This window comes from Fischerella muscicola PCC 7414 (assembly GCF_000317205.1).
Lineage (GTDB): Bacteria > Cyanobacteriota > Cyanobacteriia > Cyanobacteriales > Nostocaceae > Fischerella > Fischerella muscicola.
This window is the reverse complement of record NZ_AJLK01000086.1, coordinates 57,672-104,868: the sequence shown is the minus strand read 5'-3', so window position 1 is coordinate 104,868 and position 47,197 is coordinate 57,672. Positions and strand designations below refer to the sequence as shown.

The 47,197-nt window shown below is 40.9% G+C and carries 37 protein-coding genes, 1 tRNA gene and 2 pseudogenes (1 of these 40 running past the window's edge); 24 read left to right on the top strand and 16 right to left on the bottom strand.

Features of this window, described 5'->3' with window-relative positions; all coding sequences use genetic code 11:
• The first annotated feature begins 102 nt into the window (after positions 1-102).
• Positions 103-1,533, top strand: a complete 1,431-nt coding sequence (locus tag UYI_RS0113115; RefSeq protein WP_016867114.1) for a hypothetical protein — start codon at positions 103-105, stop codon at positions 1,531-1,533.
• 61 nt (positions 1,534-1,594) lie between these two features.
• On the opposite strand, the gene UYI_RS0113110 is transcribed toward UYI_RS0113115, so the two are convergent.
• The 4 genes from UYI_RS0113110 to UYI_RS0113095 all read right to left on the bottom strand — a co-directional run bounded on the left by UYI_RS0113110 (position 1,595) and on the right by UYI_RS0113095 (position 5,953).
• Entirely contained in the window at positions 1,595-2,971 is a 1,377-nt protein-coding gene (locus UYI_RS0113110) for a cytochrome P450 (RefSeq protein WP_016867113.1), read from the bottom strand.
• Positions 2,972-3,037: 66 nt separating this feature from the next.
• Positions 3,038-4,408 carry a cytochrome P450 gene (locus tag UYI_RS0113105; protein ID WP_016867112.1) on the bottom strand — a complete coding sequence of 457 codons (1,371 nt, stop codon included), beginning with the start codon at positions 4,406-4,408 and terminating at the stop codon, positions 3,038-3,040.
• Between the two features lie 158 nt (positions 4,409-4,566).
• Positions 4,567-4,854: a (2Fe-2S) ferredoxin domain-containing protein gene (locus tag UYI_RS0113100; RefSeq protein WP_016867111.1), complete on the bottom strand. Its 288-nt coding sequence runs from the start codon at positions 4,852-4,854 to the stop codon at positions 4,567-4,569.
• 124 nt (positions 4,855-4,978) lie between these two features.
• Positions 4,979-5,953 carry a cysteine synthase A gene (locus UYI_RS0113095; protein WP_016867110.1) on the bottom strand — a complete coding sequence of 325 codons (975 nt, stop codon included), beginning with the start codon at positions 5,951-5,953 and terminating at the stop codon, positions 4,979-4,981.
• Between the two features lie 210 nt (positions 5,954-6,163).
• Between UYI_RS0113095 and UYI_RS0113090 the strand changes: the two genes are divergently transcribed.
• Entirely contained in the window at positions 6,164-6,922 is a 759-nt protein-coding gene (locus UYI_RS0113090) for a J domain-containing protein (protein WP_016867109.1), read from the top strand.
• A 195-nt stretch (positions 6,923-7,117) separates the two neighbouring features.
• Here the strand turns inward: UYI_RS0113090 and UYI_RS0113085 are convergent, their stop codons facing one another.
• Complete coding sequence (locus UYI_RS0113085; protein ID WP_016867108.1) at positions 7,118-7,756, bottom strand: peroxiredoxin; 639 nt, start codon at positions 7,754-7,756, stop codon at positions 7,118-7,120.
• A 480-nt stretch (positions 7,757-8,236) separates the two neighbouring features.
• Between UYI_RS0113085 and UYI_RS35770 the strand changes: the two are divergent.
• Positions 8,237-8,781 (top strand): annotated as a pseudogene (locus UYI_RS35770) (DUF3370 family protein); the annotation flags it as partial.
• Between the two features lie 56 nt (positions 8,782-8,837).
• Here UYI_RS35770 and UYI_RS0113070 read toward each other — a convergent pair.
• A complete protein-coding gene (locus tag UYI_RS0113070) occupies positions 8,838-9,167 on the bottom strand; it encodes a TMEM14 family protein (protein WP_016867107.1) in 330 nt (109 codons plus the stop codon).
• A gap of 87 nt (positions 9,168-9,254) precedes the next feature.
• On the opposite strand from UYI_RS0113070, the gene UYI_RS0113065 reads away from it, so the two are divergent.
• From UYI_RS0113065 to UYI_RS0113055, 3 genes are all read left to right on the top strand, one after another.
• On the top strand, positions 9,255-10,604 hold the full coding sequence (locus tag UYI_RS0113065; protein WP_016867106.1) for an ATP-binding protein: 1,350 nt from the start codon (positions 9,255-9,257) through the stop codon (positions 10,602-10,604).
• 12 nt (positions 10,605-10,616) lie between these two features.
• The gene (locus UYI_RS0113060) at positions 10,617-11,894 is read left to right on the top strand and encodes a tellurite resistance TerB C-terminal domain-containing protein (protein ID WP_016867105.1); all 1,278 of its coding nucleotides are present in this window, start codon (positions 10,617-10,619) and stop codon (positions 11,892-11,894) included.
• 242 nt (positions 11,895-12,136) lie between these two features.
• Complete coding sequence (locus UYI_RS0113055) at positions 12,137-13,462, top strand: ATP-binding protein (protein ID WP_016867104.1); 1,326 nt, start codon at positions 12,137-12,139, stop codon at positions 13,460-13,462.
• 229 nt (positions 13,463-13,691) lie between these two features.
• Here UYI_RS0113055 and UYI_RS0113050 read toward each other — a convergent pair whose 3' ends face one another.
• The gene (locus UYI_RS0113050; RefSeq protein ID WP_016867103.1) at positions 13,692-14,819 is read right to left on the bottom strand and encodes a peptidylprolyl isomerase; all 1,128 of its coding nucleotides are present in this window, start codon (positions 14,817-14,819) and stop codon (positions 13,692-13,694) included.
• Positions 14,820-15,203: 384 nt separating this feature from the next.
• Between UYI_RS0113050 and UYI_RS0113045 the strand changes: the two genes are divergently transcribed.
• Positions 15,204-15,551 carry a YbaB/EbfC family nucleoid-associated protein gene (locus UYI_RS0113045; RefSeq protein WP_016867102.1) on the top strand — a complete coding sequence of 116 codons (348 nt, stop codon included), beginning with the start codon at positions 15,204-15,206 and terminating at the stop codon, positions 15,549-15,551.
• A 62-nt stretch (positions 15,552-15,613) separates the two neighbouring features.
• Positions 15,614-16,123 (top strand): low molecular weight protein-tyrosine-phosphatase, encoded by a 510-nt coding sequence (locus tag UYI_RS0113040; RefSeq protein WP_180977269.1) that lies wholly within the window; start codon positions 15,614-15,616, stop codon positions 16,121-16,123.
• 166 nt (positions 16,124-16,289) lie between these two features.
• Here the strand turns inward: UYI_RS0113040 and UYI_RS0113035 are convergent, their stop codons facing one another.
• Complete coding sequence (locus tag UYI_RS0113035; protein WP_016867100.1) at positions 16,290-17,600, bottom strand: proton extrusion protein PcxA; 1,311 nt, start codon at positions 17,598-17,600, stop codon at positions 16,290-16,292.
• A 73-nt stretch (positions 17,601-17,673) separates the two neighbouring features.
• On the opposite strand from UYI_RS0113035, the gene UYI_RS0113030 reads away from it, so the two are divergent.
• The gene (locus UYI_RS0113030; RefSeq protein ID WP_016867099.1) at positions 17,674-19,908 is read left to right on the top strand and encodes a hypothetical protein; all 2,235 of its coding nucleotides are present in this window, start codon (positions 17,674-17,676) and stop codon (positions 19,906-19,908) included.
• 53 nt (positions 19,909-19,961) lie between these two features.
• On the opposite strand, the gene UYI_RS0113025 is transcribed toward UYI_RS0113030, so the two are convergent.
• Positions 19,962-20,033: transfer RNA gene (locus UYI_RS0113025), tRNA-Thr, on the bottom strand.
• Between the two features lie 326 nt (positions 20,034-20,359).
• Between UYI_RS0113025 and argF the strand changes: the two genes are divergently transcribed.
• The 5 genes from argF to UYI_RS0113000 all read left to right on the top strand — a co-directional run bounded on the left by argF (position 20,360) and on the right by UYI_RS0113000 (position 26,215).
• The gene (gene argF, locus UYI_RS0113020) at positions 20,360-21,280 is read left to right on the top strand and encodes an ornithine carbamoyltransferase (RefSeq protein WP_016867098.1); all 921 of its coding nucleotides are present in this window, start codon (positions 20,360-20,362) and stop codon (positions 21,278-21,280) included.
• Between the two features lie 161 nt (positions 21,281-21,441).
• On the top strand, positions 21,442-22,047 hold the full coding sequence (gene lexA / locus UYI_RS0113015; RefSeq protein ID WP_016867097.1) for a transcriptional repressor LexA: 606 nt from the start codon (positions 21,442-21,444) through the stop codon (positions 22,045-22,047).
• A 124-nt stretch (positions 22,048-22,171) separates the two neighbouring features.
• The gene (locus UYI_RS0113010; RefSeq protein WP_016867096.1) at positions 22,172-23,686 is read left to right on the top strand and encodes a DNA phosphorothioation system restriction enzyme; all 1,515 of its coding nucleotides are present in this window, start codon (positions 22,172-22,174) and stop codon (positions 23,684-23,686) included.
• A 271-nt stretch (positions 23,687-23,957) separates the two neighbouring features.
• Positions 23,958-24,131 (top strand): hypothetical protein, encoded by a 174-nt coding sequence (locus tag UYI_RS38035; RefSeq protein WP_009454522.1) that lies wholly within the window; start codon positions 23,958-23,960, stop codon positions 24,129-24,131.
• A complete protein-coding gene (locus tag UYI_RS0113000; protein ID WP_016867095.1) occupies positions 24,128-26,215 on the top strand; it encodes an AAA family ATPase in 2,088 nt (695 codons plus the stop codon). The genes UYI_RS38035 and UYI_RS0113000 overlap by 4 nt, the downstream gene beginning before the upstream one ends.
• Positions 26,216-26,327: 112 nt before the next feature.
• On the opposite strand, the gene UYI_RS0112995 is transcribed toward UYI_RS0113000, so the two are convergent.
• The 3 genes from UYI_RS0112995 to rsmA form a co-directional block, all read right to left on the bottom strand.
• A complete protein-coding gene (locus UYI_RS0112995; protein ID WP_016867094.1) occupies positions 26,328-26,633 on the bottom strand; it encodes a DUF3082 domain-containing protein in 306 nt (101 codons plus the stop codon).
• A gap of 30 nt (positions 26,634-26,663) precedes the next feature.
• Complete coding sequence (gene ispE / locus UYI_RS0112990; protein WP_016867093.1) at positions 26,664-27,611, bottom strand: 4-(cytidine 5'-diphospho)-2-C-methyl-D-erythritol kinase; 948 nt, start codon at positions 27,609-27,611, stop codon at positions 26,664-26,666.
• 168 nt (positions 27,612-27,779) lie between these two features.
• Positions 27,780-28,598, bottom strand: coding sequence for a 16S rRNA (adenine(1518)-N(6)/adenine(1519)-N(6))-dimethyltransferase RsmA (rsmA, locus tag UYI_RS0112985; RefSeq protein WP_016867092.1), 819 nt, complete (start codon positions 28,596-28,598; stop codon positions 27,780-27,782).
• Positions 28,599-29,024: 426 nt separating this feature from the next.
• On the opposite strand from rsmA, the gene UYI_RS0112980 reads away from it, so the two are divergent.
• Together UYI_RS0112980 and UYI_RS0112975 are read left to right on the top strand one after the other, a co-directional pair.
• Positions 29,025-29,237 carry a hypothetical protein gene (locus tag UYI_RS0112980; protein WP_016867091.1) on the top strand — a complete coding sequence of 71 codons (213 nt, stop codon included), beginning with the start codon at positions 29,025-29,027 and terminating at the stop codon, positions 29,235-29,237.
• 570 nt (positions 29,238-29,807) lie between these two features.
• On the top strand, positions 29,808-30,548 hold the full coding sequence (locus tag UYI_RS0112975; RefSeq protein ID WP_016867090.1) for a hypothetical protein: 741 nt from the start codon (positions 29,808-29,810) through the stop codon (positions 30,546-30,548).
• 217 nt (positions 30,549-30,765) lie between these two features.
• On the opposite strand, the gene UYI_RS0112970 is transcribed toward UYI_RS0112975, so the two are convergent.
• Positions 30,766-32,547 (bottom strand): serine/threonine-protein kinase, encoded by a 1,782-nt coding sequence (locus UYI_RS0112970; RefSeq protein WP_016867089.1) that lies wholly within the window; start codon positions 32,545-32,547, stop codon positions 30,766-30,768.
• Positions 32,548-33,015: 468 nt separating this feature from the next.
• Between UYI_RS0112970 and UYI_RS0112965 the strand changes: the two are divergent.
• Both UYI_RS0112965 and UYI_RS0112960 read left to right on the top strand, forming a co-directional pair.
• Positions 33,016-33,132: pseudogene (locus tag UYI_RS0112965) on the top strand (manganese catalase family protein); the annotation flags it as partial.
• Positions 33,133-33,286: 154 nt separating this feature from the next.
• Entirely contained in the window at positions 33,287-34,462 is a 1,176-nt protein-coding gene (locus tag UYI_RS0112960) for a serine/threonine-protein kinase (protein ID WP_016867087.1), read from the top strand.
• A gap of 261 nt (positions 34,463-34,723) precedes the next feature.
• On the opposite strand, the gene UYI_RS0112955 is transcribed toward UYI_RS0112960, so the two are convergent.
• Together UYI_RS0112955 and UYI_RS0112945 are read right to left on the bottom strand one after the other, a co-directional pair.
• On the bottom strand, positions 34,724-37,417 hold the full coding sequence (locus UYI_RS0112955; protein WP_016867086.1) for a polynucleotide kinase-phosphatase: 2,694 nt from the start codon (positions 37,415-37,417) through the stop codon (positions 34,724-34,726).
• Between the two features lie 816 nt (positions 37,418-38,233).
• On the bottom strand, positions 38,234-39,625 hold the full coding sequence (locus UYI_RS0112945) for a 3' terminal RNA ribose 2'-O-methyltransferase Hen1 (protein ID WP_016867084.1): 1,392 nt from the start codon (positions 39,623-39,625) through the stop codon (positions 38,234-38,236).
• A 194-nt stretch (positions 39,626-39,819) separates the two neighbouring features.
• Here UYI_RS0112945 and fni point away from each other — a divergent pair, with 194 nt between their 5' ends.
• From fni to UYI_RS0112930, 3 genes are all read left to right on the top strand, one after another.
• On the top strand, positions 39,820-40,869 hold the full coding sequence (fni, locus tag UYI_RS0112940; RefSeq protein WP_016867083.1) for a type 2 isopentenyl-diphosphate Delta-isomerase: 1,050 nt from the start codon (positions 39,820-39,822) through the stop codon (positions 40,867-40,869).
• A 285-nt stretch (positions 40,870-41,154) separates the two neighbouring features.
• Complete coding sequence (gene sppA, locus UYI_RS0112935) at positions 41,155-42,987, top strand: signal peptide peptidase SppA (RefSeq protein ID WP_016867082.1); 1,833 nt, start codon at positions 41,155-41,157, stop codon at positions 42,985-42,987.
• Between the two features lie 203 nt (positions 42,988-43,190).
• Complete coding sequence (locus UYI_RS0112930) at positions 43,191-43,442, top strand: TIGR02450 family Trp-rich protein (protein WP_016867081.1); 252 nt, start codon at positions 43,191-43,193, stop codon at positions 43,440-43,442.
• Between the two features lie 241 nt (positions 43,443-43,683).
• On the opposite strand, the gene UYI_RS0112925 is transcribed toward UYI_RS0112930, so the two are convergent.
• On the bottom strand, positions 43,684-44,256 hold the full coding sequence (locus UYI_RS0112925; protein WP_016867080.1) for a Uma2 family endonuclease: 573 nt from the start codon (positions 44,254-44,256) through the stop codon (positions 43,684-43,686).
• 700 nt (positions 44,257-44,956) lie between these two features.
• On the opposite strand from UYI_RS0112925, the gene bchL reads away from it, so the two are divergent.
• From bchL to UYI_RS0112905, 3 genes are all read left to right on the top strand, one after another.
• On the top strand, positions 44,957-45,823 hold the full coding sequence (bchL, locus tag UYI_RS0112915; RefSeq protein WP_016867078.1) for a ferredoxin:protochlorophyllide reductase (ATP-dependent) iron-sulfur ATP-binding protein: 867 nt from the start codon (positions 44,957-44,959) through the stop codon (positions 45,821-45,823).
• Between the two features lie 24 nt (positions 45,824-45,847).
• The gene (locus UYI_RS0112910) at positions 45,848-46,654 is read left to right on the top strand and encodes a DUF5331 domain-containing protein (protein WP_016867077.1); all 807 of its coding nucleotides are present in this window, start codon (positions 45,848-45,850) and stop codon (positions 46,652-46,654) included.
• 114 nt (positions 46,655-46,768) lie between these two features.
• A protein-coding gene (locus tag UYI_RS0112905) for a ferredoxin:protochlorophyllide reductase (ATP-dependent) subunit N (protein WP_016867076.1) crosses the window boundary here: on the top strand, positions 46,769-47,197 show its beginning. 972 nt of this gene lie beyond the right edge of the window; the window shows 429 of its 1,401 coding nt (coding positions 1-429); its start codon is at positions 46,769-46,771; the stop codon falls past the right edge of the window.

The following is a 47,197-nucleotide window of genomic DNA, read 5'->3' as shown; positions in this document are numbered from 1 at the left end:
AACAGGACGGGGTGAGGTGCTTTCAACTCATAAAGCAGAAGGGAACCCCACCTTCCCCCTTTACCGACTTCTTTAAGAAGTCTATTATGTTGGAGAACCCCGGTGACTTACAGGCAGGCTAATTTGACTAGTTACGCAACAACAAGCTCAGAACAACAACAACCACCACTACTGGGTTGGTTAGCAATTGTGGGGCTAGTGCTGGTTGTAGTAGCATCTACTTTCGCTGCTGGTGCGGCTGCTCGCCAAATTTATATTGTGGGTACTTTAGGTGTAGGGATTTTCCTGTATCTGCGGTATCCCCTCCTTTATATTGGCTTAGTTTGGTGGATGTGGTTTCTTACACCCTTTATTAGTCGCCTCATAGATTATCGCAGTGGTTTTGATGCCAGTCGCTTTATATTAGTATCACAATATTTAGTAACCCTCCTCACCTTACATACCACCTTAAAAAACCTGCCCCAATCTTCTCGTAAAGGTGGAATGCCCTTTGTACTAGCTTTTTTGGGTGTATTTTATGGCTTCTTAATCGGATTTGTTAAAACTACACCCTTCACCGCAGCTAGGGGTATGTTGGATTGGTTAACCCCGATTAGTTTTGCTTTCTTCATATTTATCAAGTGGCGAGAATATCCCCAGTACCGTCAAAGCATGATCCGTATATTTCTCTGGGGAGTTTTGGTGACAGGGATTTATGGCGTCTTCCAGTTTGTGACTGCTCCAGAGTGGGATCGATTTTGGCTAGAAAGCACAAAGCTGAAAAGTTTTGGAGATCCTGAACCTTTGAAAATTCGTGTTTGGAGTACGATGGCCTCGCCAGGGCCTTTTGCCAGCATGATGATGACAGGCTTGTTATTACTATTTACTAGCACTGAATTTATGCGTATTCCAGCCGCAGCAGCTGGTTACTTGGCGTTTCTGCTGACAATGGTGCGGACTTTATGGGGATGCTGGTTTGTAGGAGTCTTAACCCTGCTGTCTTCACTCAAACCAAAAATTCAAATGCGTCTGATGGTAACTGTTTTGGTTATGGCTATTTGTGTTGTGCCATTGACCACTATGGAACCATTCTCTGAAGCAATTGCTACCCGCTTAGAAACTCTTAGTAATCTCGAAAAAGACAACAGCGCTCAAGTCAGACAAGAGATTTATCGAGACGGTTTCACCAAAGCAATGACTAATATTCTGGGGAATGGCATCGGTAATACTTTCATTGTGAATGAAAAAGGTGTCTTAGAACCGATTGTCATTGATAGCGGTATTTTGGATATGTTTTTTACGCTGGGTTGGTTTGGCGCTATCTTTTATTTGGGTGGATTAATTTTGCTGTTGTTTCAGGTGTTTCAATTTACAGAACCAAGTTTTGATCCTTTTATGGCTGCTGCGCGTGCCATTGCTCTTGCTAGTTTTGCGACTCTCCCACTTGGTAGTGCGATGCTCGGAGTTTCTGGTATGATGCTTTGGGGATTTTTAGCTATTGTCTTGGCAGGACACAAGTATCATGTGAAGCAACGAAATCCTGGGATAAACTAATCGCCCCTAACAGTGAACAGTTATCAGTTAACAGTGATCAGTTATTGATCACTGTTAACTTTTAACTGATAGCTGGTTTAAGCATTTTACTTGTGGAGGAGTTTTTGTCTATCACTATCATCGGTACACCACCAGCAGGTGTGGTAGCAACACCACGACGAACGGGGTGTACAGGACGATGATCTACCAAATCTAGTTGCCAGTGTGACAAAATATTTGCCAAGACAAGCTTCATTTCAAACAGCGCAAAAGCCATACCTATACAGCGACGGCTACCACCCCCAAAGGGTAAATATTCGTAAGGTGAATATTGCCTTTCTAAAAAGCGTTCTGGTTGAAACTGCTTTGGTTGTGGATATGTATCGTCACGGTGGTGGACTAAATAAATACAAGGTGCGAAACACGTACCCGGCTCATAGTTGTAACCCATTAGCTGCAATGGTGATTTTAAAATGCGAGTAAAAGTAAACAAACCAATAGGGTATATACGTAGTGTTTCTTGACAAACTGCTGTGAGATAGGGTAGCTTAGCGACCTCGCTAGGGTCTGGATGAGTACCGATGCTTTCCAGTTCTTGTAAAAGTTTTTCCTTGACTGTCGGTTGCTTGTGAATCCAATACAATGCCCATGCTAAAGCAGAAGCGGTAGTTTCATGACCTGCCAACAGTAGTGTCATCAATTCGTCGCGCAATTGTTGATCTGTCATTGTTTGTCCAGATGCATCATGCGCCGACATCATTAAACTCAAGATATCTTCACTAGATGATTGGGATTGCTGGCGACGTTCTTGAATTTCTGCGTAGATAAGTTTGTCCACTTGCTCTCGCTGGCACAGAAAACGTCCCCAAGGACTCCAAGAACCCAAATCTTTTTGCAGTATCTTCAGAAACAAGAAACTCGATTTAATTGGTGAGTCAAAAGTATCGAGTATCTTGCTCAGAAGTCGCCGCAACTCCTCGAAACGTTGTCCTTCATCCACACCAAAAACGGCGCGGAGGATAACTCGCAGGGAAATTTCTTGCAGGATGGAACGGGCGACGAAAGTCTTACCGATAGTCCAGCGATCAGTAACTTTCTCGGTGATGTCACAAATTAACTGACCGTAAGTTCGCATTCTCTCCCCATGAAAAGGAGGAGTCAATAAACGTCGCTGGTTTTGATGGCGATCGCCATCCATTAATAACAGCGAGTAATCACCTACTAAAGGATGTAAAATCTGATTAGCTTGCCCAGCATCAAACAATTTAGAGTCAGCAGTCAAAATTTCTTGAATTGCCTGGGGATGACTCACAACAACTAATGGTGGAAACCCAGTTATCCGAGTTGTAAAGCAGTCTCCATAAAGCTTGGCATTTTCTTCTAGAGTTTCTAAAGGACGAAGCAGTATATTGATGAGTTGTACTAGGGGTGGTGTATGCGGGCCATCAGGGAGTTTCATAATAGCTTTTTAAAAAAGTTAAGATTTAGACAGTTTTACAACTGCCTAAACCTAAACTATCAAAGTTCATCCAGAAATAGCTTCTGGTATGCGAGACTCGACTTGACGCTGATTGCTCACAACCATTTGAATGGGGCGATCTGGCCCTGTTACCAAACCCCGACGCTTTGGTTTGACATCAGAGTTATCTAGCAATGCTAATTCTAAACGTGAAAGAATTGTTGCTAGTATTAATTTCATTTCAAATTGAGCAAAAGCCGCACCGATACAACGCTTTGCACCACCGCCAAATGGTAAAAATTCGTAGGGTGAAAACTGTCTCTCTAAAAAGCGTTCTGGTTTAAATTGCTTAGGCTGTGGGTATAAATCTTCACGTTGATGAGTGAGATAAATAGATCCCATCACTGCTGTACCTGGTTCGAGTTCGTATCCGCATAAAGATAGGGGTTGCTGAACTACACGGGCAAAAGTCAGCATTGCCACAGGGTAGATACGCAAGCTTTCGTTACACACAGCATTGAGATAGGGTAACTTTGAAATAGTATTAGAGTCAGAGCGATCGCTAACAGTATCAAGTTCTTGCAATAGCTTTTCGCGTACTGCTGGCAATTTGTGAATCCAATATAATGCCCAAGTCACGGCTGTAGCAGTAGTTTCGTGGCCTGCCACTAATAAAGTCATTAACTCATCACTTAACTCTGCATCGGTCATGGTTTGACCTGCTTCATCCTGTGCTGCAATCAATAAACTCAGCACATCTGTACGTGATGAGTCAGCTTGTTCTCGCCGTGCTTGAATTTCTTCCTGTAGAAGTTGATAAACTCGCGATCGCCGACGTAGGAAAGTACCCCAAGGAGTCAATGGGCCTAAATCTTTTTGCAAAGCCGGAAAATAAAGCATTAAAGTCCGTAAAGGCGAACTGCCACCGCGATTGAGTATTAAAGTCAAAAGTTCTTCTAATTCTTGGGCGCGGGGACTATCATACAGCCCAAACACTGCTTGCATGATGATCCGCATGGTAATTGCCTGCATGGCAGGATGGACAGTAAAAGGTCGGTCTATTTGCCATTGGCTAATAATTTCTTCTGTAACCTTGGTAATTACTTGGGCATAGGTTCGCATTCTCTCACCATGAAAAGGAGGCATCAATAACTGACGTTGACGCCGATGCACTTCACCAGTGACAGTAATTACAGAATGTTTACCAAGCAAAGATTCAAATAACGGTTCACCGGGGGCTGCAAACTCTTTAGTATCGCTAGTCAAAATCTGCTGTAGCGCTTGGGGATTGCTCACAAAAACTACAGGGCCTGTTAACTGTAATGTAAATATATCGCCATAATGCTGAGTACAGTCCTCCATATACTTCATAGGACTACTGATCCACTGGAGCATTTGTACTAGCTGAGGAGTTTTTGGACCGTTTGGTAGTTTCATACACTTTTTTGCTGCATTGCTGCTTTGTGCCATCTGCTATCAAGTGTAATAAATTCAGGGCTGATGCGAGTTTGGCATATTCAGGTGTATGAGCAAGCGATCGCAATATTTTTACCCCACTCGAACTCTGTTCGCTTGCGAGGAGGGAATAACTAAATTTATTGTTTTTGTTCCTGAGGATGAAACCGATGATAAAGCATCTTGGTGACAAGTTGATTACCCAACAAATGCTGTTCAACTATTAAAGGTACTTCACTAGGAAAAACGCCACTGTACCAAACCATATCTGGCAATACCAATACCATTGGCCCATTGCCGCATTGTCCCAAACAACTGCTACCCATTACCTTTACATCAGGGATAGATATAGCCTCAAAAGCCCTTAATACTTGGGCAGATCCTTGCTTACGACAAGTACGATTTTGGCAGACGCGAATACATTTCATTTTTGATAGTTGGTTGTTGATAGTTGATAGTTGTTTGTTGATAGTTGGTTGTTGATTGTTTCAAACCACTACTGTAGGGTAGCTGTGCTACCCTACCCACCAACCACCAACTACAAACCACTACCTATCCTGGTAAAAGTCCCTTTGATTGTAACCATTCACGGTTAAATATGCGTGACTGATAGCGGGAACCACTGTCACACAAAATGGTAACTATGGTATGTCCTGGCCCCATCTGTTTTGCTAAGGCGACAGCTGCGGCTACATTGATACCTGTAGAACCACCCATAAATAAACCATCTTTTCGCAGCAGTTGATAAACTACCTGTAGGGCTTCTTGGTCATGGATTTGAATGGCATCATCAGCTGGTGCGCCTTCCATGTTAGCGGTGATGCGACTATTACCAATACCTTCTGTGATGGAATTACCTTCCATCTTGATTTCGCCAGTTTTGATATAGCTGTAAAGTCCGCTACCCATCGGATCAGCAACTACACATTTAATATCTGGATTTTTTTCCTTGAGAAACAGAGAGACACCTGCATAAGTGCCACCAGTTCCAGTTGCTGCTACCCAGCCGTCTATTCTACCGTCTGTTTGTGTCCAAATTTCTGGGCCTGTGGTTTCGTAGTGGGCACGACGGTTGGCTAAGTTATCAAACTGATTCGCCCAAATGGCATTTTCCATTTCACTGGCGACTCTACCAGATAACTTGACATAGTTATTGGGGTCTTTATAAGGTACAGCAGGGACGGGACGAACTTCTGCACCTAATGCCCTCAAAGCATCCATTTTTTCTTGAGACTGGGTATCAGGAATGATAATTAGGCATTTGTAGCCTTTGGCATTACATATGTGTGCTAATCCAATACCAGTATTGCCTGCTGTTCCTTCTACAACTGTGCCGCCAGGTTTCAGTAAGCCTTTTTCTTCTGCATCTTGAATAATATAAAGTGCAGCGCGGTCTTTCACAGAACCACCAGGATTGAGAAATTCGGCCTTACCCAGAATTTCACAGCCAGTTTCTTCACAAAAGCTATTGAGCCGAATCAGTGGCGTGTTGCCAACGGTGCCTACAAAGCCATTTTTAATATCCATATGTGAGTTTACCTGAGTTCTTCCTTATAAAAATTTTTACTTATAGTGGTGCTGCTTCTCAGATAGATTCTTTATTTCTGCTAAGTACTTCTGGCTTCTAATCTGGAATTTAAATACAAGCTGTTGAATCTACGTTCAGAAATAAACTGCAAACACAAGTAGTAATTGCACTGTTGACTTAGTTATTTTTTCGAGAAATTAGGTGCCTGGTTGAGTTTAGAAAATTTAAGAGAAAAATATCAAGCTGATGGGGCGATCGCTTTAGCTGATTATGAGAAAAAAGCTGAACAAGTGATTAAATTTACACAGGAATCAGAACCACAAGAAGTAACTCAAAAACGTCAAAAATTACAAGATTGGCAAAATAGCTTAAACCAGTTAAATCGAGAATTAGAAAAGACTTTGGGAATTTCTATCCCTCGTGAATTAGAAGTAGAAATACCAACAGCAAAAGCAAGACAATCAGTATATAGTTTTTCAGGAGCAGGTATCAAAGAGGATGTGGGGACACATCGACAAACACAGACAAGAAAACAGGAAAATACAACTCAACAAACAAAAACCAGAAATTCCTCTGCATCTGTTCCACCTCCACCCAAACCAGAAGACTTAGAGGCAAAATTTCGTGCTTGGGAACTGGATCAAGAAATAGCGCAAATGAAAGCCGAAATGCGATCGCCTAATTCTCAAACTAGCAAACAACAGCATCAAAATCAAAGTCAACAAGCACCTCATCAACCTAAAACCCAAGCGGAAAAAGATAAAATCACTCGCGCTTACACTAGTTTAGGATTACAACCGAGTGCTTCCTTAGTCGAAATAAAGCAGGCTTATAAAACTTTAGTCAAAAAATGGCATCCAGACTTGTTTGTAGACAAACCACAATTGCAACAACAAGCACAAGAAAAAATGCGATTGATTAACGAAGCTTACAAAATCTTATCAGAAATTACGCCTAATGTGAATTAGTTTTTAAAGTCGTAAACGCGCAAGCGACTTCCCACAGGGTAGACAGTGCAAGGCGTAGACAACACAAAGCCAACGCCAAAAACATCTGTGTTCCATGAGTGTTCCATGAGTGTTCGTTAAACAAACTCAAACTCTGAACACTTGGCAAAAAACCCCGCCTTCCTTGAAAAGGCGAGGTTCTTTCACTCAGTCCAATTATTTATTTGGCTGAGGAGTCATCCGCAAATAAGGCTTAATTTCCTGATAACCTTTGGGGAACTTTTCCTTCAATACTTCTGGATCTTTGAGTGAAGGAACAATTACGCAATCATCACCATCTTTCCAGTCAGCTGGAGTGGCGACGCTGTAGTTATCAGTTAGTTGCAGCGAATCAATCACTCGCAAAATTTCATCAAAATTGCGCCCAGTGCTGGGAGGATAAGTCAGGGTAAGACGCAACTTCTTATTCGGATCAATGATAAATACCGTCCGTACCGTCACGCTAGCGTTGGCGTTGGGGTGAATCATATCGTAAAGATCAGAAACTTTACGATCAGCATCTGCCAGAATTGGGTAGTTTAGTTTAGTGTTCTGTGTTTCTTCGATGTCTCCTACCCAGCCTGTGTGGGACTCAACATCATCAACACTCAGGGCGATTACTTTCACATTGCGCTTATCAAATTCTGGTTTGAGTTTGGCAACGGTTCCTAACTCAGTCGTGCAAACTGGTGTATAGTCTGCGGGGTGGGAGAACAGCACTACCCAGCTGTCACCGGCCCACTCATAAAAGTCAATATCGCCATCTGTGGAGGCTTGGGTAAAGTTCGGTACTGTATCACCTAGACGGAGAGCCATGCTTGATTCCCTAGTGGATAAAAAAGGATACGTATTCTATTTTGCCATGATGACATAGAACACCGGTTCTCCGATAGAGCTATTGTTGTTCGCAACAAAATTTTAGGTAACTAAATTTTTATTTAGTCAATTGTTAAGTATAAACGTAAGTAATTTTAAAGTCCTGAATAGTCTCTGAGGAGATAAAAATTTAATACCAAGTAATACTAATTCTTGAAAATCTTACTACACATTTTTAATCCGCATCACCGTATCTAGTACTCAACCACATCAACTTTGATCTGCTGTGAGATCCCCGACTTTTTCAAAAAGTCGGGGATCTGGCTGCTCGCAACTCTAGTAGCCTATGCTTGTAAGAATAGCGATCGCTAGGCGAAATATATTTTTTGGAAACTGTAGTTATAACTAGTTATCTTGGACACCACAGTTTCCTGAAGTTTAACACCAATGTCAATTCAGCCTCAACATAAATTTTCCAAACCTATACTTTATTTAGAAAGACCTGTAAATGGTCGTTCTAGTTTTATGCGGCTGCGGAGTAGTAATAAAATATACGCAGCTAGCTTAGCAATGTTTGCCAAGAAAAATCCTGATGGTAGCGATCGCGCCCCAACCCTCGCCGAATGGCAAGCTTTGCTAAATAACGGTAATTTTGCTGGCCCAAGAGATAAAACACCTACGCCTCCCAACACTACAATGGGCCAGCTAATTTATGGACGTGTCGCTGCCTCACTCTAGAAACGCCTCTCAAAGAAGATAAGTTATCACAAGGCGCTTTGCGTTTCCGCAAACCATCTCTAGATTTTCCCTTCTTCCGTGGTACGGTGCGCTTAAAGTACACCGATGACCAAGGAAAATCACAGACTCGCTACGTGCATTTATGGCACAGAACTGCTCAAGTTTTAGACCCATTAGTCAAGTTAAAAATGCCAGCTAACACTCGTCGGATGGTGCAGGTAGATTTGATTTATCCACCAGACTCTACACCACCACAGGTATTAACGGTGAAAACCCTGAATCAGTGAACAGTTATCAGTTACCAGTGATCACAACTTACTGATAACTGATAACTGACTATCTCCTACCTAGTTGATGCCATAATTTGAAATTGATTTACAATCAGGGCTAATGTCAACATACCTAAAATTGTCATCAACCCCGCAGGCATAAACTTACGCGTTTTAGCTAGCCTAAAAGCAAAAACAACTATTAATATAGCTGTAACAATAGCTGCTAAAGTCAAACCCCACCTTTGACCTTGAAGTTGTATAAAAGCCGAAAATATGAGTAGTAAGCCACTGATACTACCACTAAAAAGTGAAACATTACTACCAGCTGTTATGTAACCCAAAAAACCACCCAATATGGACAAGATGCCGTAAGCAAGGGCGGCAACAATACCTAAATTCATTGTTACAACCTATGTAGATTTTGATTTTCCTACAAGCCTCGGCAGACAATTTAGCATAGCTGTTTAGCCAAATAACCCAATTGATTGATGGATAATCAAGTGATGCCTACGGCAAGTAATTCGTCTTACGCAAAGGTTCAATTTCTCCAACGCCAAGCAGCTTCTGTTTTACTCTACCAATCTGTCCTACAAACAGAAGTAGGTATGGCATTTCTTGATCTGTTGCAAGCTATTCGTTACAGTGAAGCGGATGCTAGGAGTTGCCTGCAAGCTTATGGCAGTTACTTTAGAGCCTTAGCGATAAAAAATCAAAACTGGGAAGAATATCTGATTACTCAAATTCTCAAAGCTGAGAATCCTTTTACAAAACAAGCTCAACAGCAAGAGTTTGAGAATTTGCCGATCGCTTTGGTCGCAGCAGCAAAACATGATTTACTAGCACTACAACATTTGTATGAATGTAGCAGCGCTGTTTTGAGTGAATGGGTACAGAATATCGCTCATTTACCTGTCTCACCCATAGTCTGGTATCTAGAACAGGCTGGTACAGCAAGTGTAGAAACGCAATTTATTACTTATCTACAACAGTTAGAAAATTGGGCAGATGCTGTAGAAGATTTGGCGGCATACTATCGTCAGTATGGCACGGGTTTGTTTGCCCAGTACAAGGCCCTACGTTGGCAAAATGGGCAGTTTTTGGGGATACCTTATCCCGATCCAGTTAAATTAAGCGAACTTGTGGGTTATGAGTCGCAAAAAGAAGCTTTGTTGAAAAATACAGAATTTTTATTGTCAGGACAGGTAGCACTGCACGTATTACTATATGGTAGTCGTGGTTCTGGTAAATCCTCTTTAGTTAAAGCTTTACTGAATGAGTATGGAGAACGTAACCTGCGATTGGTGGAAGTGGCAAAATCTCAACTGCAAGATTTGCCAGTGATCGTGGAACATTTACGAGGAGAAACACAAAAATTTATTATCTTTGTTGATGATCTTTCCTTTGAGGAAGATGATGATGCTTTTAAGGCTTTAAAAGTAGTGTTAGAAGGGAATTTAACGGCACGTCCCCAAAATATCGTGGTGTATGCGACTTCTAACCGTCGCCACTTAGTACGGGAGTTTTTCGCTGATCGACCTGCTCCCCGCGATCATGATGAAGTTCATGCCTGGGATACAATGCAGGAAAAACTTTCCTTTAGCGATCGCTTTGGTCTGACACTCACTTTTGAGGGAGCTGATCAGAAAACTTATTTAAAAATTATCCGGCATCTTGCAGATTTAGCAGGAATTAATATCAGTCAGTCAGATTTAGAATACAAAGCTTTACAATGGGCAACTCGTCATAATGGTCGTTCTGGAAGAACAGCACGACAATTTGTAGATTTTTTGAAAGCAGAGATGACTGTTAGCGCACTCCAAGTTAAAAGTAAAAAATAAAGATAAAGAAAAATGCTCAAAACCAGCAATATGCAATCAGCAATAGTAAGCAATCGACTTATTCTCGGTGTAGTTGCCTTTGGTGCGAGTTTTGGTCTTGGTTTAGTCTTTAGTTGGGATCTCAAAAACGCCTTTCTCACAGGCATCATCACCATATTTTCCACTTATCTCGCGGCCTTATTTATAGATAAGCGACGCCGAGCTAGTGAAATGCTAGTTCTCGATTCTCTCCACAGACGTATTAAAGAATTAGAGGGTTTGAAATCTCGTGTAGTTGCAGAGGTAAATCAACTAGAGTCTCATCACTCCTTATTGTATCAAGAATCTAATAAATTACAAAATCAAATAATTGAACGCCGAAATCAAAGAGATAGTCTTAACCGCGAGTTAAGCAGTTACATTATCGAAAAAAAACAGTTGGAAGCACAAATCAATCAATTGCAGAATGAAATTCAAGAATTAGAAAAAGCAAAATTAGAACATAATAATTCTTTGTCTGCTATTAATGCCGAAAAACGTCGCTTGGAATTGAATTGTAGTGTATCTAAGGCTGAAATAAACCAGTTAAATAATCAACTGTGTGAACTGTTGCAGCAAAGGCAAGATTTAGAAAGCAATTTAACTCTTCTAGAAAGACTTAAACCCCAACTAGAAGAAAAATTATATGAAATGAGACTTCAAGTACAAGAACTAGAAGCAGCAAATCAGCAACAAAATCAATTACTGACAGACAAAAAGCTAGAAGCAGAAAATATAGAAATTAATCTAAATTCCTTAAAAGCAGAAGTAGCAGAACAGCAAAACAAAATTCAACAATTGCAAAGTCAAATTTCCTTATTACAAGATGAGCGCGATCATTTACAAAGCCAAGTATGGGAATTATTACAACAGATAGAAAATTTAGATTCAAATAACGTATTAGCAAAGAATCAGGAGGAAGATGTAGATGTATTTCCTTTTGCTGATTTACTGGACACAGTAAACGATGTAGATGTATCAAACGATTCAGAGGAATTTTCCTCAGAATGGACTGACTTTATCGATAAAATATCTGATTGCGAAATACAAGTATTAAAAGCGATTATAGAAGATGAGAATCCTAATGGTGCTATAAAAAAAATAGCTGAAGCTAATATCACTATGCCTAATTTATTAATTGATTCTATCAATGAAAAGGCTAATAACACTATTGGTGAATTGCTCATCGATCCAAATGCGGCAATTCCAGAGATTTATCCAGAATATCAAAGTGACGTGAAAAGAGCGATCGCAACTTACAAAACCACTTAGTTACAGCGAGTATTCAGGAATCACAAGTCAAAATTCAGAAGCAAAATTTGCTCTATGCCTGGCTTTTAAACCTAAGCATTGTTCTTAACTTAGTTGCAACGTGTGGTATTGAGGTTATTATTTAGTTCTTTCCCCTACACCCCTATACCCTTATCCCCATACACCCTTATTTCTTGACGTTACTCCCCATGAAAGCAAAGCTCACCTTCGAGCTAAAATACATGGAGGTGAGGTGAATTTACATGGCAAAGCTCAAAATCTCGAAAAAAGTCTCCACTGCTATCATCAATTCTCTTGGTGCGGGGGTTGTACCAAGGGTAGGACTAGAACATATAGCAGTAGGCCGGGAAAAAGAACTACAAAGCCTATTACAAAACCTCAATGACATTGCAGAAGGGGTAGCAGCTTTTCGCTTCATAATTGGGAATTATGGTTCAGGTAAAAGCTTCATGCTACAGTTACTTCGCAATCATGCTATGGAGCAAGGTTTTGTAGTCACCGATGCTGACTTATGTTCCGAACGTCGACTCGCAGGAACCAACAACGAAGGTTTAGCAACTTATCGAGAATTAATGAGTCGCCTCGCTACAAAAACTCGTCCTGATGGCGGTGCTTTAGTAGCAATTTTAGAGGGATGGATTAATAAAATTCAACAAGAAGTTGCCAAAGAAACTGGAATGCGTCCTAATGATGATAGTTTTGATGATCAAGTAGAAGAGAAAATTAGGGAAGTAATTAAGTATATAGAAGACTTAGTTCACGGTTTTGATTTTGGCAACGTAATCATTGCTTATTGGCGCAGTTACCGTCTAGATGATGATGATTTGAAAAATGCTGCATTGCGTTGGCTGCGAGGAGAATATAGCACCAAAACAGAAGCCAAAGCAGCTTTAGGAGTACGAGTAATTATTGATGATGATAGTTGGTATGACTACATTAAGTTAATAGCAAAATTTACTGCTGAAATTGGCTACAAAGGACTTTTAGTGTTGTTGGATGAAGCCGCAAATTTATATCAAATTCCCACTACTGTAACTCGCGAAAAAAATTACAACAGGTTGCTCGGAATATTCAACGACACCATGCAGTGCAAAGCTGAACACTTAGGTATATTTATAGGCGGAACAACAAAATTTTTAGAAGATCCAAATCGCGGACTATTTGCAGATCCAGCTTGGCGAAGACGTACAAAAGAAAGTCGTTTTGTCACTCAAGCTGGCGTACAAGAATTTTTAGGCCCTGTAATGCGGCTCAATCCCTTAAGCCAAGAAGAAATTCTTTTACTTTTGCAAAGAATAACAGAAATTCACGCCCTGAATTTTGGTTATACACAGACTTTAAAAACTGCTGATCTAAAAGAATTTGTACAAGAAATAGTCAATCGCTTAGGTGCAGCAGCATTACTAACTCCAGGCGAAATTGTTCGGGACTTTATTAGTGTATTGAATATTCTTTATCAAAATCCCGGCAAGTCTTTCCATGAATTAATTCATGGTAATGAATTTAAACCTACTGTTGTGGGTAAAGACAGCGATATAGATGATGACGTTGCAGAATTTAGTCTGTAATTTATACGTAGTGTGAATTAGCAAAGATTGGTAATGGGTAATGGGTAAAAAACAGCAATCACTAATCACCTATGACCAAAACTATCTGTGTTCCATGAGTGTTCCATGAGTGTTCGTTTTCTAAAACACTATATTTGTCAAGGCATTAATTCACATTAGACAAATTTTAAGGTGGGCAATGCCCACCCTACAGAAAAAACTTACTCAAATCCACAGAAAACAATTGTTATTATGCTTCCTTTGGCTCTACTAAATTTTCTGCACCTTTGATGACTCTTGCTGATTCAATTTTGTCACCTGCTTTTATTTCCCGTAAAACATCTTTTCCTTCGACGACATAACCAAAAACAGTGTAACGACCATCTAACAAATTACGTCCAGCAGGAGTAAGTTCTGGTTCATAAAGGAAGAAGAAAAATTGTGAAGAACCGCCGTTATTGTCACTTTCAGGACGAGCCATAGCCACTGCACCATAGGCAGAAAATGGCAGCACAGGTAAATCAGTGTAACGACCTGCTTGTTCTGATGTAATACCGTAGGTTGGTTCTTTGTCACCTTCAAAAAGAATTTCTAAAGGAATGGCACGGTATTTGTTAGTTTTGGGGTCAATAAAACCTACTTCTTTACCTGGTGGATCACCTGTTTGCACAACGTAAGATTCTTCTGCACGGGTGAAGGGTAAGCCATCATAAAAACCCCGTTGTACCAAATCAACAAAATTCCCGGCAGTCACAGGGGCACTATAACCGTCCACTACAAGAGTAATAGTACCCTTTGTAGTTTTCATTTCTACGGTGGCACGACCTTTGAGTTGCGGTAAATTGCTATATTCTTTGGGAACTTCAAAGGGGAATCCCTGCACCATCAAATCTTCTAAGTCACCGACGAGATTTAATAGATCGGCTCGTTTTGTTAAAATTTGTTCTTTGTCTTTGGTTTTAGCCGCTTCTTCCAGGCTAGTTACACCTGATTTCAACTCAGAAATCAAAGCTTCAGCTTGGGGTTTGTTGGCTTCTGGTACACTAGCCAAAATTTGGGCAGGATTGTTGAGAATCCGTGATGCTTTGCTGAGGTCTTTGGAAACAGCACCCCAACGTCGATTAGCCCGTAGTTGGTTAGATATATCTTCCAAGCTGCCTTGCAGTTCCCGCACAGGCTTATTATCTATTGGTAATGCATAGCGCAACAGCGCTTTACCGTCAGTAATTGCATTTCCTGCTGGTAGTCCAGCACTACTGGAGGGAGTCCACCCAGCTGTACTTACCCCAAAAAAGAGCGTTATCAACAGGAGTGTAATGAGAGTATTCTTCAACCGAGATTTTAATAACTTGAACATGGGATGGTTCAAACGTAGCATCAATTTCTTGACTAAAACAATTCGGAAATGGGAATTCGCGCTTCCTGGACTTAACCATCAATAATCTTCCCACAGTAAAGGAAACATCTGTGAGAGACAGAAGGCATGAAAAAACCTCACCCCGGCTACGCCACCCCTCTTTGCGGGTTCGGAGAGGGGCTGTTATTGTGAGGTTACTTTCAAGGCAGGAGGCAGAAGATAAAAATTTATACTTATTGCTTATTCCTTAATTCCTTCACCCTTCATCCCTCATTCTTGATTAATTATTGACAAAATTTTGAGAATGGGATATTTGAGAGTAAAAATAGGTAAATGACACACCGCATCTATAATTGAATTTGTTGAAATCGACTTGTTAATCAAAACACAGGTGGACAATCTCATATGACAGGTAAAGGACAGGGATTTGGCTTTGGCTTAGGAAAAATGAAAGAACTGGCTGAAGCTTTTAAGAAAGCTCAGCAGGTGCAAGAAGGAGCAAAGCGACTTCAGGAAGAACTGGAGCAAATGGAAATTGAAGGTGAAGCTGGCAGTGGTTTAGTGAAGGTAATAGTTAGTGGCAACCAAGAGCCTAAACGGGTAGAAATTTCCCCTGATGCCCTCAATGAAGGCGCAGAGGTACTTTCTGATCTGGTAACTGCGGCAATGAAAGATGCTTACAACAAATCCACAGCAACAATGCGGGAACGCATGGAAGACTTGACAAGTGGATTGGAACTTCCTGGGTTCTAGATTTATGGTCATTTGTCGTTTGTCTTATCCTAATGACAAAGGACAAAGGACTAAAAATTTCTATGCCTTACAAACTTTTGTTTGTCTGCCTGGGAAATATCTGCCGATCGCCTGCGGCAGAAAATATCATGAATTACTTGATCGAGCAGAACGGGTTGAGCGAGTCTTTTACACAGATGTCAGGCGATCGCATTATCTGTGACTCTGCTGGCACATCTAGTTATCACATCGGTAGCCCACCTGATCGACGCATGAGTGCTGCGGCACTTCAAAAGCTAGGAATCAAACTCCGTGGTCGTGCCCGTCAGTTTCAAAAGTCAGACTTTCAAGACTTTGATTTGATCTTAGCTATGGATCGAGAAAATTATGAGGATATAGTGTCTGTTGATCCAACTGGGCAATATCACCACAAAGTGCGTTTGATGTGTGACTTTTGTTCTCGGCATACTCTTAAAGAAGTTCCAGATCCCTACTATGGTGGTTCAGAGGGCTTCAATCAGGTGATCGAACTACTCCTTGATGCTTGTGAAGGTTTACTGCAATACGTTTTTAATGAAGGAGGCAGGAGGTAAGAGGCTTTACCGTTTTCGCCCCATATTTTTTCATCTAGACAAGACTTATCGTCCTCACAACAAGGAAACAAGGGTTACTGTAAGGATTACAAAGTAGTTTTTTTGTTTGTTGTTTGGTGTTTGGTTCTGAAATTCCAATCAACAAACAACAACTAACCACCAACAACTACTCGTTCATATTGCGGTAGGTAGCAACTGCTGAAGGTGAAATACGATTCAAGTAGCGGAAAATCCAGTATTTGAAGATAGTGTCTAAGATAACTGGAAAAGTAGCAATAAATAAGAAGATAAAATCATGATTTGCTGGTAATCCCCAATGACGTGATACTCCTTCTAAAATAACTTCCCAACCATGAGGAGAGTGAAATCCTACAAACATGTCTGTAAACAAAATGATGATAAATGCTTTGGCGCTATCACTCAAGCCATAAACAATATTATCAAAGAAACCTTTGAGAACAGTGATTTCTCTTTTACTGGTTAGTAAAAGAAATACAAATGCAATTACAGATAAAATATCAGCAAAAACATTTTTGACAGCATTGGCACTTTCTTGACGAAATTCTCCAGCAATTTCTTCTGCCTTTTCCCTGATCTGGGCTTCTATCTTTTCTATGGGAACACTAACATTACTCAACAGATTTTCAAACTTAATTTTTTCTTCAAATCTCTGTAACTCTAGCAGTGCTTCTTCTTCCATTTCTTCATTCAGGAAGATAACCGCTTGCTCAGGATTTCTAAAATGGTCAATAATTGGCCCAATAACAAAAGCTTTTGATAATTGATGAGTTAGAATCGGTACGATTATTAACAGTAATATAAATCTAACAGAGATGATAGTTCTTTTTTGAGCAGTACGAAAATTTTGAACAACATTCTGCTCTGCTTGCGGGTCTAATTCTGCTTGTAGACGATTGATAGTATTAAATATTGAACGAGGCAATACACCAGTTGTATCGGTTTTACTCCGTGGTTCTTTATCTAAGTTTCTTCGAGAAATATTTTGTTGTTTTGGTTGAAGCACAAGAGATTCAACTGGGACATTGATAGGTTTGGAAACACGATCTTGGGGGTCAAGTTCTTCCTCAAAAAATGTGTATTTTCCTATGACTCCATCGATAAATCTGAGCTTGTCTATGATTACTGAAGGATTGAGAGGCTCGATACCTAGTTTTCTTAATGCCTTTTGATTTGCATCACTTAAGAAAAAACGGCTGGCTTTAAATTCTGTTAGCCGCATCCTAATAATTTTTAATTCTTTTTTGAGATCTGCCTGAAAATAATCAATAACGTTGCTGCTGTATGTAGTTGAATTAGAGTCTATTTTGTTACCATTAAAATGCTCATTTTCTATTTTTTGAATTTTGAGGGCAGCTTCATACGCTTTATTCAATGAACGTTCTGGTGTCCGCAAGTACAATTCGTATGCCGCCAGCAAAAAAGAGTATATTTTTTGACCGAAACCTGAGTTATTCATCTTAGGCAATCATCCAGCCTGTTTTGGTGTTTTTAACCTTAATTTAACGTACGAGGTATCTTAACAAATTCACATGAAGACAGTTGTGTTTTCTCATTCTGTTTGGATTGTTGGTATGAGTCGCAGTGGCAAAACTGCTCGGTTGGTAGAACAGTTTGCTCGCTGGATGCAAGATGAAAATTGCTACCATGAATCATTTTATACTAAAAAAATTAGAGTCAAAAGTGGCGATCACTTACCAAAACGTCTATATCCTTACCAAAAAGAAGGAACGGTTTTAATTTTGGCTGCTAATGACGATAATCGGCGAGAATTAGCAGATAAAATTGTTACGGCAAGCAGAGGACAATATCCAGTACGATGTAAAACTCCTTTGGGTTTTTTTCAGGATGAAGTAATTTTATTTTGGCCTTTATTGGTTCAATCTTTAAAGCTAAAGGCACAATTTCCTGTGAGATTGCGTCCAGAAACCGAACAGGAATTGGCAACTAGACTCTGGCGTCCGCAGTTAGATGAGGAGATTTTGCGTCGTGCAGGCACTAATGAGTACCGTTTAGTACGTCGCATCCTCGACTTATTACAATTGGCAGCTTACAGTGGCACACCAGTAGAAGATATTGGCAGGGTTTTAGCAGTAGCCCTAGCACCAGAAGATAGTGTCACGAATTTAGAACCAGAATTTTTATCGTCTTTGTTGCTAGATTGGCGTAACTGGTGTTTGGAACGAGGCTTACTTTCCTACGGAATCATCACAGAACTTTACAATCAATACTTGTTAACCGACCCAAATTACCAGCAAAGACTCAGACAACGCTATCAGGGAATATTGGCGGATGATGTGCAAGATTACCCAGCTGTGGCGCGTCACTTGTTTGAGCTGCTTTTAGATGATGGGGCAGTAGGAGCGTTTACCTACAATCCTGATGGGGTAGTGCGTCTAGGTTTGGGTGCAGACCCCAATTATATGCAAGAGTTAGCAGCATACTGTCAGCAAGAAACCTTAACTGGCTCACCTCACAATAGCTTGGCACAGAGACTGACAACACCAATGCTAGAAATCCTCACAGAACCAATGACGCTATTGAGCTTACCGGAAGTAGTGCAATCGATTCAAGCTACATCCCGCGCTCAATTGTTGCGACAAACAGCAGAAGTGATTGTAGAGGCGATTAAACAAGGGCAAGTGGAACCAGATCAAGTAGCAGTAATTGCCCCCGGTTTGGATGCGATCGCTCGCTATACTCTCACAGAAATTCTCACTAAGCAAGGTATTGCACTAGAATCACTCAATGATCAACGCCCTCTCATCGCTTCCCCTGTCATCCGGGCTTTACTTACTGTTTTGGCTTTAGTGTATCCAGGATTAGGGCGTTTGGTAGATCGGGATGCTGTAGCAGAAATGTTGGTGGTGTTGAGTAGGGGCGATGGGGAGATGAGGAGAACCGGAGATGGGGAGAAAGATTTCGCCCCAACAACCTATCAACCTAAAATAGATCCGGTACGTGCTGGTTTAATTGCAGATTACTGTTTTCAACCCCATCCAGAACACCCAAATTTATTGCCTGTGACAGCGTTTGATCGTTGGGATCGACTTGGTTATGCAGCGACTACAGCCTACAGTGAGATTTTAAAGTGGCTAGAGGAACAGCGATCGCAACAGGAATTACGTCTAATCCCCAGTCCGATTTCTTTGTTGGATAGGGCTATTCAGCGCTTTTTGTGGGATGGCAGCAATCTTGCTTACGATCAACTGGCAGCACTGCGGGAATTACTGGAAACTGCCCAACATTATTGGGAAATTGATACGAGACTGCGGCAGATTCCCCAAGCTGAAGAAGCGGGGAAAAATAAAACATCGCTTCTCACCTTCACCGCATCATCTCCTCAAGCTACAATAGCCGAATTTATTCAATTACTCCAGCGCGGCACAATCACTGCTAACCCTTACCCCATGCGTCCGATGGGAGCAGCAGCTAAGGCTGTAACTTTAGCTACTATCTTCCAATATCGATCAAGTCGGCGTTCTCATCGCTGGCATTTCTGGTTAGATGCGAGTTCACCACTGTGGGCCAAGGGTGGTGCAGCAACTTTGTTTGGTGCGCCTTTGTTTCTGCGAGAGAGGTTAGGTGAACCTTGGACAGCAGAAGATGAACAATTAGCTGAAGAACAACGCCTACGTAGGATTTTGGCAGATTTGCTCTCCCGTGTGTCCCAAAGAGTTTACTTGTGTCACAGTGATTTAGCTGTGAATGGACAAGAGCAATTAGGCCCGTTGTTACCTTTGGTAAATGCTTGTGTAGCTTGGTAAATGCTTGTGTAGCGGTGGTTTCTGAGCCAGTGGTGACACAAAATGTTTCCTAAAGCCAGCAGTCGGATTTGAACCGACGACCTTCCGATTACAAGTCGGATGCACTACCACTGTGCTATGCTGGCATGGCTTGGATGAGGTGATTGACCTCAAGCATTGCACTAATTTCTGATTATACCATAAGCTATTTAACTGTCAACTATCAACTTTATGGGGGTAGGATGATGATTGACTTAGCTTGGTTACTCAAGTTTATGTCCAAAGAACGATGAAATTTTCCGAAAATAGTGGTGCTTTTCAATGATGAAATTGATAAACAAATCTAACCATCACAGCCGCCTCAGACTACTAGGTTAGATAGAGAAATATTTGGTAGAGTTTTAGAGCGCTACTTCTTGCACGGCAGTGTGCAGAACCGGAAATATGTAGTTTTTCTTTACAAACGAGAAGCATGGCATTGTTGAGCGGACGAGATTTATTAAGTCTGGCAGACCTCACTTCCCAGGAGGTTCAAGAACTCCTGCAAATGGCAATCCATTTGAAATCTCAACAGTTAAATTTACGATGTAATAAAGTTTTGGGACTGTTATTTTCCAAAGCTTCTACTCGCACACGGGTAAGTTTTTCCATGGCGATGTATCAATTGGGTGGACAGGTAATAGATTTAAATCCAAATGTGACGCAAGTGAGTCGCGGTGAACCTGTGCAAGATACTGCTAGGGTTTTGGATAGATATTTGGATATTTTAGCAATTCGCACTTTTGCACAGCAGGAATTAGATATTTTCGCCCATTATGCCAAAATTCCTGTTATTAATGCTTTGACTGATTTGGAACATCCATGTCAGGTTTTAGCAGATTTATTAACAATTCAAGAGTGTTTTGGCACTTTATCTGGGCTAACCTTGACTTATGTCGGTGACGGTAATAATGTCGCCAATTCTTTAATGCTAGGTTGTGCTTTGGTAGGGATGAATGTGAGAGTTGCCACACCTAGTGGATTTGAACCAAATGCAACAATTATTGAAAAAGCACGAGCGATCGCTAATAATAAAACTCAAGTAATCCTCTCCAACGATCCTGAAACAGCAACCAAAGGAGCCCATGTACTTTACACCGATGTTTGGGCAAGTATGGGTCAAGAATCAGAAGCAGATGACCGTCTGCCCATTTTTCAACCCTACCAAATTAACGAGCAGCTATTGAGCCTTGCCGACCCACAAGCGATCGTTTTACACTGTTTACCAGCCCATCGTGGTGAAGAAATTACTAATGCAGTGATTGAAGGTTCACAATCAAGAGTGTGGGATCAAGCCGAAAATCGTATGCACGTGCAAAAAGCTTTGCTTGCGAGTATTTTAGGAGCAAAGTAAGAATAAATGATGAATTATGAATACTAAATAATAAATTTTGAGTAAAAATACTGTCTCCTAATTTCATAATTCATAATTAATAATTCATAATTGTGACATAGGGGGGTTTTTTGTAGTACTAATGTTCTAAGGAACATTTATTTTTACCTCCCTACAAATTTATGGAAAGACTAACGGAAGCGCAACGAGAACTTTACGATTGGTTAGCAGAATTTATCCGAGAACACCAGCATTCTCCTTCTATTCGACAGATGATGGAAGCGATGAATTTAAAATCGCCAGCACCAATTCAAAGTCGTTTAGAACATCTGCGCGCCAAAGGATACATTGAATGGAGTGAAGGTAAAGCAAGAACAATTAGAATTTTGCATCCATTAAAGCAAGGTGTACCGATTTTAGGCACAATTGCTGCTGGTGGTTTAATAGAACCCTTCACCGATGCTGTCGAACATTTCGACTTTTCCAATATGCCTGTACCACCCCAAACCTATGCTTTGCGGGTAGCAGGCGACAGCATGATAGAAGATTCAATCGTGGATGGAGATTTGGTTTTTTTGCGTCCAGTACCAGAACCAGATCAACTCAAAAATGGCACAATTATCGCTGCTAGAGTGGACGGATACGGTACGACATTAAAACGATTTTACAGAAACGGCGATTGCGTTATTCTCAAACCCGCCAATCCTAAATACAACCCTATCGAAGTACCAGCCGTGCAGGTACAAGTACAAGGTTCCCTTGTTGGTATCTGGCGTATTTACAGTTAAGGGGAAAGGGAAAACTTGATGGTGGGGAGATTGGGAGAAAGATTTCACCCCATCACCCCACCACCCCACCACCCCACCACCCCACCACCCCACCTCCTAATCCCCAACCCCCGATCCTCCATCAATGTATCTGACGCAGCAAAAAGTCCGCCCAATACCCACTTTTCCAACCACACTTAGTAAACCTTCGGGAAACTATCGCCTGAAATTACCATTTGCTGGTGAAAGTAAGGGTAATTATCAAACTCAGCTACCATTACCAGGATGTCCGCAAATGCCAGTATCTTTGCAATTGCGGCAATATCAACGTCAAGCCATCAATAACTGGTTTGCCAACAACGGCAGAGGTACACTCAAAATGGCAACGGGTAGTGGTAAAACAATTACTGCACTTGCTGTTGCTTGCGAGTTATATAAACAAATTCACTTACAAGCATTATTGGTAGTGTGTCCTTACCGTCATCTTGTCACTCAATGGGCACGAGAATGTGAAAAATTTAATTTGCAACCCATTTTGGCTTTTGAGAATTTACGCAGTTGGCAGAGTCAACTGTCTAGTCAACTCTACAACGTACATTCTGGTTCACAACCATTCATCACAGTAATTACCACCAACTCCACCTTAATTAGTGAAGGTTTCCAATCTCAACTGAAATATTTTCCCGAAAAAACTTTCATTATTGGTGATGAAGCCCATAATTTAGGCGCGCCCAAATTGGAAGAAAGTTTGCCACGTCATGTAGGTTTGCGCTTAGCTTTATCTGCAACACCAGAAAGATATTTTGACGAAACTGGGACTCAATCTATTTTTAATTATTTTGGTTCGGTTCTCCAACCAGAGTTTACTTTAAAAGATGCTATTCATCAAGGTGCTTTAGTACATTATCTTTATTATCCTATTTTAGTTGAATTAACTGAAGCAGAAAGCCATGCATATGCAAAAATTACCCAAAAAATTGGCAAGGCTTTACTATACAAAGAAAAAGAAATTGGAGAATCAAATTATTTAGAAGATATTGAAGATTTAAAACCATTATTGATGCAAAGAGCTAGGTTAATTGGTGCAGCAGCAAATAAACTAAAAGCGTTGCGTGAATTAATGGCAACTCGTCGCGAAACAAGTCACACGCTTTTTTATTGTGCTGATGGTTCCCAAGAAGTAGGACAGCGTTCTAATTTACACCAACTTAAAGAAGTTGCCAAAATATTAGGAGTAGACTTAGGTTACAGAATTAGTACCTACACTGCCCAGACTTCTTTAGAAGAAAGAGAGATTTTACGCCGCCAATTTGAAAATGGTGAATTACAAGGTTTAGTAGCAATTCGCTGTTTAGACGAAGGTGTAGATATCCCTGCAATTCAAACAGCTGTAATTTTGGCAAGTTCTGGTAATCCTCGGCAATTTATCCAGAGACGTGGGCGAGTTTTGCGTCCTCATCCAGGCAAAGAAAGGGCGACAATTTTTGACATGATTGTTTTACCACCAGATTTAGACAGAAAAACTTTAGAAGTGGAACGCAATTTGTTAAGAAAAGAATTGCGACGCTTTGTAGAATTTGCTGATTTAGCAGACAATGCTGGTGAAGCAAGAATAAAGTTGCTTGATTTGCAAAAGCGATATGGGTTGTTGGATGTTTGAAGGAAGAGATGGGGAGACAGGGGAGATGGGGTGATAGGGTGATGGGGTGATGGGGAGGTAGGGAGGTGGGAGTGTGTAGACGCGCCCTGCGCGGCTTAAGGTAAGGGTGGGGTGTGAGGAGTAGTAAATAACCAAGCAACTACTAACTACTAACTACGAACCAACAACCACTAACAATGATGTAAAAGAGACAGTACCTCTACGGATGCGATCGCAATCTTATCCGTGATTAAAATATAAAAAATTACATTGTTATCTAAATAAGCAAGTAATGAATCATCAGCCCAACATAGATGATGTTCAAGAACCAATAGTAACTGCTCCTCCAGAAGTACGGCAAATCATCGAACAAGTATGGCAATTAGAAAAAAGCAGGTTAGATAAAAAAAGTAACAGCCATATCAATGATGATATTTTAAGGATTGTGAAGGATGCTGTGCGATGAAGCTCATTTCCATTAAGCTGTGTAACTTTCGCTCCTTCTATGGAAAAACCCCAGAAATCATATTTGCTCATGGAGATATTCGCAACACGACAGTAATTCATGGTAATAACGGCGCAGGTAAAACTAATTTTTTGAACGCGTTTACTTGGGTATTGTATGAGAAATTTAGTGCTGCTTTTGCCTCAGTAGAACAGTTAGTAAATAAGCGTGCGATCGCTGAAGTAAAAATTGGACAACCTGTAGAATGTTGGGTAGAAATTGTCTGGGAGCATGATAATAAACGCTACCGCATTAAACGTGCTTGCCGGGTTTACAAAAATGAAAGTGACTTGGAACCCGGTAAAACAGAATTGAGTATGTGGGTAGGCAGAGATGATGGTTCTTGGTATTTTGTCCCACCCAATCAAAACTTAGAAGATATTATTAATCAAATATTACCTAGCAGCTTACATCAATATTTCTTCTTTGATGGAGAGCGTATAGAACATATTGTCCGTTCTGATAAAAAGGCTGAAATTGCCGAAGCTACAAAAATTCTACTGGGAGTTGAGGTAATTAATCGCTCTATTAAACATTTGAGCGAAGCTAAAAAAACGCTAGAAAATGAGTTAAAAATTATTGGTGATTCCGAAACTAAACAGCTTCTCAAACAACAAGCCAAAATTGAGCAAGAAATTGAGCGAATTAACAAACGGCAAACAGAGATTAAGCAAGAATTAGAATATCAACAAACTATTAAAAAAGAAACTAATAATCGTTTACGAGAACTCAGTGCTGCTAAAGAATTGCAAGAAAGACGACAGGACTTAGAATCACAAAAATCTTTAAATCAAGAAGAACTAAAAAAAAAGTGGAATGCACTGAAAAAAAAGATTTCTACATGTGGTTATACAGTCTTTCTTTCAGAAACTACAGTTCAATTTCGAGACATCATTGAAGATTTAAAGCAACGAGGTGAATTAACCTCTGGAATCTCGCGGGAATTTATACATAATTTACTTGATTCTCAACGTTGCATTTGTGGTACTCCCTTACATGAAGGAACCCATTCACACACAAATATTAAAAGCTTGTTAGAAAAAGCAGGCTCATCAATAGTAGAAGAAACTGCTATTCGGATGAATGCTCAAGTTGATGAAATTGATAAACAAGCAACAGGATTTTGGGAAGAAGTTGATCGAGAACAAGCAGGAATTAATCAGCTACGACAAAGCATATCTCAAATTGAAGCAGATTTAGATAACATCCAAGAAAGGTTGCGAAAAGACCCCAGTGAAGAAATTCGCAACTTACAAAAACGCTTGGATGAGATAGAAGAAAAAATTACTGACTTAACCTTAGAGCAAGGTGCAAATCAACAGCAAATAGCCAACTACAAAACCGAAATTGAAAGCTTAAGCAAACAAATTACTAGACAAAAATTTAACGAAGAACGTCAAGCCCTAGCACAGCGCCGGATTGCTGCTACCCAAGATGCAATTGATAGATTAAATTTAGTCAAAGCACGACAAGAACAACAATTTCGCTTGCAACTCGAAAAGCGAGTCCAAGAAATATTCAGCGAAATCTCATTTACGCCTTACATTCCTAAAATCAGCGACAAATACGAACTGATGCTAGTGGAAAAGACAGCAGGTACAGAAGCACCAGTCGCTGCTTCCACTGGCGAAAATCAAATTCTCAGTTTATCTTTTATTGGCGGAATTATCGACAGGGTAAGGGAGTGGAGTCAAAGAAAAATGTTAATGGTTCCAGATACTAGCACCTTACCGATAGTGATGGATTCACCTTTTGGTAGTTTGGATGTGATTAATCGCCGCCAGATTGCGAAGATAATTCCTAAATTAGCAAATCAATTAGTTGTGTTAGTAACTAAAACCCAATGGCGAGGTGAGGTAGAAGCAGAAATAGCCGAGAGAATTGGTAGAGAATATATCTTGGTTTACTATTCTTCTAAACCTGATTGCGAACAAGATTATATAGAGTTAGGAGGAGAAAAATATCCTCTTGTTAAACAAAGCCCCAATGAATTTGAGTATACAGAAGTGATTGAGGTGAGTCGCAACAGTCTGGCATCACCCTGAACTAAACAACAAGCAGTAATAGTATTTTTAAATGCAGAGGAACACAGAGTGTTTGCTAAAGAGAATTGTAAATCTGTGTTCATCGCCTTGCACGGTGTTCGATTTTTAAAATTTAAGACTCACGCTTTGCTAGTTGCTGGAAAAATAGCTGAATAGCCAAAGCTACCAAACCAATAGCAACAATGGCAAATACTCCAGAACCCAAAGCAGCTATACCCAAAACTAAAGTACGCACAGCAGAGGAAATTCTCAGCACAATTACATTATCAGAATGAAGCGGCTTGGCAGCAAAACTAGTAGCGATCGCACTCATGAGAGAATAAGCAGCAAATGCCAAAGCCCCGGAAATCACAGCGCCAATTAAACTACGTAAGGGAGTGGCTTTAGCTTGCGTTTGAGTCTCTTCTGGTTCACTCATAAAAATTACCCGACTGATAACTGATAACTGTTAAGATGCTATCTTAATGCCGTGTGTAACAAACTCAGCCACAAACAATTCTAAATCTTCATCAGGTATTGCTTCCCTAACACCCTGTTGAACTTTTTCTGCTTGCTGCTTTGACTCGCACAGTGCAAACACACTTGGCCCAGATCCAGACATCATTGTACCTAAAACATTTTCCTGACTAGCAAATATCTCACGTAGTTGCAGAACTTGCGGATAAGCTGGCAATACTACCTTTTCTAAATCATTGTGCAATCTCTCGGCGATTTCTTTGACATCTTGGTGCAAAATCGCTTTCACCATTCCTCCAGAATGCACAGCCTCAGCACGCGCTGTCAAACTTGCTTTATCTTTGATGTACGAACTACCAAATGAGGCGCGGTAGGTTTTATAAGCCCAAGCAGTTGATACTTCTAAACTACGGTATTTTGCCAATACTATATATATATTGTTTAAACCAGCCAGAGTAGAAAGTTGCTCACCTCTACCTGTAGCGATCGCAGTACCACCAGCCACACAAAACGGTACATCAGAACCTAAAATCGCTCCCAGTTCTTCTAATTCCGATTGAGTGAGTCCTAAGTTCCACAACAAGTCTATACCTACCAAAACAGCTGCTGCATTAGTTGAACCTCCAGCCAACCCAGCAGCAACAGGAATACGTTTGGTAATCGTGATATCTACACCACCATACTTAGCATAAGCATCGGGGAATTCTGCTGCCATGAGTTCAGCAGCACGGTATGCTAAATTACTTTTATCTGTCAGTACTTGCGGATGGTCGCAGTGAACGCGAATCGCTTGTGTACTGGCTGCACGGAGATCAATTTGGTCAGCAAGGCTAATACTTTGCAGTATCATTGCTAACTCGTGATAACCGTCAGCGCGATCGCCTATGATTTCCAAATATAAGTTGATTTTTGCAGGAGCAATGAGAGTATAGCTACGCATTTTTTGAGACAGGGAAATGGGGAGAGTAGGGGGAGTGGGGGAGCCAGCGCGGTCTTGTTGGTTTCCAACAAAGAGCGACTGGCGTGGAGTGTGAGAAGTAGAATCATAACTACTAACTACTAACCATCAACAACCAACAATCAACAATGAACAACCAACTACTAACCACTAACTATTAACCTCTAATTGATTACTTAAGGCAACCCATTGCCCGATGCTAAGTTCTTCAGCACGAGCTTGAGGATTTACTTCTAATTGTTCCAGTACTTGGCTCAAGCGATCGCGTTCTACTACAGATTGCAAATTATTTCGTAACATTTTACGCTTTGCTCCAAAACCCGATTTTACCAAAGTCTCTAGTTTACGAGGATCTTGGGCTGCGGGTTCTATTTTTCGGGGTATCAATCGCACTACCGCCGAGTCTACCTTCGGTGGTGGGTAAAATGCTTTTGCTGGCACAATACTAATTAATTCACACTCGGCTAAATATTGTACCCGCACTGTCAACGCCCCACATGCTCTTGAACCTGGTTTTGCTATAAGTCTTTCTGCTACTTCTTTTTGTACCAACAGCACAATTAAATCATACGGTTCTGGATTGGGGCTAGCAATTGTACCCAGGAGTTTTTCGATAATCGGCCCGGTGATATTGTAGGGAATATTAGCAACAACTTTATTGGTGTTTTGGAAAGCTGGGTACCCTTCTAGTAAAGATGGTACATCCAACTCTAAAAAATCTCCTTGTAGAAGCAAGAAATTTTCGCGCTTACCCAATTCTTTAGCTAAATGTTCGCACAAGTCGCGGTCAATTTCGACTGCAACTAAAGATTGTACTAAGGGTAATACACGGCGAGTCAAAATACCAGTACCAGGGCCTATTTCTAAGATACGATCGCCCTGTTTTAATTTTGCGGCTTGAATAATTTCTGCAAGTGCCTTTTCACTTTTGAGCCAATGCTGAGCAAATACTTTGCGCGGTCGTACCATTTATTTTACTCTTTGTACTGTATTTTTGATTCGATAGCTATGTTAGCAACAGCGTAACGCACCTACACCAATTATGCTTAGCGATCGCACAAGCTAGCAAAAGCCATTAGTAGTTCACCAAATTGATTTTGATAGGTTGGCCAGATCCCCGACTTTTTTAAAAAGTCGGAGATCTGACCCCTCGCAAAGAGTCAAAACTTATGTGGTCGAGTATTAGAGATTTGCCAGGATTGTTTCAGGTTGATGAAGTACCCCGCACTTCGTATGCTTAGTCTAAAATAAATATTTATTGAATTGATATTAGATTGATTAATATCCTAATTGTAAATATACTCTGCTGATTTTATCTGCCAAATTATACATGAGTTAGCATAAAACTAGGAATAAATTTCTAATTCCTGTGTGCCAATATAGGGGTGTAATACTATGAAAACAATCAAAGTAGAAACAACAGATGGTCATAGCGTTGAAATTAATCCTGATTCAATTTCTGAAATAGTAGAAATAGAAAAAGAAGAGCCTGGTTTTTTAGGAATATTTGGCGGACATGATGCCAAATATCAAGTCAACATGATTGATGGGAAGAACTTTGAGATTGAGCAACAAGAGCATGACAAATTACAGCAACAGATGAGTTAGTTATTATGAGGAGATATCTTATCATTTTGAGAAAATTAGCACTGATGAAGATACGTTATGTATGTTGGCGCTAACGTAACGCACTATAGTCAGTGTATAAAGATGTAAATATAGCAATACTATTTGAGTTGTGAAAATTTGCGGTGTCCAGATCCCCGACTTCTCGGAAGAAGTCGGGGATCTCACTTTATAATAAACAAAAATATACACTTCACCCCAAATCGTACACGTCTACGCTAAATTAGGAAATTTTAGACTTTAAGAGATATTATTGGACAAATAATTATACAAATCAAACTCAATTCGCTATTTTCCCCAACGCTCTTTTGTATATGAAGTAAAATTCTATGCAATTCGTGATTTTTGTTTTATAGCAGGGGTTTCAGCCCTTTAGAAAGTTTGTAGTTATGGCTACAGTCCTCGCTACAAACTTTCTTATATTGTGTTTATTTAATCTCTGTACATTTTACTCTTTAGTATTTAGTTAGCTTTTTTTGATTCTCCCTTACCGATCTCAATATTTTATTGTTAATTTTATTTTGTAACTATTGTTATATTCCTTGTGTCAAAATGCTGCGACTTTATCATCTAATAATCGGTGTAATAGCTTTATTGATTTTAGTACCATTAGGATTCAAGGTTACTGGTTCTGGCTCTTCTAAAAATAGTGATTCTCCACCAGTGGTGCAAACTTCTGCGGCTACGACTTCTAGCCCTAATGGAAACAATATTTGGAAAAATCTTGCCCAGAAAACTGCTAGCCCCAAAGATTGGCAAGTTGCACCTTGTGATGGTAATGCACCTCTACTATGTATCTCTGCAAACGGAGAACATGTTGGTACGGTAGAGATGCTGATTTACCCACTGGAAAAACAGCCGAATTTTCAAAAGATGCTCACTCAAGCTGGTATAGATCCCAGCAAAAAAATAGATTACCAAAATCCCCAGCACCAAACTCAGCTATTATCAGCACTTAATGCTTGGGTGAATGAACACTACGCTGGATTAGAGAAAGATCGTCAAAGGAGTTATGGCGATCGCATCACTTTTTCTAGCTATCCATCTCAAAAAGTACAGGTAGGTAAACTTCCAGGACTGCGTTATGGTTTTGTCGGTTTAAAGCGTCAAGGTGGAGTGCAAGAACAACATGTAGGTTATGTTACTTTTGATGGCAAAGCGCTTTACGTGATGGCTACTGCTTTTGATCCGGTTTCCCAAACAGGTAAGTTCGATAAATTAGAAAATTTCGCTGTTTTTGAACCATATCTAGATGCGATCGCCTTTAATTTACGCCTGCCAAGCTCAATTTAAACTTGCAATTTTACCGTTTAAAAAAGTTCCTAAGTATGGGCAATTTAGCTAATTTTTGCCCGTTAATAAAATTATTGAGGACACATATGCCTGTGTCCTCATTTTAATTGGACAATTGTAATAGCTCACCTATTACCAATTACGTATTACCAGCCTACGCGACAGTATAAGTATTCAAGCGAACATGATATAAGACAAAAATTTAGTTATTCAGTAGTTATAAAGGTGTTGCATTTGGTACAATATTCACCTCTTGTAGAAAGGTGCTGGGGTCAAAAGATTCCCGCATTGATGTTTCTTTTGATATTGCAGCTAGGAATTTAGAGGGAGCTACCTTTTGATTCTGTGCTTGCAAACGTTGCTTTTGTGCATATTCTTCCAATTTCGCTTTAGCAGTTGCATATACAGAAGAATTTTGAGGGACTTGCTGGAGGAATTTGACAGCCGTCTCAAACTCACCTCTTTCTGCTTTGTTATAGGCTTGTTGTAACAAAAAGATAGCTCTAATTTGTTGTTTTTGGTGATACTCAGTTAATTTTTGTTTTACTAAATCAGTTGCAGAAGTTTCTTTAGGAACTTGTTGTAGATAATTTAAAGCAGTACTGAAATCTTTAACAGCAGCTTTTTCATAAGCTCTAGCTAATAAATTATTTGTTTGTGTTTCGATTTTGGCTTTGGCTTGCTCAACGATTTGATCTGTTTTTGACTGCCAATATAAAATATCGGGTACTTGAGAAGCAGCATGTATGGCCTCTGACCATTGTTCCTCGTCTAATGCTTTTTTAGCTAATAAAAATTGTTCAGTAGCAAGTTGCCATTGGTGTTGCCATTCTTCAATCGTAGTTTGTGCCTCTGGATAAACATTACTGTTTGCAGGAATAGATTTTGCAAGAGCGATCGCTTTTTCTAAATCTCCCGATTGAAATTCTTCTGTTGCTTTATATAAAGTTTCTGTTTCAGAATAGGCTGGAGAATTCATCAAAGAATAGACCCCAAATCCCACCACCACAGAATTAGCCACCAGTCCCACTCGCATTCCTGTCAGCAAAGGAGGTGATTTAACAGAAGCATCGCGGCGAGCAAAATGATCTCCTTCGTCTGTAGAATCTAGTAATACAGTAGACTGCAACTGCATCGTTTGCGGTTGCGAATATTCAACAGACATTTGCTCAAGCGCCCGCAATATTTCAGCCGCTGACTGGAAACGATCTTTGTAGTTATAACGGATCATCTGGCTGAGGATTGCAGCAAGATAATCACTGACTGGAGTATGATGAGAACGCCAAATAAATTCATTGCTGTGAGGATCAATTTTTAATTGCAATGGAGATAAACCAGTTAAAGCCTGGATCGCAATCATACCCACAGCATAAATATCACTGTTTGGCTGTGTTTGATCGATAAATTGTTCTGGAGGAATATAACCCAATGAAGTGACAGGAACTCTATAAATTGGCAATACCGTATCTATGCCAAAATTAATTGGTTGAATAGAACCAAAATCGATTAGAACTAATCTTCCATCACACGTACGTCTAATTAAATTTTCTGGCTTAACGTCGCAGTGAATTACTCCTTGAGAGTGAACAAAATTTAGAATACCTAAAACATCTTGTAAAAATTGAATAATTTCGCTTTCAGTCCAAAGATAACCCGCACGTTGATTAATGGGCAATTCTGTTGTGAGTGCATGTCCCTCAATAAACTCTTGTACTAAGTAAAAACGCTCGTTTTCTTCAAAACAAGCAATCAGTTGCGGAATTTGATCATGGTGTCCTAAATATCTCAGAGTTTCAGTCTCTGTGAGAAAGTGTAACCTCAGTGATTGTAAATAGGCAGGTTGGGAGCTAGAAACCTTGAGTTGTTTAATTACACATTTTGGGTGATTTGGTTGCTCAACATTGATTGCAATGTATGTTTGTCCAAACACACCAGCACCTAAACTTTGGACGATTTGATACTGTCCTTGTAGTACTTTACCGATCATGTGGTGGGCCATGAGCTGTTCACTAAGTCACTATTTATATTTACATTTTCGGTAAATGCTCCCTGTTTCCGGATTTCTTGGCCGGTAGATAGTATAAAGTGTTGTTGTTTTATAACACTATTTTTCAGAGATTATACGGACGCTTTAATTTAAACTCAATATATAACATACTACGTCCTACAAAATAATATAGGTATTATACATTATCAGTATTATTTATCGTGGTAAAATGCCCATCTTTAATTTTTACACTCCTTCTACTCTTACTTGGCTCCAGCCTTCTACATTTTTAGAGACGATAGGAGGATGAATTAAGAAATACACCTATAAAAATGAGTATTCTTTTTATTCCACCATAGGATGATGTAAAGAAAGCATATAGTCGGTTTCCTATTGAACAGGGGCAACACAAGTATTCAGACGAAACCAGAAACATCGGAAATTTGTGTCAACCCCTATTTCATTCACGAAGGAATAATAATGTTTTACCACACTAAGAAGCTACAGTACTTTAAACCGCCCGAAAAACCCAACCCAGTCTACGCGATGAAGATTCAAGAACTCATCGGTGGTACCTTTGGGGAAATTACCGTAATGACTAGGAATGACGTACACTCTACAAATCCTTGGCTTACTTGGCATCTTGGCGGTTCATTAAATTAAACTTTTTAGCGATTTTAGCAGCCCTATTTCTAACCACTATTTGACTAGACCAGGGCAAAATAGAGACAGGTGTCCCCCAGTTCTCAGTATGAGCTATTGCCTTAACCCCAGCTGTCCACAACCCCAAAACACGAATAATGGCAAGTTTTGCCAAGCTTGTGGTGCTAAGCTACTTCTCAAAGAACGTTACCGCGCCATTAAACCCATAGGACAAGGCGGTTTTGGCAGAACTTTTCTAGCAGTGGATGAGGATAAACCCTCTAAACCGCGTTGTGTGATTAAGCAATTTTATCCCCAAGCCCAGGGCACTAGTAGTGTACAAAAAGCAGTAGAGTTATTTAATCAGGAAGCAATGCGGCTGGATGAGTTAGGGAAACATCCGCAAATTCCAGAACTGCTAGCATATTTTACCCAAGATGACAGACAATATCTTGTCCAAGAATATATTGATGGGCAAAATCTGGCAGAAGAATTGGCAGTCAAAGGGGCTTTTAACGAAACGCAAATTCGGCAACTACTCAATAATTTATTGTCTGTTTTGCAATTTTGTCATAGCAGACAAGTGATTCATCGAGATATTAAGCCAGAAAATATTATTCGTCGCCGATTTCCCTTAGGAGGGGAAGAAAATCAACAGCAGAGGGATTTAGTTCTGGTAGATTTTGGTGCTTCTAAATTTGTTACTCACACAGCCCTTAACCGCACTGGTACAAGTATTGGTAGTCCAGAATATGTGGCGCCAGAACAAATACGGGGACAAGCGATATTTGCCAGTGATATTTACAGCTTGGGTGCTACCTGTGTGCGCTTATTAACCGAGCGATCGCCTTTCGATTTGTACGATATCAATAACGATACTTGGATTTGGCAACACTACGTCAAAAGTCCAGTCAGCGAAGAGTTAAACTCTATTTTAGACAAAATGCTCCAAAGCATTCCCGCCCGGCGTTACCAAACCACTGATGAAGTTCTCACAGACTTAAATAAAAAGTCGTCTGTTGCTACTACCCTCACCATACCCAGCAAACCAGTTGTTACCTCACCTCCACAAACCCCTACTTCTACACCCACTCCCAGTCATAATCCCATCGAAAAAGAATTAGAGGAAATAAGGACTACTTTTCTAGGTGGTAATAAATCTGCAAATAACAAAGCAATGGGATCGCCCCAACAGTCGACAAATCAACCAACTCCTCACAGTAAAATCGACGAGGAGTTAGAGGAATTAAGAGCTAAGTATCTTGGTAATAATTCTCCAGATTAATTTAGTTAGTGGTTAGTGGTTGGTGGTTAGTGGTTAGTGGTTAGTGGTTAGTGGTTAGTGGTTAGTGGTTAGTGGTTGGTGGTTAGTGGTTAGTGGTTAGTAGTTAGTGGTTAGTGGCTAGTGGTTAGTAGTTAGTGGTTAGTGGTTAGTAGTTAGTGGTTAGTGGCTAGTGGTCAGAACTTCCCCATCTCCCCATCTCCCCACCTCCCCAGCCTCCCCACCTCCCCATCACCCCATCTCCCTATCTCCCCATCTTCTCCCTCACAACCTCGGATCTACAGGTTCACTCTCTAATGCCAAAATTCCCACAATACATTCATGGACACGGCGTAGAGGTGCATGAGTAATGAAGCGTTCCAATGCTTCCACACCCAACGCAAATTCCCGCTTTGCCAAGGAACACTTGAGTGTTAATCCTCGTTGACGTAAACGTTGCATGTTTTCAGGTGCTGAGTACTCTAAACCATAAATCATTCGCAAATACTCTTGTCCGCGACATTTCACCGCAGGTTGAATAATTCCTCGACTGCTTTTGACAATAAATTGCATTGGTTTCACAACTATACCTTCACCTCCCATAGCTGTTAATTCTTCCCACCAATGTACACCTTCTGCTTCACTGCTTGGGTCTGTTAAATCTATTACCTTATATGCTGTTGGTAAAAGTAAGTCGGGGTCATGCAGAGCAATTTTTGCTACTTCCTGCATGTGCCATTGATGGTCTTTGTCAGTGTGGACGGCTGTTTCTGTTGCCAAGATGTGAAAAGGTGCAAGTTTATAGTCAGAAATATGCTCAACTGGCCAGCAGTAGCGACGGTAAGCTGTGACATACTTTTCAGTCATCTCGGCTTTTTGTTGATAATTGCTCAATTGCACAGTTACATCTATCCCACGTTGTTGTGCCCTCTCCAGCAAGGTTACAGCCTCACCCAGCGCTAGGCGTGATGCTACACCAACGGGAGCATATTGTTCTCGTAATAGTCCTTGAGCTTTAGCTGACAAAGGCATCAGTTCACAGTCTAGACATACCCAGTCAGTATGAAAATTTTCCCAGAAGCCACTATTGGTAAGGCAGGTATTTAACCTATCTAACAGTTCTGTTTCGAGAGTAGAGTGATCAAAAAATCTTCTGCCTGTGCGGGTGTAGCAAATACCAATACCCTCATTCACAATGCCAAAGCGCTTTTTAGCTGCTGTTTCATCCCGGCACACAATCACCACTGCTCGGGAATCCATGTGCTTTTCCTCACAGATGACTTGTGTAATTCCCCGGTGACGATAATAAGCAAAGGCCTGTTCGGGGTGTTCCAAATATCCCAGTTGTTGGGATGTTTCTACTGGAGACATGGTGGGTGGTAGATAAATCAACCATTTGGGATTGGCTGCAAAACGGCTGATTACCTCTAAAGCTGCGATCGCATTTTCTTCTCGAATTTTTATATTAGGTACTAGGCGGGTATTAATAATGCGGTTACCCAGCACATCATCAATATTTAACACATCATCCAGTTGCTGCTGGAATGTCATTGCTTCTGTCACAACCTTGTCAATGGGTTTGGCAGGTTGGCTGTAAGCATGGGCAGCAGGAACACTCACTAATTCCTTTTCTGGATAGCGCAAGGCTGTGAGTTTGCCTCCAAAAACACAACCTGTGTCAATGTTAATAGTATTGTTGAGCCATTCTGCGGAAAGTACAGGCGTGTGTCCATAGACGACCATTGCTTGACCCCGGTATTCTGCTGCCCAGTTGTAACGGATGGGTAAGCCAAACTCGTCGATTTCTCCTGTTGTTTCACCATATAAAGCAAATTCTCGCACCTGAGCTGAGCCTCGTCCTTGATATTCTTCCTTCATCCCAGCATGAGCAACCACTAACCGACCATCATCAAGAACATAATGGCTCACCAAAGTATCTAAAAATTCTTTCAATTCTTTAGTATGGTTTTCACGCCATTCTGCTGGCAAAGCTTCTATCTCCGCCAAAGTTTTCTCTAAACCATGATTTACCTTGACATTCTTACCCCGTAATTTCCGCAAAAATTTGTTTTCATGATTACCAGGAACGCATATAGCTGTCCCTGCTACCACCATATTTCGTACCAATTTAACCGTATCGAGAATACGTGGTCCTCGGTCTACTAAATCACCCAGAAAAACAGCTTTACGCCCTTGGGGATGGTAGTAGGTGGGAGCATCCCAGAGGGTGGGGGTGGGGAGGTGGGGGGCTAGGGGTTCCCACTTTGTGGGGTTGGGGGGCAATGGGGAGGTGCGAGGAGTGGGGGGAGTGGGGGAAGATGAGGAAGCAATTTCTCCTCCTTGTCCCCCAAGTCGTCCTCCTTTGACATACCCTAATTTTTCCAACAGGGCTTCTAGTTCATCACAACAGCCGTGGATGTCACCGATGATGTCAAAGGGCCCGTGTTCATACTTGCGATTGTTCCATAGGGGTTGACGTTCAATTTTTACGGTATCAATTTCTGCTACTGAATTAAGAATATATACGTAGCGAAAGCCTTCTCGTTCTAGTCCCCGCAACGAACGTCGTAACATTTGGATTTGACGCCGGACTACATGAGAACCAAACTGACGGTTTGGGCGTTGTTGATTACGTTGGTGACATACTTCTTCTGGTAGATTGAGAGCGATCGCTACTGGGAAAAAATGGTATTTTCGTGCTAACTGAACAAAAATTTTTCGGTCTTCTGGTTGGACATTAGTCGCATCAATAACGGTCAGTTTTCCTGCTGCGAGTCGTTTAGTAGTGATAAAGTGCAGGACATCAAAAGCATCTTTGGTTGCAAATTGATTATTCTCATCATCTGATACCAATCCCCGACAGAAATCTGAGGATAACACTTCAAAAGGTTGAAAAAGTCTGCGTGCAAAGGTCGATTTACCAGCGCCAGAAGCACCGATGAGAACAACTAAAGAAAGTTCGGGAATAGTTAGTTTCATAGTTCGTGTTGGTTATTTATCGTTAGTAGGGCGCACAGCTAGCTAGCTGTGCGCCCTACAGTGGTTGGTGGTTTTTCTCCACTGTTCCACTCTCTGTTCCTCATTCCCTTTAATAGACCTCTTGCACAAAGATTTTTTACCCCACCCTAACCCTCCTCATTCACACAGAGGGAATTAATACCATTTCACAAATTTATTGATACAAATCTTCTCCCTTGTCTTCCTTTTGTTCCTTCTTGGTCGCCCAATGTATCAGACTTATAGTGAAACGGTATAAATCTTCCCCTCGTTCACGGGCGGATTGAGGGGGGTTTTGAGAATTCATGCAAGAGTTATAATCCTGGAGGTTTCTAAGACAGTTAGTTTTTTGAAAACTACTCTTCCAGATTTGATATGGGTGCAAGTAAACCAATTTATGCAGGTTATCTGCTTAATTTTTATCTGCCCTTCGGACAAGGCAGAAGGCAGACGGCAGACGGCAGAAGGGAAGAAAAGTTTTAAGTTTTAAGGTAATGCCCAACAGCCCCCACAAACTGGGTTGGGTGACTCCTACGCTTATCTACGATGAGCGTGGTCTTCATTCAATTAGAGGATATCCCAATCCCCCCTAATTGCCTCCTGCCTCCTGCCCTCTGCCTCCTGCCCTCTGCCTCCTGCCCTCTGCCTCCTGCCCTCTGCCTCCTGCCCTCTGCCCTCTGCCCTCTGCCCTCTGCCTCCTGCCTCCTGCCCTCTGCCCTCTGCCTCCTGCCTCCTGCCCTCTGCCCTCTGCCTCCTGCCCTCTGCCCTCTGCCTCCTGCCCTCTGCCTCCTGCCTTCTTCATTTTGCGTATTGCTTGAATATTGCCATCTGGGTTGGAGAACCGAGTTCTGCATCTTCTTCTCCTACCGGTTGAAATTCCACGCTATAACCAAAGCGTTGTGTAATACCCTTTGCCCAAGTTTGAAACTCTGTTCGTGTCCATTCAAAACGGTGATCTTTGTGGCGTAGTTTCCCAGCAGGTAGTCTCTCAAATTTAATGTTGTACTCAATATTTGGTGTAGTTAAAATTACAAGTCTTGGTTTAGCAAACTCGAACAAAACCCGCTCAAATGCTTCTAAACGAGCCAAATCTAGATGTTCGATTACCTCAATGACTGTAGCTGCATCGTATCTATTGAAACGTTTATCTTGGTAAGTGAGTGCGCCTTGAATCAGTTGCAAACGGTTCCATTGGTTACGGGGTAAGCACAGACGGTCTAGCCTTTCTTTAGCGACCTCTAAGGAACGATAGGAAACATCAACACCCGTAACTTGCTCAAAAAAGCTATCTTGGATCAGTATTTTTAGTAAATTGCCTTGACCACACCCCAAATCAATCACCCGTTTTGCGCCATGATTCTTGAGGGCAGCAACTACAGCATTCATTCTTTGTTGGTTGAGGCTAAGTGGCTTTTCGACGGCTGCTTCTTCTTGAGTGTGTCTTTCTTGTGCCTGGTCTGGATCAAGAATTTCTTCCTGGGTCAATTGGGCTAAAGCCGCACGAGTTAGATAGTGTTGGCGTTTGAGGTAGCGTCTGGTAATTTGTTCTCGCGCCGGATGGGTATGCAGCCAACCTTCACCATGACGCAGTAGCTTTTCGACTTCTTCATCTCCGACCCAGTAGTGTTTATCATCATCAAGTACTGGTATAAGTACGTAGAGATGATTGAGAAATTCGCTAAGAGTGAGGGTGTGTTGTAGCTCAACTGTATAATATTGGCTTTGCCCCCATTCCGGAAATTTTTCATCAAGGGGATGACCTATGGCGCTAACAGAGTAGCCTAAAGGTTCAAATAATTGCCGTAAAAATACTTCACCACCCCGGCAGGGTAAAACAGGTAATCTTGCAACTAAGGGGATAGGAGTTTGTGCTAGTTCCTGCTTCTGTTGGCAACGACCAGCAAGGGCTGTATTGAAGACTTGAGCGATCGCTACACTTAAAAACGAAGAAGCAACGTAAGGGCGATCGCTTACGTATTGCTTGATAGTTGAACTATGTCCCCGCACCAATCTCACGGGGTCAATTTCCAACAACAGCGCCGCAGTACAACGCTGGGTGTCTGCTTCTGGATAGAATACATGTGCCTGTCCAAAGGCCAGAGCAAAGGACTGGCAACGATCTGGGTGTTTATGTAGTAGGTAGCCTAACTCTGTCGCAGGCTGATGTGTAGTGGAAATTGTCAACAGCATTCACTTTGCGTCAAGTTGAACATGAGAAAGTTTAATGATTACTACTACTGTAAAATCTCTGATTACACAAAAATTCTTCTATTTACTGGCAAATTTATTCGCTTTGTCTTTCCCCTACACTCTTATCTCCTCACACCCCTATTTCTTGACACAATAGAAATTACAATATCCTCATCCTCGAAAATTACCTACTCGTGAACACGCCCATCAGCCCATCCGCCGCTACCCAAATTCGTAAAGCCGATCACATCCGCATTTGCCTAGAAGAAGATGTGCAATTCCAACAAACTACTGATGGATTAGAAAACTATCGTTTTAGCCATTGTTGTTTGCCGGAACTTGATCACAATGACATTGATCTCAGCACTACTTTTTTAGGAAAGCAGTTAGGCGCACCATTATTAATTTCTTCCATGACTGGAGGAACCTCAGAAGCGGGGATGATTAACCGTCGTCTAGCGGAAGTCGCCCAACACTATAAATTTGCTATGGGTGTCGGTTCTCAACGTATAGCTGTAGAAAAACCTTCTGTGGCTGATACCTTTGCTGTGCGCAAATATGCCCCAGATGTTCTCCTGTTTGCCAATCTCGGTGCTGTGCAACTCAACTATGATTACGGCTTAGATGAATGTCTGCGAGTTGTTGATATTTTGGAAGCTGATGCCTTGATTTTGCATCTCAACCCATTGCAAGAGTGCATTCAACCTCGAGGTGATAAGAATTTTAGGGGATTGCTTGACAAAATATCTAAATTATGCTCACAGATCAAAGTCCCTGTTATTGCTAAAGAAGTAGGCAATGGTATTTCAGCAACAATGGCACAGAAGCTGATTGCAGCAGGCGTAAAGGCGATTGATGTAGCTGGTGCAGGTGGCACTTCTTGGGCAAAAGTAGAAAGTGAAAGAGCCGAAAATCCCTTACAACGGCGTTTGGGTCGAACCTTTGCAGATTGGGGTTTACCAACGGCGGAGTGCATAACCAACATTCGTGCAGTTGCACCAACAGTACCTCTCATTGCTTCTGGCGGATTACGTCATGGACTGGATGTGGCGAAAGCTTTGGCACTGGGAGCAGATATAGCTGGTTTAGCAATGCCATTTTTGCAAGCTGCTGCTTCCTCAGAAGCTGCTGTCTACGACTTAGGCGAAGTATTAATTGCTGAAATAACTACAGTGCTATTCTGTACTGGTAACGCTACTATCAAGCAACTACAGTGTTCAGGAAGTTTAGAGCATATAAAATAAGCATAAACTCATCTATATTTGTTAGCTTAGGTGATAGGTGTGGGGTAGTGGGTGTAAATATCAAACTAAAAAAATAAAGTCATTAGTTATGAATATTGATAGTTGGTTGTTGGTTGTTGATAGTTGATTGTTGGTTGTTGATTGTTGGTTGTTGATTGTTGATTGTTTTTTAATCATCTCCAATAACTAATGACCAATGACTAATGACCAATGACTAATGACCAATGACTAATGACCAATGACTAATGACCAATGACTAATGACCAATGACTAAGTAAAGACAATATGCAGAATTTTATTAAACAAACTTTTGCTAGTTTAGTTGGAAGTATCCTGGGATTATTTATTTTTTTTGGTTTAGGAACTACAGGATTGTTGTTGCTGTTGTTTGCTGCATCTCAAAATCCAGGGCCAGTAGTCAAAGATAAATCAATGGTAGTTTTTGACTTATCAATGAAAATCACCGATGGAGAACCAAGTTCTAGTCAACTACTCCAACAAGTATTATCCGGTGAAGAACAAAAACAAATGAGTCTCCGCAGTATTCTGGATGCGATCGAAAAAGCACGGCGTGATCAGCGTATTGTTGGGATCTATTTAGATGCGACTCGTATTTCTGGAAGTGACAACACAGCAGGCTTTGCTACCTTTAAAGAAATTCGCCAAGCATTAGCAAAGTTTCGTGCTGCTGGTAAGAAGGTTATAGCCTACGGCATGGACTGGGGAGAACGGGAATATTATTTAAGTTCAGTAGCGGATACAATTGTGTTGAACCCGTTGGGGGCAATGGAAATCAATGGCTTGAGTTCTCAACCGATGTTTTTGGCAGGCGCGTTGCAAAAGTATGGTATTGGTGTACAAGTCGTGCGGGTAGGAAAGTTCAAGGGAGCAGTTGAACCGTTTGTACTTAATAAGCTAAGTCCAGAGAACCGCCAACAAACTCAGAAATTATTGGATGATGTCTGGACAGAGTGGCGTAATGCAGTTGGATATAGCCGTAAAATTACTCCCGGAAAATTACAGGCGATCGCAGATAACCAAGCCTTTTTACAGGCAGAACAAGCTAAAAGCAATGGTTTGGTGGATAAACTTGGCTATTTTGATCAAGTGGTTGCTGATCTCAAACAGTTGACAGATAGCGACAAAGATGACAGAACCTTCCGGCAAATTTCCCTAAGTGAATACGCACAAGTCCCTGGTAAATCTTTAGGTACAGGACGCAATTCTAAAAACAAAATTGCTGTAGTTTATGCTGAGGGAGAAATTGTTGATGGTCAAGGTAGCGATGGGGAAATAGGCGGTGATAGCTTTGCTAGAATTTTCCGCAAGCTACGACAAGAGGAGGACGTCAAAGCGATCGTTTTGAGGATCAATAGTCCTGGTGGTAGTGCAACAGCAGCAGAAGTGATGCAACGGGAAGTACGCTTAACTCGCGAGAAAAAACCAGTTGTTGTATCGATGGGTGATGTTGCTGCTTCTGGTGGCTATTGGATTGCTAGCGACTCTAACCGTATTTTTGCTGAACCAAATACAATCACGGGTTCAATAGGTGTGTTTGGACTGCTATTTAATGCTCAAGAACTAGCCAACAATAACGGCATCACTTGGGATACAGTTAAAACTGGACGCTATGCTGATAGTCAAACTATTTCTCGTCCTAAAACTCCTGAAGAATTGGCAATTTACCAGCGCAGTGTCAACAAAATCTATAATATATTTCTTGGTAAAGTTGCCCAAGGTCGCAATATTCCAGAAACAAAGGTAGCAGAAATTGCCCAAGGTCGTGTTTGGTCAGGTACCGCAGCAAAAAACATTGGTTTAGTCGATGAAATTGGCGGTTTGGATACTGCTATTGAATACGCTGCTAAACAAGCAAAACTCGGCAATAACTGGGAATTACAAGAGTATCCCCAATATGGCACTTTGGAAGAACGTATTTTGGGAAAAGTTCCAGAACAAACAAAAGCTGCATTGAATTTGGATGAACAAAAACTGCAATTACCAGATCCATTAACAGGTGAATTAAAAAAACTAAAAGCAGAAATTGCGACTCTGCAAAAGATGAATGATCCGCAGGGTATGTATGCTCGTTTGCCTTTTAATTTGAAAATTGAATAAGTTTTTTGTTTAGTAGTGTTTTGCGTGAATTTGTAGTGTTTTGAAACGCAGAGAGAAGTTTGAGCGGAGGTTTCCTCCGATCAAAGCTTCGGTGGGGGCGCAAAGGAAAACGCAAAGGGACGCAGAGTTCGGATAGAGGAATTTCGCTATGATTTAATGCAACTGACTACTAACTACTAACCACTAACCACTAACACTCAAAGATGACCAAAAAACAAAAGTTTCCTTATTTAGTTGGTTCTAAGTGGACTGCACAAAAAAAAGTAGATGGTTGGCGACATTTTGAAGTTGTCAACCGTAAAAATCAAGGTAAGTGGGTATATGCTGAAATGGTTGCTTCTTGTGACCCCAATGTTCGTTTTTGGCTGAATGCCAAGCTATTACAAGATCGTTCTCAATGGCATCCTGGGTGGCAATCTTTGGATGAATTAGAAAAAGAGTTGTCGCAAAGCTAATTTGTACATGTCCGCTTGAGGACTTATATTATCCGTTGGGGTTGGTAATTGGTGAACCAGCGCGCCCCAAGGGGGGTTTTCCCCATGAGCGTAAGCGCGAACCCGTAAGGGTAATGGATAATTGGTGATAATTGGTTATTTTTTCACCATGCTGAATTCTCAATATCCCAGCTTTATATCGTAAGCAATTAGTCGGGCATGATACAAGTGGTCTATTAGACCTGATAAATAATCTCTAAATTTAGGGAATTTTTGCTTGTTGGAAGATTTGTTGAGGTGTAATTTGTAGATTTTCAAATAAGGAATCTTCTAAACTATCAGTACCACGCTTAGTTTGGGGAAGAGCATCGGGATAAAAAATAGTAATAGTTTTTGCTTTAGTGTCAATAATCCAAACCCGTTGAACTTTAGCTTTCAGATAATCTGTTGCTTTTTCTGTCATTTCACCGAAACTTTGACCAGGTGAGATAATTTCAATAACTAGTTCGGGTGCAACAGGACAAGCCTCATCTCGCAACCAATCAGCAGCAAGACGGTTATAAGAAATATAAGTTAAATCTGGTACAGGAACCCAATCTTGTTGATTTCGTGTTAGTTTAATTGCCCATTCAATTACAACCCGTCCCTTTCCTTGTGCCCATGCAGACAATAGTATAAATAACGCACCTGTTATAGAACTATGAAAAAATTTTGGTGACATTTCATCGTTTTTGAATTTCGCAACAGCTTCTCCGTCAATTAGTTCGTAGATGATGTCTCCTTCGGGAAGTGCGAGGAATTCTTCAAGGGTGAGTTGGGTTTTGAGTTGAATCATGGTTAGTTTGGGAGTTGGAGATTGATGGCGATCGCATACTCTCTCGAAGTGAAGGAGGATTTAGCCAATCTAGGGAAATGTAATAATTTTTTATATTTTCTGAGTCATGCCTCAAAATTAGCGATCGCTGAGTTTGGCGGTTAGTTTGCAACTGCCTATTTTTTGCCTATCAAAATCAGCACTGATGTTATGAAAATGACATTTCTATGCCAGCAGAGGATACAGATGAGGCTTCACTAAAATTTTCACAACAGGATCTATGGCTGTTTTTAAACCCATCAAGCAAACCTATCCTTCTCAACGAAGGGTAGGATTTTCGATTTGATTTACTTAAGTAGTGCTTCAGCACAATAGAGTATTAATACTCTTCTACCATAAGTTCTTTTTGATGAAAACCATATGAATTAGGAAAATATATTTTTTGTATTTTGTAACTATTTTATGTATTTATAATTATTAAATTTTAAAAATATCATTTTTTTTGAATTTTTGAAAAATTAATATGCTATTAATATCAATTTGCAATTAAATAAATCTCAATACTTTTGCTAACGGCATCATTCAATTTTTAATCCCCTTTATTTTCAGTTTTTTTTGGACAATAATGACACTTGAAGACTTCACACATCGCTTTTGCACGCGGTGCTGCAAGTGTTTGAGCCAAACTTTTTTATAAAAAAACCATAAGAGGCAAAAAACAGTGAAATTAGCAGTTTACGGAAAAGGCGGTATTGGTAAATCTACAACTAGCTGTAATATTTCCGTCGCTTTAGCCAAACGCGGCAAGAAAGTTTTGCAAATTGGCTGCGACCCCAAACACGACAGCACCTTCACCCTTACCGGCTTTTTGATTCCGACGATTATTGATACTCTACAAGAGAAGGATTACCACTACGAAGATATTTGGCCAGAAGATGTGATCTACAAAGGCTATGGTGGTGTAGATTGCGTCGAAGCAGGTGGTCCACCCGCAGGTGCAGGATGCGGCGGTTATGTAGTTGGCGAGACAGTAAAATTACTGAAAGAACTCAACGCTTTTGATGAATATGATGTGATTTTGTTTGACGTTCTCGGTGACGTTGTTTGTGGAGGTTTTGCTGCACCTCTGAATTATGCAGACTATTGTATAATTGTTACTGACAATGGCTTTGATGCCTTATTTGCTGCTAACCGGATTGCTGCTTCTGTACGAGAAAAAGCACGGACTCACCCACTACGTCTAGCTGGGTTGATTGGCAATCGCACATCTAAACGTGACTTGATCGATAAATACGTAGAAGCTGTACCGATGCCAGTTTTAGAAGTTCTGCCTTTGATTGAAGATATCCGTGTTTCCCGTGTTAAGGGCAAGACTTTGTTTGAGATGGCAGATGTAGACCCTTCTTTGAACTACGTTTGCGATTATTACTTAAACATCGCGGATCAACTTTTGGCACTACCAGAAGGTGTTGTTCCCAAAGATGCCCAAGATAGGGAATTATTCTCTTTATTATCCGATTTTTACTTAAATCCGAATAAACCACAGGTTCCTAATCCGGAAGAAGAATTAGACTTGATGATTGTATAAATCATCTGATCTCAGGATGGGAATATGGCCTTCTTCTATAGCTTTACAGATTCACTCAAGCAAAAATGGTTGCAATTTTTTCAAGTCAATCGTGACTGGATTAAGTTGCACATGGAGGTAGAATCAGTCTATACGCCTGATGGCGGTAAGCGACCACCATCCTACCTCATCCTGGGAGTAGCTAACGCGCTCGAACCGAAGCTAGCGCAGTTAATGCTACCTTTTTCTAAATTGAATCCTGATGCAGATACCTTGGTTGAGGTGCTGGATTTAAATTTTGATCCTGATATTGTTCTTGGAAACCGTGTTATTCCTAAATCAGAGGAATCGCTACAAGAAGATGAATCAGCGATTGTCATGGAAGAAACATCCCATGATCAAACGTTGACAAATCAACAGACTAATGATAATGAGAACAATGCGATCGCCCATGATTTGGAAATGAGCTACGACCATGAAGAAACACTCATGGTTCCTGATAGCATGGTACAGGATGAACGCAGAGCTATGTCAACGGAACATCTCAATGGCTCCAATGAGAATTTACCATCCCAAGGTCACAACTCTCACAACGAGTCGCAGCAAACATACCAATCAGATGCAGCAGATGAATTTGGCGATATTTCCTTTGATGCCATGAAGGAAGCAGACAGCACAATCTCCGCCACAGCTGCGCCTGAAGAAAACGAATTTGCTGATGTGTTGTCGGATGTTTGGAGTACTGAGACAGGTTCGCTCAAGAGTGAATCAAATACAGATTTTTTTGGGGAAGAACTATCAAATAACGGTTTTGATGACTCGGAAATTGCCCGTCTCTTCCCCAACACGTAAATACACAGTTAGGAGTTTAGTCAATTGTCCAGAGTCAAGAGTTTTTACTAGTAACGATTGACAATTGACAATTGACAATTGACTCTTAAAAAATTAAGGGGAGAATATATCAAAATGACTCTTGCTCAACCAGAAGCTTTAAATTTTGAGTGTGAAACAGGTAATTACCATACCTTTTGCCCTATTAGCTGTGTAGCTTGGTTGTACCAAAAAATTGAAGATAGCTTCTTTTTAGTAATTGGTACAAAAACTTGTGGCTACTTCCTGCAAAATGCGATGGGGGTAATGATTTTTGCAGAACCCCGTTACGCAATGGCAGAGTTAGAAGAAGGCGACATTTCAGCACAACTGAATGATTATGAGGAATTAAAGCGCTTGTGCTTACAGATCAAACGCGATCGCAACCCCAGCGTGATTGTCTGGATCGGCACTTGCACTACCGAAATCATCAAAATGGATTTAGAAGGTTTGGCCCCCAAACTGGAAGCCGAAATCGGTATCCCCATTGTTGTCGCCCGTGCTAACGGCTTAGACTACGCCTTC

Bases quoted from the DNA above. Each gene is read 5' to 3' on its own strand.
- UYI_RS0113110 (WP_016867113.1), bottom strand. From the start codon at position 2,971: ATGAAACTCCCTGATGGCCCGCATACACCACCCCTAGTACAACTCATC.
- UYI_RS0113105 (WP_016867112.1), bottom strand. From the start codon at position 4,408: ATGAAACTACCAAACGGTCCAAAAACTCCTCAGCTAGTACAAATGCTC.
- UYI_RS0113100 (WP_016867111.1), bottom strand. From the start codon at position 4,854: ATGAAATGTATTCGCGTCTGCCAAAATCGTACTTGTCGTAAGCAAGGA.
- UYI_RS0113095 (WP_016867110.1), bottom strand. From the start codon at position 5,953: ATGGATATTAAAAATGGCTTTGTAGGCACCGTTGGCAACACGCCACTG.
- UYI_RS0113085 (WP_016867108.1), bottom strand. From the start codon at position 7,756: ATGGCTCTCCGTCTAGGTGATACAGTACCGAACTTTACCCAAGCCTCC.
- UYI_RS0113070 (WP_016867107.1), bottom strand. From the start codon at position 9,167: ATGAATTTAGGTATTGTTGCCGCCCTTGCTTACGGCATCTTGTCCATA.
- UYI_RS0113065 (WP_016867106.1), top strand. From the start codon at position 9,255: ATGGATAATCAAGTGATGCCTACGGCAAGTAATTCGTCTTACGCAAAG.
- UYI_RS0113060 (WP_016867105.1), top strand. From the start codon at position 10,617: ATGCTCAAAACCAGCAATATGCAATCAGCAATAGTAAGCAATCGACTT.
- UYI_RS0113055 (WP_016867104.1), top strand. From the start codon at position 12,137: ATGGCAAAGCTCAAAATCTCGAAAAAAGTCTCCACTGCTATCATCAAT.
- UYI_RS0113050 (WP_016867103.1), bottom strand. From the start codon at position 14,819: ATGCTACGTTTGAACCATCCCATGTTCAAGTTATTAAAATCTCGGTTG.
- UYI_RS0113045 (WP_016867102.1), top strand. From the start codon at position 15,204: ATGACAGGTAAAGGACAGGGATTTGGCTTTGGCTTAGGAAAAATGAAA.
- UYI_RS0113040 (WP_180977269.1), top strand. From the start codon at position 15,614: ATGCCTTACAAACTTTTGTTTGTCTGCCTGGGAAATATCTGCCGATCG.
- UYI_RS0113035 (WP_016867100.1), bottom strand. From the start codon at position 17,600: ATGAATAACTCAGGTTTCGGTCAAAAAATATACTCTTTTTTGCTGGCG.
- UYI_RS0113030 (WP_016867099.1), top strand. From the start codon at position 17,674: ATGAAGACAGTTGTGTTTTCTCATTCTGTTTGGATTGTTGGTATGAGT.
- argF (WP_016867098.1), top strand. From the start codon at position 20,360: ATGGCATTGTTGAGCGGACGAGATTTATTAAGTCTGGCAGACCTCACT.
- lexA (WP_016867097.1), top strand. From the start codon at position 21,442: ATGGAAAGACTAACGGAAGCGCAACGAGAACTTTACGATTGGTTAGCA.
- UYI_RS0113010 (WP_016867096.1), top strand. From the start codon at position 22,172: ATGTATCTGACGCAGCAAAAAGTCCGCCCAATACCCACTTTTCCAACC.
- UYI_RS38035 (WP_009454522.1), top strand. From the start codon at position 23,958: ATGAATCATCAGCCCAACATAGATGATGTTCAAGAACCAATAGTAACT.
- UYI_RS0113000 (WP_016867095.1), top strand. From the start codon at position 24,128: ATGAAGCTCATTTCCATTAAGCTGTGTAACTTTCGCTCCTTCTATGGA.
- UYI_RS0112995 (WP_016867094.1), bottom strand. From the start codon at position 26,633: ATGAGTGAACCAGAAGAGACTCAAACGCAAGCTAAAGCCACTCCCTTA.
- ispE (WP_016867093.1), bottom strand. From the start codon at position 27,611: ATGCGTAGCTATACTCTCATTGCTCCTGCAAAAATCAACTTATATTTG.
- rsmA (WP_016867092.1), bottom strand. From the start codon at position 28,598: ATGGTACGACCGCGCAAAGTATTTGCTCAGCATTGGCTCAAAAGTGAA.
- UYI_RS0112980 (WP_016867091.1), top strand. From the start codon at position 29,025: ATGAAAACAATCAAAGTAGAAACAACAGATGGTCATAGCGTTGAAATT.
- UYI_RS0112975 (WP_016867090.1), top strand. From the start codon at position 29,808: ATGCTGCGACTTTATCATCTAATAATCGGTGTAATAGCTTTATTGATT.
- UYI_RS0112970 (WP_016867089.1), bottom strand. From the start codon at position 32,547: ATGGCCCACCACATGATCGGTAAAGTACTACAAGGACAGTATCAAATC.
- UYI_RS0112960 (WP_016867087.1), top strand. From the start codon at position 33,287: ATGAGCTATTGCCTTAACCCCAGCTGTCCACAACCCCAAAACACGAAT.
- UYI_RS0112955 (WP_016867086.1), bottom strand. From the start codon at position 37,417: ATGAAACTAACTATTCCCGAACTTTCTTTAGTTGTTCTCATCGGTGCT.
- UYI_RS0112945 (WP_016867084.1), bottom strand. From the start codon at position 39,625: ATGCTGTTGACAATTTCCACTACACATCAGCCTGCGACAGAGTTAGGC.
- sppA (WP_016867082.1), top strand. From the start codon at position 41,155: ATGCAGAATTTTATTAAACAAACTTTTGCTAGTTTAGTTGGAAGTATC.
- UYI_RS0112930 (WP_016867081.1), top strand. From the start codon at position 43,191: ATGACCAAAAAACAAAAGTTTCCTTATTTAGTTGGTTCTAAGTGGACT.
- UYI_RS0112925 (WP_016867080.1), bottom strand. From the start codon at position 44,256: ATGATTCAACTCAAAACCCAACTCACCCTTGAAGAATTCCTCGCACTT.
- UYI_RS0112910 (WP_016867077.1), top strand. From the start codon at position 45,848: ATGGCCTTCTTCTATAGCTTTACAGATTCACTCAAGCAAAAATGGTTG.